The 57671-nt window shown below is 41.7% G+C and carries 55 protein-coding genes, 1 tRNA gene and 1 pseudogene (1 of these 57 running past the window's edge); 33 read left to right on the top strand and 24 right to left on the bottom strand.

Going from position 1 to position 57671, the window contains the following annotated elements:
* Positions 1–275, top strand: a pseudogene (locus FTV13_RS07870) (ISNCY family transposase); the annotation flags it as partial.
* 115 nt (positions 276–390) lie between these two features.
* On the opposite strand, the gene FTV13_RS07875 reads toward FTV13_RS07870, so the two are convergent.
* The 4 genes from FTV13_RS07875 to FTV13_RS07890 all read right to left on the bottom strand — a co-directional run bounded on the left by FTV13_RS07875 (position 391) and on the right by FTV13_RS07890 (position 3167).
* Positions 391–882: a hypothetical protein gene (locus FTV13_RS07875; RefSeq protein ID WP_180011644.1), complete on the bottom strand. Its 492-nt coding sequence runs from the start codon at positions 880–882 to the stop codon at positions 391–393.
* Positions 883–894: 12 nt separating this feature from the next.
* On the bottom strand, positions 895–1137 hold the full coding sequence (locus tag FTV13_RS07880) for a tellurium resistance protein TerC (RefSeq protein ID WP_104513410.1): 243 nt from the start codon (positions 1135–1137) through the stop codon (positions 895–897).
* Between the two features lie 526 nt (positions 1138–1663).
* Positions 1664–2899, bottom strand: a complete 1236-nt coding sequence (locus FTV13_RS07885; protein WP_180011646.1) for a site-specific integrase — start codon at positions 2897–2899, stop codon at positions 1664–1666.
* Between the two features lie 191 nt (positions 2900–3090).
* Positions 3091–3167 (bottom strand) — tRNA-Ile (locus tag FTV13_RS07890).
* 795 nt (positions 3168–3962) lie between these two features.
* Here FTV13_RS07890 and FTV13_RS07895 point away from each other — a divergent pair.
* Both FTV13_RS07895 and FTV13_RS07900 read left to right on the top strand, forming a co-directional pair.
* Positions 3963–4517 carry a 1-acyl-sn-glycerol-3-phosphate acyltransferase gene (locus FTV13_RS07895; protein ID WP_179993088.1) on the top strand — a complete coding sequence of 185 codons (555 nt, stop codon included), beginning with the start codon at positions 3963–3965 and terminating at the stop codon, positions 4515–4517.
* A 228-nt stretch (positions 4518–4745) separates the two neighbouring features.
* Entirely contained in the window at positions 4746–5495 is a 750-nt protein-coding gene (locus tag FTV13_RS07900; protein WP_004784089.1) for a YebC/PmpR family DNA-binding transcriptional regulator, read from the top strand.
* A 66-nt stretch (positions 5496–5561) separates the two neighbouring features.
* Here FTV13_RS07900 and FTV13_RS07905 read toward each other — a convergent pair whose 3' ends face one another.
* On the bottom strand, positions 5562–6032 hold the full coding sequence (locus FTV13_RS07905; protein WP_004784091.1) for an Lrp/AsnC family transcriptional regulator: 471 nt from the start codon (positions 6030–6032) through the stop codon (positions 5562–5564).
* Between the two features lie 361 nt (positions 6033–6393).
* Here FTV13_RS07905 and FTV13_RS07910 point away from each other — a divergent pair, with 361 nt between their 5' ends.
* Positions 6394–8430: a hypothetical protein gene (locus FTV13_RS07910; RefSeq protein ID WP_179993087.1), complete on the top strand. Its 2037-nt coding sequence runs from the start codon at positions 6394–6396 to the stop codon at positions 8428–8430.
* 56 nt (positions 8431–8486) lie between these two features.
* Here FTV13_RS07910 and FTV13_RS07915 read toward each other — a convergent pair whose 3' ends face one another.
* Positions 8487–9251 carry a glutathione S-transferase family protein gene (locus tag FTV13_RS07915; RefSeq protein ID WP_166136146.1) on the bottom strand — a complete coding sequence of 255 codons (765 nt, stop codon included), beginning with the start codon at positions 9249–9251 and terminating at the stop codon, positions 8487–8489.
* 381 nt (positions 9252–9632) lie between these two features.
* Between FTV13_RS07915 and FTV13_RS07920 the strand changes: the two genes are divergently transcribed.
* The 9 genes from FTV13_RS07920 (at position 9633) to FTV13_RS07960 (ending at position 18948) form a co-directional block, all read left to right on the top strand.
* The gene (locus FTV13_RS07920) at positions 9633–10835 is read left to right on the top strand and encodes an SfnB family sulfur acquisition oxidoreductase (protein ID WP_179993086.1); all 1203 of its coding nucleotides are present in this window, start codon (positions 9633–9635) and stop codon (positions 10833–10835) included.
* 11 nt (positions 10836–10846) lie between these two features.
* The gene (locus FTV13_RS07925) at positions 10847–12070 is read left to right on the top strand and encodes an SfnB family sulfur acquisition oxidoreductase (protein ID WP_179993085.1); all 1224 of its coding nucleotides are present in this window, start codon (positions 10847–10849) and stop codon (positions 12068–12070) included.
* Positions 12070–13494 (top strand): LLM class flavin-dependent oxidoreductase, encoded by a 1425-nt coding sequence (locus FTV13_RS07930; protein WP_179993084.1) that lies wholly within the window; start codon positions 12070–12072, stop codon positions 13492–13494. The genes FTV13_RS07925 and FTV13_RS07930 overlap by 1 nt, the downstream gene beginning before the upstream one ends.
* A gap of 19 nt (positions 13495–13513) precedes the next feature.
* On the top strand, positions 13514–14344 hold the full coding sequence (locus FTV13_RS07935) for a MetQ/NlpA family ABC transporter substrate-binding protein (RefSeq protein WP_179993083.1): 831 nt from the start codon (positions 13514–13516) through the stop codon (positions 14342–14344).
* Positions 14345–14353: 9 nt separating this feature from the next.
* Positions 14354–15196 (top strand): MetQ/NlpA family ABC transporter substrate-binding protein, encoded by an 843-nt coding sequence (locus FTV13_RS07940; protein WP_180011648.1) that lies wholly within the window; start codon positions 14354–14356, stop codon positions 15194–15196.
* A gap of 10 nt (positions 15197–15206) precedes the next feature.
* Positions 15207–16277 (top strand): methionine ABC transporter ATP-binding protein, encoded by a 1071-nt coding sequence (locus FTV13_RS07945; protein ID WP_180011700.1) that lies wholly within the window; start codon positions 15207–15209, stop codon positions 16275–16277.
* Positions 16258–16917 (top strand): methionine ABC transporter permease, encoded by a 660-nt coding sequence (locus tag FTV13_RS07950; RefSeq protein ID WP_159123258.1) that lies wholly within the window; start codon positions 16258–16260, stop codon positions 16915–16917. The genes FTV13_RS07945 and FTV13_RS07950 overlap by 20 nt, the downstream gene beginning before the upstream one ends.
* A gap of 111 nt (positions 16918–17028) precedes the next feature.
* Positions 17029–18120 (top strand): redox-regulated ATPase YchF, encoded by a 1092-nt coding sequence (gene ychF, locus FTV13_RS07955; protein WP_179993080.1) that lies wholly within the window; start codon positions 17029–17031, stop codon positions 18118–18120.
* Between the two features lie 213 nt (positions 18121–18333).
* Positions 18334–18948, top strand: a complete 615-nt coding sequence (locus FTV13_RS07960) for a superoxide dismutase (RefSeq protein WP_179993079.1) — start codon at positions 18334–18336, stop codon at positions 18946–18948.
* 527 nt (positions 18949–19475) lie between these two features.
* Here FTV13_RS07960 and FTV13_RS07965 read toward each other — a convergent pair.
* Positions 19476–19970, bottom strand: a complete 495-nt coding sequence (locus FTV13_RS07965; RefSeq protein ID WP_159123256.1) for a hypothetical protein — start codon at positions 19968–19970, stop codon at positions 19476–19478.
* 128 nt (positions 19971–20098) lie between these two features.
* Here FTV13_RS07965 and FTV13_RS07970 point away from each other — a divergent pair, with 128 nt between their 5' ends.
* From FTV13_RS07970 to dapC, 6 genes are all read left to right on the top strand, one after another.
* Positions 20099–20827: an AzlC family ABC transporter permease gene (locus FTV13_RS07970; RefSeq protein ID WP_179993099.1), complete on the top strand. Its 729-nt coding sequence runs from the start codon at positions 20099–20101 to the stop codon at positions 20825–20827.
* A complete protein-coding gene (ygaH, locus tag FTV13_RS07975) occupies positions 20824–21171 on the top strand; it encodes an L-valine transporter subunit YgaH (protein WP_163169516.1) in 348 nt (115 codons plus the stop codon). The genes FTV13_RS07970 and ygaH overlap by 4 nt, the downstream gene beginning before the upstream one ends.
* A gap of 95 nt (positions 21172–21266) precedes the next feature.
* The gene (locus FTV13_RS07980) at positions 21267–21899 is read left to right on the top strand and encodes a hypothetical protein (RefSeq protein WP_257218506.1); all 633 of its coding nucleotides are present in this window, start codon (positions 21267–21269) and stop codon (positions 21897–21899) included.
* A 127-nt stretch (positions 21900–22026) separates the two neighbouring features.
* On the top strand, positions 22027–23241 hold the full coding sequence (gene purT, locus FTV13_RS07985) for a formate-dependent phosphoribosylglycinamide formyltransferase (RefSeq protein ID WP_171521865.1): 1215 nt from the start codon (positions 22027–22029) through the stop codon (positions 23239–23241).
* A 23-nt stretch (positions 23242–23264) separates the two neighbouring features.
* Positions 23265–25931 carry a [protein-PII] uridylyltransferase gene (gene glnD, locus FTV13_RS07990; protein WP_180011650.1) on the top strand — a complete coding sequence of 889 codons (2667 nt, stop codon included), beginning with the start codon at positions 23265–23267 and terminating at the stop codon, positions 25929–25931.
* A gap of 22 nt (positions 25932–25953) precedes the next feature.
* A complete protein-coding gene (gene dapC, locus FTV13_RS07995) occupies positions 25954–27123 on the top strand; it encodes a succinyldiaminopimelate transaminase (RefSeq protein WP_159123250.1) in 1170 nt (389 codons plus the stop codon).
* A 129-nt stretch (positions 27124–27252) separates the two neighbouring features.
* On the opposite strand, the gene FTV13_RS08000 is transcribed toward dapC, so the two are convergent.
* Together FTV13_RS08000 and msrB are read right to left on the bottom strand one after the other, a co-directional pair.
* Positions 27253–27729 (bottom strand): glutathione peroxidase, encoded by a 477-nt coding sequence (locus tag FTV13_RS08000; protein WP_004784130.1) that lies wholly within the window; start codon positions 27727–27729, stop codon positions 27253–27255.
* Positions 27726–28145, bottom strand: a complete 420-nt coding sequence (gene msrB / locus FTV13_RS08005; RefSeq protein ID WP_180011652.1) for a peptide-methionine (R)-S-oxide reductase MsrB — start codon at positions 28143–28145, stop codon at positions 27726–27728. The genes FTV13_RS08000 and msrB overlap by 4 nt, the downstream gene beginning before the upstream one ends.
* A gap of 152 nt (positions 28146–28297) precedes the next feature.
* On the opposite strand from msrB, the gene FTV13_RS08010 reads away from it, so the two are divergent.
* Both FTV13_RS08010 and FTV13_RS08015 read left to right on the top strand, forming a co-directional pair.
* Positions 28298–29533 (top strand): pyridoxal phosphate-dependent aminotransferase, encoded by a 1236-nt coding sequence (locus tag FTV13_RS08010; RefSeq protein WP_004784132.1) that lies wholly within the window; start codon positions 28298–28300, stop codon positions 29531–29533.
* Positions 29534–29742: 209 nt separating this feature from the next.
* Positions 29743–30945: a YbfB/YjiJ family MFS transporter gene (locus FTV13_RS08015; protein WP_180011655.1), complete on the top strand. Its 1203-nt coding sequence runs from the start codon at positions 29743–29745 to the stop codon at positions 30943–30945.
* A 74-nt stretch (positions 30946–31019) separates the two neighbouring features.
* On the opposite strand, the gene FTV13_RS08020 is transcribed toward FTV13_RS08015, so the two are convergent.
* The 3 genes from FTV13_RS08020 to FTV13_RS15760 all read right to left on the bottom strand — a co-directional run bounded on the left by FTV13_RS08020 (position 31020) and on the right by FTV13_RS15760 (position 33950).
* Positions 31020–33008 (bottom strand): acyltransferase family protein, encoded by a 1989-nt coding sequence (locus tag FTV13_RS08020; protein ID WP_180011657.1) that lies wholly within the window; start codon positions 33006–33008, stop codon positions 31020–31022.
* An 88-nt stretch (positions 33009–33096) separates the two neighbouring features.
* On the bottom strand, positions 33097–33660 hold the full coding sequence (locus FTV13_RS08025; protein WP_179993073.1) for a M23 family metallopeptidase: 564 nt from the start codon (positions 33658–33660) through the stop codon (positions 33097–33099).
* Between the two features lie 161 nt (positions 33661–33821).
* Positions 33822–33950: a hypothetical protein gene (locus FTV13_RS15760; RefSeq protein ID WP_004784138.1), complete on the bottom strand. Its 129-nt coding sequence runs from the start codon at positions 33948–33950 to the stop codon at positions 33822–33824.
* Between the two features lie 878 nt (positions 33951–34828).
* On the opposite strand from FTV13_RS15760, the gene FTV13_RS08030 reads away from it, so the two are divergent.
* Complete coding sequence (locus FTV13_RS08030) at positions 34829–34987, top strand: hypothetical protein (protein WP_166136100.1); 159 nt, start codon at positions 34829–34831, stop codon at positions 34985–34987.
* A 679-nt stretch (positions 34988–35666) separates the two neighbouring features.
* Here the strand turns inward: FTV13_RS08030 and FTV13_RS08035 are convergent.
* Positions 35667–35852, bottom strand: coding sequence for a hypothetical protein (locus FTV13_RS08035; RefSeq protein ID WP_166136097.1), 186 nt, complete (start codon positions 35850–35852; stop codon positions 35667–35669).
* Positions 35853–36100: 248 nt separating this feature from the next.
* The gene (locus FTV13_RS15870; protein WP_373683635.1) at positions 36101–36241 is read right to left on the bottom strand and encodes a hypothetical protein; all 141 of its coding nucleotides are present in this window, start codon (positions 36239–36241) and stop codon (positions 36101–36103) included.
* Positions 36242–36709: 468 nt separating this feature from the next.
* Here FTV13_RS15870 and FTV13_RS08040 point away from each other — a divergent pair, with 468 nt between their 5' ends.
* Complete coding sequence (locus tag FTV13_RS08040; RefSeq protein ID WP_180004080.1) at positions 36710–37492, top strand: rRNA large subunit pseudouridine synthase E; 783 nt, start codon at positions 36710–36712, stop codon at positions 37490–37492.
* A gap of 8 nt (positions 37493–37500) precedes the next feature.
* On the opposite strand, the gene FTV13_RS08045 is transcribed toward FTV13_RS08040, so the two are convergent.
* Complete coding sequence (locus FTV13_RS08045) at positions 37501–38859, bottom strand: heavy metal sensor histidine kinase (RefSeq protein ID WP_179993222.1); 1359 nt, start codon at positions 38857–38859, stop codon at positions 37501–37503.
* Positions 38856–39527 carry a heavy metal response regulator transcription factor gene (locus FTV13_RS08050; protein ID WP_180011659.1) on the bottom strand — a complete coding sequence of 224 codons (672 nt, stop codon included), beginning with the start codon at positions 39525–39527 and terminating at the stop codon, positions 38856–38858. The genes FTV13_RS08045 and FTV13_RS08050 overlap by 4 nt, the downstream gene beginning before the upstream one ends.
* A 174-nt stretch (positions 39528–39701) precedes the next feature.
* Here FTV13_RS08050 and FTV13_RS08055 point away from each other — a divergent pair, with 174 nt between their 5' ends.
* The 3 genes from FTV13_RS08055 to paaI all read left to right on the top strand — a co-directional run bounded on the left by FTV13_RS08055 (position 39702) and on the right by paaI (position 41137).
* Entirely contained in the window at positions 39702–40145 is a 444-nt protein-coding gene (locus tag FTV13_RS08055) for a heme-binding protein (RefSeq protein ID WP_240904205.1), read from the top strand.
* Positions 40146–40176: 31 nt separating this feature from the next.
* Positions 40177–40575 (top strand): hydroxyisourate hydrolase, encoded by a 399-nt coding sequence (gene uraH, locus FTV13_RS08060; protein WP_159123243.1) that lies wholly within the window; start codon positions 40177–40179, stop codon positions 40573–40575.
* Positions 40576–40744: 169 nt separating this feature from the next.
* The gene (gene paaI / locus FTV13_RS08065; RefSeq protein ID WP_180011661.1) at positions 40745–41137 is read left to right on the top strand and encodes a hydroxyphenylacetyl-CoA thioesterase PaaI; all 393 of its coding nucleotides are present in this window, start codon (positions 40745–40747) and stop codon (positions 41135–41137) included.
* Positions 41138–41208: 71 nt separating this feature from the next.
* Here paaI and FTV13_RS08070 read toward each other — a convergent pair whose 3' ends face one another.
* Complete coding sequence (locus tag FTV13_RS08070) at positions 41209–42912, bottom strand: M61 family metallopeptidase (RefSeq protein WP_180004071.1); 1704 nt, start codon at positions 42910–42912, stop codon at positions 41209–41211.
* Positions 42913–43087: 175 nt separating this feature from the next.
* Here FTV13_RS08070 and FTV13_RS08075 point away from each other — a divergent pair, with 175 nt between their 5' ends.
* The 3 genes from FTV13_RS08075 to slyD all read left to right on the top strand — a co-directional run bounded on the left by FTV13_RS08075 (position 43088) and on the right by slyD (position 46519).
* Positions 43088–44401 (top strand): D-alanyl-D-alanine carboxypeptidase PBP6B, encoded by a 1314-nt coding sequence (locus FTV13_RS08075; protein WP_166136076.1) that lies wholly within the window; start codon positions 43088–43090, stop codon positions 44399–44401.
* Between the two features lie 212 nt (positions 44402–44613).
* Complete coding sequence (locus FTV13_RS08080) at positions 44614–45900, top strand: NAD(P)/FAD-dependent oxidoreductase (RefSeq protein WP_180011663.1); 1287 nt, start codon at positions 44614–44616, stop codon at positions 45898–45900.
* 136 nt (positions 45901–46036) lie between these two features.
* Positions 46037–46519 carry a peptidylprolyl isomerase gene (gene slyD / locus FTV13_RS08085; RefSeq protein WP_004784172.1) on the top strand — a complete coding sequence of 161 codons (483 nt, stop codon included), beginning with the start codon at positions 46037–46039 and terminating at the stop codon, positions 46517–46519.
* 138 nt (positions 46520–46657) lie between these two features.
* On the opposite strand, the gene FTV13_RS08090 is transcribed toward slyD, so the two are convergent.
* From FTV13_RS08090 to FTV13_RS08110, 5 genes are all read right to left on the bottom strand, one after another.
* On the bottom strand, positions 46658–47431 hold the full coding sequence (locus tag FTV13_RS08090) for a M48 family metallopeptidase (protein ID WP_125279059.1): 774 nt from the start codon (positions 47429–47431) through the stop codon (positions 46658–46660).
* Between the two features lie 112 nt (positions 47432–47543).
* Complete coding sequence (locus FTV13_RS08095; RefSeq protein WP_180011665.1) at positions 47544–47852, bottom strand: hypothetical protein; 309 nt, start codon at positions 47850–47852, stop codon at positions 47544–47546.
* A gap of 93 nt (positions 47853–47945) precedes the next feature.
* On the bottom strand, positions 47946–48731 hold the full coding sequence (locus FTV13_RS08100) for a M48 family metallopeptidase (protein WP_179993213.1): 786 nt from the start codon (positions 48729–48731) through the stop codon (positions 47946–47948).
* A 129-nt stretch (positions 48732–48860) separates the two neighbouring features.
* Positions 48861–50180, bottom strand: coding sequence for an adenylosuccinate synthase (locus FTV13_RS08105; RefSeq protein ID WP_004784184.1), 1320 nt, complete (start codon positions 50178–50180; stop codon positions 48861–48863).
* A 79-nt stretch (positions 50181–50259) separates the two neighbouring features.
* Entirely contained in the window at positions 50260–51426 is a 1167-nt protein-coding gene (locus FTV13_RS08110) for an ATP phosphoribosyltransferase regulatory subunit (RefSeq protein ID WP_159123236.1), read from the bottom strand.
* 539 nt (positions 51427–51965) lie between these two features.
* On the opposite strand from FTV13_RS08110, the gene FTV13_RS08115 reads away from it, so the two are divergent.
* Together FTV13_RS08115 and FTV13_RS08120 are read left to right on the top strand one after the other, a co-directional pair.
* Complete coding sequence (locus FTV13_RS08115; RefSeq protein ID WP_373684719.1) at positions 51966–52646, top strand: AzlC family ABC transporter permease; 681 nt, start codon at positions 51966–51968, stop codon at positions 52644–52646.
* On the top strand, positions 52643–52942 hold the full coding sequence (locus FTV13_RS08120; RefSeq protein ID WP_179993211.1) for an AzlD family protein: 300 nt from the start codon (positions 52643–52645) through the stop codon (positions 52940–52942). Before FTV13_RS08115 ends, FTV13_RS08120 begins: the two co-directional genes overlap by 4 nt.
* Positions 52943–52978: 36 nt before the next feature.
* On the opposite strand, the gene FTV13_RS08125 is transcribed toward FTV13_RS08120, so the two are convergent.
* Together FTV13_RS08125 and FTV13_RS08130 are read right to left on the bottom strand one after the other, a co-directional pair.
* A complete protein-coding gene (locus FTV13_RS08125; protein ID WP_005236433.1) occupies positions 52979–53275 on the bottom strand; it encodes a hypothetical protein in 297 nt (98 codons plus the stop codon).
* A 179-nt stretch (positions 53276–53454) separates the two neighbouring features.
* The gene (locus tag FTV13_RS08130; protein WP_179993210.1) at positions 53455–54483 is read right to left on the bottom strand and encodes a type I glyceraldehyde-3-phosphate dehydrogenase; all 1029 of its coding nucleotides are present in this window, start codon (positions 54481–54483) and stop codon (positions 53455–53457) included.
* Positions 54484–54892: 409 nt separating this feature from the next.
* Between FTV13_RS08130 and alaS the strand changes: the two genes are divergently transcribed.
* Together alaS and FTV13_RS08140 are read left to right on the top strand one after the other, a co-directional pair.
* The gene (alaS, locus tag FTV13_RS08135) at positions 54893–57586 is read left to right on the top strand and encodes an alanine--tRNA ligase (protein ID WP_180011667.1); all 2694 of its coding nucleotides are present in this window, start codon (positions 54893–54895) and stop codon (positions 57584–57586) included.
* 64 nt (positions 57587–57650) lie between these two features.
* Positions 57651–57671, top strand: partial view of an aspartate kinase gene (locus FTV13_RS08140; RefSeq protein WP_159123232.1) — the start only. The gene runs 1260 nt beyond the window's last position; the window shows 21 of its 1281 coding nt (coding positions 1–21); the start codon lies at positions 57651–57653; its stop codon lies beyond the right edge, outside the window.

A 57671-nucleotide genomic window follows, 5' to 3' on the forward strand; every position in this document is an offset into this window, starting at 1 on the left:
CATTTCTGGAGTACCCGGATGGCACTGTGGCCCTCATGCATGAAGGACGGAAGATCAACTATAGCGTCTTCAATAAACTGGCTGGACTACAGCAGAATGAAGTGGTTGAGAATAAAAGATTAGGCTCAGTTCTGGCGCATATCCAGCAACAACATGAAGAGTTGGAGAAACAGAATAAACGTTCCCGTCTCAAGAAAAGTATGCCGAGTCGTAAAGCTCAGAAAGCTGTTATTGAACAAAGAAAGTTAAATCCTGTGCTTGACTCTTGTGGTTAAAAACAGGACATTTTAAATGGTTTATCACATAGACATTTTAATTGGTGAATAACATTAAAAATGGAGCATAAGGCTCCATTTTTATTGAATTTTTTAATTTTTATACCTGCTAAATTTACTCAGTATCAGTATATGAAACAACCAAATCAATAAGTTCTTCGGATGGTGTACTGCAAAATTCACGGATTCGTTCAGCAACAGTACTAGCATGGGTATATTCTTCATCAGCATAGTTGTTGTAATCAAAAAGAACCTCAGCCATACCAATTGGAAGATTTAACCCTGCTTGTAAGGCATCATAAGAATCGATATCTGAGTTACCATCCCATTTCACAATAGCCATAGTGTATGGCGTACTTAATGGGCTATTAAGATGCTCTTTTGTGATGTCTAAAGTATCCATATAGAATCCAGCATCTTTCCACTTTGGCAAAGTCACTGCCCATCCAATAGCACAAGCAACTGTCTTACAGTCAGTGAGTAATTGTTCATCACTCACGAAGCCAACAGAGTTCTTAGATGGTCTTCTCCAAGTACGAATATCAAATCTATTAGGATCCAAATTCTCCAAGAAATCAGCTAACTCTAAAAGTAGATCTGTACGCATAGTTTATTACCTTTAATTGTTTTCAATGAGGTTGTTCGCATGTCTTCTTTTTACTTCATTGATGATTTCTTCAGGAGACAGCTCTGCTTTCTTTAAATGAGTTATCAGAGTTATTGTAATTGCTAAATTCAGGGGAATAATGCCAGTACTTTTATAATTAGTAATGGAATTTGGATTCATGCCAAGTAACGTTGCAAGATCTTTAATTGATAAGCCCATTTCTAGCAATGTAATTTGAAGCTCTGTGTAAGTCATACAGTTACTCCTACCCTTGTCATTAGCAATATAGCACACAAATAGTGTGTTTATACATTATTTATGTGCTTATTTTCCTGATTATATATTTGCTCATTGACTTGTTTAGCACTAAAAAACTCAAACCACTCTTTTGAAATAATTGAGATAATAGGTCTGTTTCCAAAAACTGGTATTAAATGCTTGTTAATAGCTTGTTTACTTTAGCATACGTAGATGGCTGCTATAGATCTTTCTTTTTCGCTAAATACTTATCTATTAGCTGGCTAAACATTACTGGTGAAGCACTATCTTTCTGAGTAGTCTGAAAGCTTTGGGTATGATTTACTGTTTTATTCATAATTAGAATCTCTGAAATTCTAATAACAAGGTAAATAGGTTCAATTTACTTTCTATGAATGATCCATTTACTAACATATAAAGTATTGAATTGGATTCAAATTACCAAAAAAAAGCTTTTTTAGAAATTTGTTCCGTATAAAACTCAAAAAAATGCCATCTAAATGATGGCATTTTCTTAAATTATTTATTTTAAAAGAGATTTTATATAGTCACTCCACCATTGCATAAGTTCATAGCGCTCTTCCAGATGAGCCCCTTTATCGTATGCACCCTTCACACCACCTTTCAAATGAGATAAAGCCGACTCTATCACTTGAGATTTATCGCTAAAATGTTTATTTAGATTAGTGGATGCTATATGTCTAAATCCATGTGGATTTTGCCGTCCTTTATAACCTAACCTATTTAAAGCTACATTAAATGTCAGATTCGAGATTGGCTTATTAATATTATCCCGACTCGGAAATAAGTAGTCACTTTCAGTAGAGATCTCCTTTAACTCCTTCAAAAGTTCAATAACTTGCTTTGAAAGCGGAATACCGTGCTCAATATTTCTTTTCATCATACTAGCAGGTCGTATCCATACTGCTTCATCAAAATTGAATTGTTCCCAACGAGCATTTCTCAACTCTCCAGGTCTGGGAAACATATGAATCAAAAGCTCCAGCCCTATTGCGATCGGACGAGAAGAATAGGTTCTAATTAACGACACCATTTCAGGTAACTCATAAATGTGAACATGTTTCATACTTTTTGAAGCAAGTTTATCTATATGTTCTCCTATCCCCTCTAATGGATTATATAAAATATCTTTCTTAAATTTTGCTAGCTTATAAGCACCTGAACAATACGAAATTAATTTTTCAACTCGATTAAAAATATGTTCATTTAATTGCTTTTGAGTAAAAAAATTAAACCATTCTCTGGAAGTAATCGTGTTATATGGACGATGACCGAAAACTGGAATAATGTGTTTTTCGATTGACTGTCTTTCTTTTTTATAGGTCTCCGGTTTCCATTTCAGTTTTTTCCTTTCTAGCCACTCATAGATAAGATGTGAAAATAGAGCCTGCTCCTCCTCTAATTTAATTTGATTAAGCTCGGCCTGTGTTTTTACTTCAATATCTCCATTTGACATTCTTTCAGCTTTTTCACGAGCTTGTAAATATCCAATCTTCGGATAGCTACCTAAGCCAACCCATCCCCACTTGCCTTTCGTATTCTTATAACGATACTGCCAGGACTTTTTCCCATTCGGCTGAACGCGACAATATAGGCCTGCTATCTCTGTAGGCTCCCTGTATTCTTTATCGCGTGGTTTTAAATTTTTGAAACGGTCTTCTGGGCTTTTTTTGCGCCGTACTTTTTGCTGACCTTTTTCTTCAGAACAGGTATCTAGATCATCTTTGAAATTTTGCATAACTGCAGGTTTAACCTCAATTTTTCGACTGTGTATCCCTGAGTTATAATTTGAAAACTGGATACAAACAAGGATACACAGAGCGCGTTCCCATATGAAGTTATATGAAGTTAAACAAAGCAATAAAAAACCCTTAACTCTTTTAGAATTAAGGGTTTAGATCTTATATAAAGCTATATAAATATAAAATATGGTGGGCCCAGACAGACTTGAACTGTCGACCAACGGATTATGAGTCCGCTGCTCTAACCAACTGAGCTATAGGCCCTATATAGACTGAATTTGTTATATTTCAACTAGTTCAGGCGCATTGAATACTAGCCAAGATTAGATCAAAAAACAAGTACTTTTCTTTCTGCTTGCACACTTAGCCAGCAATCATTTTTTATCCTTAATAACTGCCCTGCTTAGGATTTAAGACTTCAGTCTAAGTTAAGCTAGCAAAAGCCTAATATGACATCTATATTTTCTATCTAAAATAAAGAGAGCACGCTAATTATTCGAATATCAAACCAATAAATTAATCGCTTTTACGTCTCAATATAACCATAATCAATAAAAATACCAAATATTAAGTATAGAAATATAATCCTAGAATATTCTTTAAAAATCTATAAAGACTAAAATTCCGATTCCAATTTCTCGTCTTTACGTAAATCCATATAGATTTCGATTAAAGACCATACAATAACCAGTGCTAACAGAAGCATTGAGAACATGAAAGCTGTAATATACGTCATAGGTTTCAATCTCAGAGAGAAAATGACCAGAAAATAGAAAAGACACAATTTCTTCTTTTCTTCGACAAAAGTCTAATAACTAAAATTTGTGCTGGATAGTCATTTTTTCATCATTTTAAGACTTATTTTATATAAGATGATATATCTCAAGGATTATTAAGTATTTATTTATATCTTTCAGGTCTTAAAAAACTATTTAATATACTTTTTTGATTTTGGATTTTTTATATTATTAATGAATTTTAATTAATGCCTATTGACTGTGAATAAGAACAGGAAGAAATTATGCAGTTCATACCGTTAGCTCTTATTTCTTTCTACTTATGCTAAACAAATTTATTGGCGAATCTGCATTTAAACTTGCCGGTTGGCAATATCATGTTGAACCCGATGTACTCGAAGATAAACAGGTCATTGTCGGATTTGAACATACATCCATGATGGATGCAGTTCTATCTTTGGCGCTCTTTAAGATGTATGACATCAAAATTCATACCCTGATCAAGAAAGAACTGTTCAAAGGCCCAATGAAACCAATTCTGGAAGCCATGGGTGGTATCGCGGTCGACCGTAAAGCCAATAAAGATATTGTCAGCGTAATGGTTGAACATTTTCAGAATAATGAAAAATTCAATCTGGTGATCGCACCTGAAGCCACCCGTGCCAAAAATGGTGAAGCGCGCAAACCGATCCGTACCGGTTTCTGGCATATTGCCAAAGCTGCCAATGTGCCAATTGTGCTTATGTATGCCAATTCCAAGACCAAGCAAGGCGGGATTTTTGGCAAAATTTATCCTACTGATCTTGCACATGATCTGGCTTTAATCAAGCGGCTCTATAAAGAGAATGTTGGTCTGGATATTATTATCCCGGAATAAACTTTCCATAAAAGGGCTTGAGAATAATGTTTCTTCTGCTCTTTTCTTATTTAGGTATTTTCTTAAGTTTTTATTTACATTTATTGCTTTGCCTTTCTATTTTATTGCCTATTTTTTTGGCATTATCATTAAATCTCAAATCCAGACTCTTTTTTCAAAAAAAGAGCTTATGGTAGAATCGGCGCAATTCGATAGGCATACAGCCAATCTACAAGGAGCATATTTCGCATGGCGGGTCATTCCAAGTGGGCCAATATTAAGCATCGTAAAGCAAAACAAGATGCCAGTCGTGGTAAGTTGTTTACCAAGTACATTCGTGAATTAACAACTGCTGCTAAACTCGGTGGCGCTGATGCGGGTAGTAATCCTCGTCTACGTGCTGTTGTAGAAAAAGCATTATCTGTAAACATGACACGTGATGTGATCAATCGCGCGATTCAGCGTGGTGCCGGTGGTGAAGATAACGACGATCTGAAAGAAGTAACCTATGAAGGTTATGGCGTAGGCGGCGTTGCGGTTATTGTTGAAACCATGACAGATAACCTGAACCGTACGGTTCCTGATGTACGTCACTGCTTTACTAAAACTGATGGTAACCTCGGTACCAACGGTTCAGTATCCTTCCTATTCACTAAACGTGGCGAAATTACTTTTGAAGATGTGTCTTTAGAAGATCAAATCATGGAAGTGGCGCTTGAAGCGGGTGCTGAAGACATCGAAGTGGATGAAGATGAAATCCTGGTGATCACTACGCCTGAAAGCTTCGGTACAGTACAAGATGCTTTAGCTGCTGCAGGTTTAAAATCTGATAACGCTGAAGTGGTGATGAGCCCGTCTACCAAAGCTGAAATCACAGATATCGACCAAGCGAAAAAAATCATGAAAATGATCGATATGCTTGAAGACCTAGACGATGTTCAAAACGTTTATACCAACGTTGAATTCTCTGATGAAGTTTTAGCGCAACTCGATGCCTAATCTTCTATGAGATCAAAACGCACCTTCGGGTGCGTTTTTTATATGTGTTAAAAAATGCCTGGAATTTTAAACCTTATTTAAAAGACCACTACAGTTAAAAACATTATATTCCTTGATCACAAAGCTGGAATGCAGTGCTACGACATGCTCGATCTTGCCGATTCGGCTTAATAGAATCTGACTATAATTTTCCATATCACGTGCCACAACTTCGACAATAAAATCCGCAGACTGTCCTGTCACCAGGAAAGCATTAATGACTTCCGGAATATTTTCTAATTCTTCTAAAAATTTGGCAAAAGTATCGCTATCATGCTTGCTTAAGGAAACCTGCAACAGCACATGCAGACTAAAGCCCAATTTTTGATAATTAATCTCGCGCTTCAAGCCACTGATAATATTATGATCGATCAAATGCTTGATCCTGCGGTGTACCGAACTCACAGATAAATTTACTCTCTCCGAGAGTTCATTCAGATTGACATCTTCATGGGTCAAAATTTCAAGAATGTGCTTATCAAAACGATCTAATTCCATCTTTAATCTCTTGCCATTTTATTCAAATACATCATTGTTTTGCTGATAGTATTGATAAATTTTTCATAAATTACCAGTTATTTGAAAAAAAATGCCAGAAACATCTCAATAACCAGTTTTAAACCATGTTTATGGTTATTCGTCGTATAAAACAAATTTTCGATAAACGTCTCTTTTTAAATAAATCATTCTTATTTATCACTAAACTATTTATGAATAAAAACTATGACGCTGATAACTGGATTTTCAAAGCATGATTAATCCAACTTAGATTTACACTTGTATAGAAATTGAATAAGAATTGAGCGGTTTATCTAAAACACACAACAAACATAACAAGATAAAAATTCGCAAAACGATTATGGCTTTTAGTATTCTTAGTTCAATTAAAACTAAACTCAGTCCAGTGCTCACGACAGAGATACAAAATACGAGTTTACTTGGTGGTTTATTGGGTGGCAGTCTTTCTGGCATTATTGGTTCTATTACAGGTTCTACCCCCTCTACCCCTTCCCTAGATTCTCTCTTAAACAGCCTGCTTTCTGGCAAGAGTTTAGCTTCCAGTTCCCTCACTGATTTAATTAGCCAATTTACAGGCTCAAATGCTTCTAAACTTGATATCAACAGTTTAATTAGCCAATTAACGAAAGCCAATGGTGGCAGTTTTGACATAGGTTCAATCAGCAATCTACTTGGCAGTTTAATGGGTAGTAATACATCAACCCTGGATTTAAATGCAGTTATCAAATTGGTCAGTGGATTGATGGGTGGCAGTACTGGTAATCTAGATCTTAGTAAAATTGCTGAACTGGCTGGCAACTTATTGCAAGGTGGCGACCTTGATCTTACCCAAATCACTCAACTGCTGAGTGGCCGGATTGGAGGTACTGGTGGTCTTGGTGGAACAGACATTGGTGCCATCGTCGGTATCGTCAGTGGTCTCATCCAAGGTGGTGATATTGATATTACTCAAATCACCCAACTATTGAGCGGTCTGATTGGTGGCTCTAGTGGACTTAATGGTATTGATATAGGTTCAATCGCTGGCTTAGTTAGCAACCTTATTGGTGGTAATGGCGATATCGATATTGCTCAAATTGCTGAACTGGCTAGTGGTTTAATTGGTGGTTCTGGTGGATTAGGCGGCATTGATATCGGCGCAATAGCGGGTCTAGTCGGCGGCTTGATTCAAGGCGGTGACATTGATATTACGCAAATCGCTCAACTAGTTAGCGGCTTAATCGGTGGCTCTAGCGGATTTGATGGTATTGATATCGGAGCAATTGCAGGCCTCGTCGGTGGCTTGATTCAAGGTGGCGATATTGATATCGCACAAATTGCTGAACTGGTTAGTGACTTAATTGGTGGTTCTGGCGGACTTGGCGATGTAGATATTGGTCAAATTGCCAACCTAGTCGGTGGTCTCATCAGTGGCAATGCCGCTAGTGATCTCGACATCGGTGCAATTGTTGACTTGATCAGCGGATTGATCGGTGGCTCAACAGGTAGTTTAGATACCAGTTCAGTCAATCTGTTAGCCAGTAACTTAATGAGCAATGCAAGCAGTGACCTTGATATCGGTGCTATTACCAATTTGCTCAGTGGTCTAATCAGCAATTCAGGCAATATCGATACGGGCACCATTGCGCAAACTGTAACGCAAAGCCTGATGCCACTGCTTGCATCGATTGATACAGGTAACTCATCCATTGATATGGATCAACTTACCCAAGTTTTACCAACAGTGGTTGGTAGTGTGACTACATTGGTATCTGCAATCAGTTCTGCAGGTTCAGGTAATGTGCCAGACACCATCGCAGATGTACTAAAAGGCATCAATCCACTGTTGAATCTATTAGCGAATAGTGACGTTCTTGACGCTGATCAGGCAGAAATCGTGAATTCTCTTTACGATGTCTTGAATGGCGTACAAGTGGTGCTGGATTTTGTGAATAACCCATTACTGCTCACCTTATCCAGCGACCTCAACAATGTGATTACAGCACTAAAACCAGTGATTGCGCTGATTGATAGCGAAGGTCAATTCTCGGATCTTCTGGATGGTGTTCAGTTTCCTGAAATTGGCGACCTGCTCGGGTCACTCGGTTCTGGCGTGCCAAGCTTAGAGGGTTTAGGTTTGGATGCATTCACGGATAGTCTTGGCAATTTAGTCGGTAACAACTCGTCCCTACAACTGCCTGATCTTAGCGAATTGATTTCCGGCATTAGTAATACTGATACGGCTACGAATATCAGCATTACTGAAATCCTCCCAACCATTAAAGAAACTATTACCAATATCTCAAGTGGTAGTTCCCTGCCGAAGTTTGACTTTAGCTCACTGCTCAGTGGCTTCAGTAAAACAAGTGATATTGATCAAACCAGCCCTTGGAGTTAATTCTAATCTCATAAAAAAACGCGCTTTATGCGCGTTTTTTTATTTCATTTTTAATTTTATACACCGCGCCAATCAACACGGGCATTGCGCTCATTACGATACATCTTTTGAATATATTGCCCTAATGGCAACTCAGCCAGATGACTTTGATATTCCCGGTATTCATCCGACATCGATTCAAAGCTTTCCCTCTCCCACGGCGTTCCCGGAATAGCCAATAGAGGAGCCAAAATAGAACAAACCGCAATATCGGCCAGAGAGAAACGCGAACCGACGAGATAAGGTCCTTCTTTTTCCATACGGATCTGATTAAGCTGCTCAACCGAATCCTTGATAAATTGTTTGGACTGTTCCAGTGTTTCTTCAGTCAAGGCATAACCCTTGGTCAAAATGGTTTTTAGCAATGGCTTGGAGAATTTTTCAAACTGGCGCAGATAGCCTTTTTCTCCAATCAGAATATCCATCGATTCATGGTCATGCGATAAAGCCTGAGCCAGCATCCAGCGACGCACATGGCGGCCTAATTCTTGGGTGATTTCATCAATATCTAGTGCCTGCTGACGCAAGCTTGCTTCTGCAGGTAGCAGACGGTGTTCAGGATATTGCTCATCCAGATATAGAGCGATTTTGGTCGAATCCGCAATCCACCGTTCCTGATCACGCAGAATCGGTAAACGGTTTTGTCCAGTTTTCAGGCGGGCAAAGGCACGATGGGCACCCGGCATGAGGTTTTGCGCGACATATTCCAGCTCTTTGTAATCCAGCATCCAGCGTGCCTTTTCACAAAAATGAGAAAGTGGAAACTGGTATAAGATGCGCATAAATTCTCCATGCTTGTTTTTAGGTTAGATCGCATTAAAACCATCTAATTTAGTCGGATACTTTAGTCACCCTAGACTGGAAATACAATGAACTTTTTATTCAAAATAAAGATGTTGCTTATTCAGCACGACGATGAGTATTTTTATACATTTTTTTGTCTTGATTATCTATAAAGCAGATATGCACTGCTTTAAAAACATCTATTAAAATTAAGAAATTATTCAAAATCTATTTAATTTTAATCAGTTACTATATTCCAAATTTATAAGAATCTAGCAGTTTTTATCTTAAAGAGCTTTTTTTATAAGCTTTGCAAAAGCAATTGCTTAATTACATAAAGCTTTCGCTGTAACGTTTTGGCATCGATTTAGGATGTCATTATGTCTCGTTTAACTTCTGAAAAAGTTCATATCATCGAAAATGATCTCGACGCGATTAATGCTGCTTATCAGGTTGCAGACTTTGCCCTGGAAGGCCGTAATCAGCGTGATCAGCAACGTCTATTACCTTTTGCTGAGATTGACCTGTTCAGCCAGAAAGGCCTGGGCGGCATGCGTATTCCGAAACAGTACGGCGGTGCATTTGTTGCCAATAAAACCCTGGCTCATGTATTCCGGATTATTAATAAGGCTGACTCAAGTGTCGGGCAAATTCCGCAGAACCAGATCGCATTACTCAACATGATCGAGATCATGGGCACAGAAGAACAAAAACAGTTTATTTATAACGAAATTCTAAAAGGTAAGCGTCTGGCGAATGGCGGTCCAGAGCGCAATACCAAAGATACCAAGACGCTTGCCACCACTTTAACATTTGAAAATGGCCGCTATTTTGTGGATGGCGAGAAATTCTATTCAACTGGTAGTAGCTTCGCGCACTGGTTAGCGATTAAAGCGATTCATCCAGAAGGCCATGTAGTACTAACCATTGTCGACCGCAATGCTGAAGGTGTGGAAGTGATCGACAATTGGAATGGCTTTGGTCAACGCACGACTTCGAGTGGTACCGTCAAACTTCAGCATGTCGAAGTTGATCCGCTATTGATTTTTGATGAGCGTCTGTTAGGAAATCAACCAAGCTACCGCGGTGCCTATTCCCAATTGATGCAGGTCGCGATTGATGTCGGCATTGCCGAAGCTGCTTTTGCCGATACGCTGACTGCCGTACAAAAAGCACGTCCAATTGTCGATGCTCAAGTCGAAAAAGCCAGCTTAGAACATTATACCCTGCAGGAAGTTGGCAAATCTTCTGTGCTGCTCGATGCCGCGATTTTACTGCTGGATGAAGCCGCTGAATATCTGGATGAACTGGATCAGCTGGAATCTGTGACTGATGAGCAGGCAGCCAAAGCCTCAATTCTAGTGGCTGAAGCCAAGGTCTATGCCAACGATGCTGCGCTACATATCTCGGAAAAATTACTGGAATTGGGTGGAAGTCGCTCCAGCCTCAGTCAGCACAATCTGGATCAGCATTGGCGTAATGCCCGTGTGCATACCTTGCATGACCCGATCCGCTGGAAGCTGCATGCACTTGGGGATTATTACCTAAATCATAAACTCCCTGCCCGCCACGCCTGGATTTAAGGATATTTGCCATGACTTCATTTCAAAACATTAGTCCATTGCAGTCAGAACAGCTGGCACATGCGCACATCATCAAATCTGATGAAGAAGCACTAGAAATTGCCCATAATCTGGCAGAGCAGTTCAAGATTAATTCAGTACAACGTGATGCTGAACGTATTCTGCCTTTCGAAGAAATCGAGGCTTATAGCCAGTCCGGACTTTGGGCGATTACTGTACCTAAAGAATATGGTGGTGCAGAAGTATCTAGCTATACGGTGGCACAAGTGATTGCCCTGATGAGCGGTGTGGATGGATCAATCGGTCAGATTCCACAAAACCATTTCTATGGTCTGGAAATCCTGCGCAATAACGGCACGGAGGAACAAAAACAGAAACTCTATGCCGAAGTCCTAAAAGGTGCCCGTTTTGGTAATGCCCTAGCTGAGTTTAAAACCAAAACCGCTGCTCAGCGCCAAACTGCGATTCGCAAAACTGAGCAAGGCTATGTGATCAATGGTGAAAAATTCTATTGCACCGGCAGCCTGTTTGCGCACCGCATTCCGACACTGGTCGTGGATGAAAGCGAGCAGCAATTCTTGGCTTTTGTGCCACGTGACAGTGAAGGTCTCACCTTGATTGATGACTGGAGCGGTTTTGGCCAGCGTACCACTGGCAGCGGCACGGTGAAATTTGACAACGTGCAGGTGCTTGAGGAAGATGTGGTACGTTTTGATACGGCCTATTCCCGCCCAACCATTTCCGGTCCTTTCGCACAATTGCTACATGCCTCCATTGAAACCGGCATTGCCCGTGCTGCATTTGAGGAAACCTTGGACCGTGTACGTCAGGCGCGTCCGTGGATTGATTCTGGTGTGGACAAGGCCACCGATGATCCGCTGACCAAACTTGAACTGGGCCGTGTGGTAGCTGATGTGCGTGCTTCTGAAGTGTTACTCAAACAGGCCGCACGTTCTGTTGATGCCGCCAAGGTTGCTCCGACTGAGGTCAGTGTTGCCAAAGCCTCTCTAGATGTAGCCAAAGTGCGTGCACACAGTTCTGAAACCGCATTAAAAGCATCATCGAAGCTGATTGAACTGGCTGGCAGTCGTGGTAGCCAGCGCGAAGATGGCTTAGACCGCTTCTGGCGTAATGCCCGCGTGCATACCCTGCATGATGCTTCACGATGGAAATACTATTTTATCGCCAATTATTTGCTGAATGGTGTTCTGCCTCCACGCCGGGGGACATTGTAATGACAAAGACTACAACAAACTCAAAAACTAAAAAAATCCTGCTGAACGCTTTTGATATGAACTGCGTGGGTCATATCAATCATGGCTTGTGGGCTCATCCGCGGGATGAATCACACCGTTTTAATGAACTGAGCTACTGGACTGATCTGGCGAAAACGCTGGAAAAAGGTCTGTTTGACGGCCTGTTCATTGCCGACATTACCGGAGTCTATGATGTCTATCAGAACGGCATTGACCTGACTCTAAGAGAATCCATTCAGTTACCCAGCCATGACCCAAGCACGTTGGTATCTGCCATGGCAGCAGTCACTGAGAATCTCGGTTTTGGTGTCACGGTGAATCTCAGCTATGAGTCACCGTACCAGTTCGCCCGTCGTTTTGCCAGTCTGGATCACCTGACCCATGGCCGTATCGGCTGGAATATTGTCACCGGTTATCTGGACAGTGCACAACGTCTGATTGGCGAAAATGGCCTGAAAGACCATGACCTGCGCTATGAACAGGCCGAGGAATTTTTACAGCTGTGCTACAAGTTCTGGGAAAGCTCCTGGGAAAATGATGCGGTTTTAAAAGATAAGCAAAATCGAATTTTTACTGATCCAGCCAAGGTCCATCAGATCAATCATCAGGGCCAGTTCTACCGCAGCCAGGGTATATTCCAGGTTTCCCCTTCTGTTCAGCGTACACCTGTATTGTTCCAGGCCGGTGCTTCCCCGCGTGGCATGGCTTTTGCCACTCAGCATGCAGAAGGCATGTTTATTGGTGGTGACCATCCGGACAAGATCAAGAAACAGGTGGATCAGATTCGTCGTCAGGCCACTGAACAAGGCCGTGATCCTGAAGCGATCAAGATTTTTGTCGGCATTACCGTGGTCACTGCAGAAACAGATGAACTGGCGCAGCAAAAGCTGGATGAATACCGTGCTTATGCCAGCCCTGAAGCAGGTCTTGCACATTATTCCAGCTCAGTTGGCATTGACCTGTCCAAATTTGCTGATGATGAACCAATTCCTTACAAGAAGACCAATAGTATTGCGACGGTTAATGACAAATTTAAAGAGCAGCAGATCACACCCAATGACCTAAAAGCTCAGCATGTGTTAGGTGGGCGTTATCCACTAATTGTTGGCAGCGGTGCCACGATAGCAGAAAAACTGATTCAGCTCATTGATGAAACCGGTATTGATGGCTTCAACCTGACCCGCACGGTGACACCGGAATCGCATCAGGATTTTATCCAATTAGTGATTCCTGAATTACAGCAGCGCGGACGCTATAAAACTGAATATGAACAAGGCAGTTTCAGACACAAGCTGTTTCAGCAAGGAGACCGCTTACCTAGTGCGCATCCAGTGCAGCAATTCCGATGTCAAAGCTCCGCCTCAACAGCGAACACGAACCTAAAGCAAAAACAATCAGCATAAATTTATTTTGAGGTGCAACATGGCACAAACCGTTAAAACAAAATTCACCATGATTGGGGTGATTATTGCCGCCGTGATTATCGGACTAGTGGTGTGGAACCAGCAAAAGAAATCCGGTTCGGATGAACTGGTGATTGGGATCAGCCCGTCCTTCGCTAAACCTTTACAAGTCGCAGCCGAAGAAGCCAAACAGCAAGACATCAATGTCAAACTGGTCGAGTTCTCGGACTGGAATACACCGAATATCACCCTGAATCATGGCGATATTGATGCCAACTTCTTCCAGCATCAGCCGTTTTTAGATAATGCGAAGAAAGAAACTGATTTTAAAATCAAAGCTTTTGCCAAAGGTGCAGCGACGCATGTTGGCCTATATTCCAAGAAAATTAACAGCCTGGATGAGCTAAAAGACGGCGCGAAAGTTGTAGTACCAAATGATCCAGTCAACCAGGGCCGTGCTCTGCTGTTATTACAACAAGCGAATCTGGTGGCATTGAAAGATCCAAACAACCATCTGTCCAACCTGAAAGATATTGCTGCAAATCCGAAAAACCTGCAATTCGTTGAAGTTGAAGGTCCGCAAACTGCGCGTGCCATTGATGATGTTGATTTGGCATTCGGTTACCCACACTACCTACGTCTGGCTAAAACAGCTGATCCAGAACAAGCGTTGTTATTTGACTCTAACAAAGACAACCGTTATGCGATCCTGTTTGCCGTACGTGAGGACTATCAGGACAAAAATGACAAGCTGAAAAAATTTGTCGAAATCTATCAGAACTCCCCTCGCGTGAAGGAAGCACTAGATGCTGACTTTGGTGCGAAGCTCTGGTTCCCGGGCTGGAAATAAGGTGCGATGATGACACAAGTAAATTCGTCAAATTCGAATGCAAAGAAGTGGATCATTGGCGGTGTCATCCTGGCACTGATTCTCGGCCTGGCGGCTTACCGTTGGACCAAGGGTCAGCAGCAGGAGGATGTACTGACCATTGGCATTAGCCCACCTTATGCAGACTTATTGCAAAGTGTGGCTGATGAACTGAAACCGCAAGGTATTAATGTGAAACTGGTTGAATTTTCCGACTGGCATGCACCCAATGTCGCGGTACAGAATGGCGACATCGATGCTAACTTTTTCCAGCAAAGTGTCTACTTAAGAAATGCCATTCGTGAAACCAACTTCGATTTACATAGTTTCGCGCCCGGTACGGGTAGCCATGTCGGTTTATATTCTAAGAAATATAAATCGCTGGATGAGTTACCACAAAATGCCCGTGTGGTCATTCCAAATGATCCGGTGAATCTGGCACGTGCCTTGATCCTTCTTAACCGTGCAAAACTGATTGAACTGAAAAATATCAACAATGAATTATCAACCGTTAAGGACATCAAGAATAATCCTAAACAGTTGCAGTTTATTGAAGTTGAAGGCCCACAAACGGCACATGCCTTGAATGAAGCTGATCTGATCTTTGGTTATCCACATTATCTAAAACTTGCTAAAGCAGCAGATCCACATGATGCTCTGTTCCTGGATCCAATCGACAAGAAATACGCCATTCTGTTTGTGACACGCAAAGACTATGAAGATAAAAACCAGAAACTGGCGACTTTCGTAAAAGCTTTCCAGAATTCTGAAAAAGTCAAAGCAATTCTGGACCAGGATTTTGGTACTGGTATGTGGTTTGAAGGCTGGAAATAAGGTGAATACTATGGTGAGTTTTGGTTCTCAGGTGGCGTTTTCTGTCCCGCATATTAAAATCCGTAATCTGAACAAATATTATGAGGTACAAGGCAAATCAGTACATGCCTTGAAGGACATTAATCTGGATATTCCTGAAGGCAAGATCTTCGGGATTATCGGGAAAAGTGGTGCGGGGAAATCCTCGCTGCTACGTACCCTAAATGGTCTGGAACAGATCAGCGAAGGTCATATCCATATCCATCAGCAGGATTTGGCTGGCTTAACCCATGCTGAACTGATCCAGCTTCGTCAGCGTATTGGCATGATTTTTCAGCACTTCAACCTGATGTCTGCCAAAACTGTCTGGGAAAATGTGGCGCTGCCACTCAAAGTCGCGAATTATAAAAAATCAGACATTGATGCGCGTGTAAACGAAGTACTGCAACTGGTAGGCTTAAGCGAAAAAGCGCAGAACTACCCTTCTCAGTTATCCGGCGGACAAAAGCAGCGTGTCGGCATTGCCCGTGCGCTGGTACACCATCCGGAGATTCTACTCTGTGATGAAGCCACTTCTGCACTGGATCCGGAAAGCACTTCCGTGGTGTTATCACTGTTAAAAGAAATCAATCAGAAACTTGGTATTACCATTGTGCTGATCACCCATGAAATGCAAGTGATCCGTGAAATTTGCGATCAAGTCGTCGTGATTGAGAAAGGTGAAATTGTCGAATCCGGTGAAGTCTGGTCTGTATTCTCTAACCCACAGCAACAGATCACCCAGGAACTGCTGAATCTGGAACAACTGGAATTACCATTTGCGATTAGTCCTGAAGTGACAACAGATACCACGCATAGCATTATCAAACTGCGCTATGCCTCTAGTGTTCAGTATTCCCCAGATTTGAAAGTGATTTTCGAACAGTTCGAGCATCCGGTGCATCTCTATCAAAGTCATATCGACAGCATCCAGAATCATCTGGTCGGTAGCCTGATTGTCGCAGTTGCCGATCTAAATCTGGATACTGACTTACTTCAGCAAAAACTAAAACAACACATTGCACAGATTGAGGTGATTGGCTATGCACGACCAACTCATTGATTTATTACTAACAGGAACCACCGATACCCTCATCATGGTTGGTGTATCCGCAATCGTTGCCTTTCTGATTGGTTTACCGATGGCAGTAGTACTGGTCAGTACATCTGAACACGGGATCTATCCATCCAAACCCATTAATCAGGCTCTGGGCTGGATTGTAAATATTACCCGTTCGGTGCCTTTCCTGATTTTAATGGTCGCTTTAATTCCCCTTACCCGCTGGATTGTAGGCACCAGCTATGGCGTCTGGGCAGCAGTTGTACCTTTAACGTTGGCCGCGACTCCTTTCTTTGCGCGTATTGCTGAAGTGAGTTTACGTGAAGTCGATCAGGGACTGATTGAAGCGGCTCAAGCGATTGGCTGTAACCGTAAGCAAATTATCTGGCATGTGCTATTACCTGAAGCTTTACCAGGGATTGTGGCCGGTTTTACCGTCACTTTGGTGACCATGATTAACTCATCAGCAATTGCCGGTGCTATTGGTGCCGGTGGTCTGGGCGACATTGCCTACCGTTATGGTTATCAGCGTTTTGACATGCAGATCATGCTGGCGGTGATTGTGGTGCTGGTGATTCTGGTCATGCTGGTTCAGGCCACTGGTGACACCCTATCGAATCAGCTCGATAAACGTAAAATTTAAAAACATCTATTTCATAAGTTTTCAACAAAGCACCTAGCCATGACCTGACTTTGTCATGGCTTTCATGTAAAATCACTGGCAATTTTTATATAACGCTTTGTGAGTTATTTCATGGGTTTTAATTGTGGTATTGTAGGCCTGCCTAACGTTGGTAAATCTACGCTTTTCAATGCATTAACTAAAGCTGCAATTGCTGCGGAAAACTTCCCATTCTGTACGATTGAACCAAACACCGGTATCGTGCCTGTACCAGATCCACGCCTGGATAAACTTGCTGAAATCGTAAAACCACAACGCGTGGTACCAACTACCATGGAATTCGTGGACATCGCGGGTCTGGTTGCTGGTGCATCTAAAGGCGAAGGTCTGGGTAACCAGTTCCTGGCGAATATCCGTGAAACTGATGCAATTGCTCATGTTGTTCGTTGTTTCGAAGATGAAAACGTGATTCACGTCAACGGGAAAATTGATCCGCTTGATGACATCGCAACGATTAACACTGAACTTGCTCTAGCTGACCTTGAAACTGTGACTAAAGCAGTGACTCGTCTGGCAAAGTCTGCAAAAGGTGGCGATAAAGAAGCTGTAGCCACTAAAGCCGTTCTTGAAAAAATCCTACCTCTTCTAGATGAAGGCAAACCTGCCCGTGCAGCAAATCTGGATGATGATGAACGTAAACTGGTTCGTGGCTTTGGTCTATTAACACTTAAACCAACGATGTACATCGCTAACGTGGCAGAAGACGGTTTTGAAAATAATCCGCACCTCGATGCGGTACGTGAACTGGCAGCTGCTGAAAATGCAATCGTGGTTCCGCTTTGCAACCAGATCGAAGCTGAAATTTCATTGCTTGAAGATGAAGACCGTGCTGAGTTCCTGGAAGCAATGGGTATGGAAGAGCCAGGTCTGAACGTGGTAATCCGCGCAGGTTATTCACTGCTTGGTCTGCAAACTTACTTCACTGCCGGTGTACAGGAAGTTCGCGCCTGGACGGTTAAAGTCGGCGCTACTGCGCCTCAAGCAGCGGGTGTCATTCACACTGACTTCGAAAAAGGCTTCATCCGTGCAGAATGTATTGCTTATGATGATTTTGTACAGTATAACGGCGAAGCTGGCGCTAAAGAAGCAGGTAAATGGCGTCTAGAGGGTAAAACTTATATCGTTCAGGACGGTGACGTTCTGCACTTCCGTTTCAACGTATAAGTTGAAGCCAAAGAAAAGCCCCAAATCTGGGGCTTTTTTGTTACTAAATTTGGCTTCTTGCTATTCTCATACGCATCTTTACATCCTATTTATAAAAATCTCTTCCCATAACATTAATGATAATAATTCTCATTGTATTTAATACAACTCAAGCGTATTTTAAAATTTAGTCGAGAATTCCACTCACTCAATCACGCTTAAGGACAATTAAAAATGAGCTATACCCTTCCCGAACTCCCTTATGCTTATGATGCATTGGAACCGCATATTGATGCTAAAACCATGGAAATCCACCATGCCAAGCACCATCAAACTTATATCAACAACATCAATGCAGGTATTGAAGGCACAGAATGGGAAGATCTTTCTGTAGAAGAACTGGTGAGCAAAGCCAATCAGGTCCCTGAAGATTTGAAAAATAATGTGATTAATAATGGCGGCGGTCATGCCAACCATTCCCTGTTCTGGACAGTAATGAGTCCAAGTGGAGGTGGCAATCCTGAAGGTGAAATTGCACAGGCGATCGACAAGGAGCTTGGCGGCTTTGAAGCCTTTAAAGAAGCTTTTACCAAGGCAGCCCTGACCCGTTTTGGTAGCGGATGGGCCTGGCTCAGCGTGGCACCTGATCAAACCATTATCATAGAAAGCAGCGCCAATCAGGACTCACCCCTCATGCATGGCAATACCCCGATTCTAGGTCTGGATGTCTGGGAACATGCGTACTATTTGAAATACCAGAACCGTCGTCCTGAATATATTGCCGCTTTCTTTAATGTTGTGAACTGGAAGGAAGTGAATCGCCGTTATCTAGAAGCACTTTCAACATAAATGAACACAGTAGGACGTAATCTCATGTCTTGGCACTCTTTACGTTTGCTCTGCGGCCTCAGTATACTTTTGGGCGGAGCAGTGTTGTATCTAGAACGTCTGTTCATGTTGCTTTAAGACATGATCGTCTATTGTATGGGAAGCCTTATTCTGAGGCTTCTTTTAATTTTTGCTGTTTAATTTTTTCTATAGGGAGATGGATTTAAAATTTAAGAACGCAATTCACAGACATTGACGCTATCGAAGCCATTGGTACATGGTGCCACTTCACACGCATGAGAAGCTTGTACTCCACTTACTAAAACAGCACTCATACTTATCGCTAAAAACAATTTATTAAACATTTAAAATGACTCCAAAAATTAACTTTTATCTCTAAATCGCTTGATTATGAGTCAATTATAGGACTTTTTTAATGATTCAGGGCAATCTTTTTGATTTTAATTATTGTTTATTTATATAAATAGAATCGTTTTTTATAACAAAAAAGCGGAACCGAAGTCCCGCCTGAAGATTATAAAACCCGATTAAGACTGTTCAGCTACTGCATTACCTTTCTGCTTTGGATCAGTATTTCCCAGTTCAGGATGAGCAATAGCTCCCTGACATTGCTGTTTATCACGCTCATAGTCGGCCTGTTTCTGTGCCACACTACTGCTATTTTCAACGGTGCTACGTGCCCAGATTTCCAGACTGGTTAACGCCTTGCGACATAAGGCATATTTTCCTTCCGTCACTGAGTCAGTCATTTTCACATTAATGCGCCAGTCAGTACTCAATTTACGGGCCGGTTGACGTACCTGAGCATCTATCTGTTCCATTTCCTTGTTATAAACCAGCGGATCGACTTCATTCATGAATTGCCATGCAGCATTGGCATAAGTGGTCGCATCATTAGAGAGTTTAGGTGCCGCTTTAATTTCGGCTTTTGGCGCTTGACTGTCATTTCCACAAGCTTGAAGAAATAAGGTGCTGCCGATTAAAACACCGACCAGCATTGCACGTGTCTTGAACATCAACATATCAGAATCGCCAGTTAAACATTTCGGCACTATGCTAGTAAATTCGCGTACAATACACAATCTTGATTTAATCCCTGTTTTAACTCTCTCCCTCAAGGTGTTTTGTGTCTGACCACAATCCAGTAGCGATGCAACCTGCCGGTTTCTGGCAAGGTGCCAAAGATAGCCAGGCCATTATATTTACTTACCTTCCGGTCTCCTTTGCCTTTGGCGTTTCTGCCACCCAGTTCGGCTTTACTGCCTGGGAAGCCTTATTTCTGTCCTGCTCCATGTATGCCGGTGCCAGTCAGTTTTTAGTTGTAGCGTTACTTGGTAGCGGTACTTCGATCTGGATGACTGCATTGACCGTGATTGCCTTGGACATTCGTCATCTTTTATACGGCCCAGCTTTACAAAACCTGATTCAAGATCGTTTAAACCTGAAGAAAACCGCAGTCTGGGCTTGGGGTCTTACTGATGAAGTCTTTGCTTCAGGTATGATCAAGCTGTCACAACGGCGTCAGGAATGGTCAGAGTCGTGGATGCTCGGTCTGAGTCTATTTAGCTGGCTATCTTGGGCGACAGGTTCATTTTTAGGCGGCTTATTTGCTGATCAAGTCAGTCACCTGCCACAATTCTTGCAGGCGGCTTTAGATTTCCTGCTACCTGCCCTGTTCTTAAGTTTCTTATTGGCAGCCTTTGAAAAGAAACACACCTTTGTGGTGACCATCACGATTATTGTCTCAGCAGTTGCCTGTTATTTTATCGATCTGTCCGCTGCGATCTTTATCGGCATCAGTTCCGGCATTTTGGCCGGCCTGTTCAAGCACTATGTGCTGAAAAAACCAGATCCTGAATATGCAGGAGATCAATCATGAATCTTGAAATTATTTTGGTCGGGATTATTGTCGGGATTGCCAATTTTGCCTCACGTTTTGGTCCATTCTATGTGATTCAAAAATTTCAGCAGGGTTCGCAAAAACGTGGTGCGCTATGGTTGAAAATTGCCTTGGGTTCGATTGGAATTGCTGCCATCAGTTCCATGCTGGTTGTGGCGACCTTACCGCCCTTATTGGAAACGCCAGATAAAAGCTTTGCCATGCTGATCGGTTTTATTGTGCTGGCTGGACTGTATTTTAAGTTTAAGAAAATTGTCATGGCGACCTTAACTGCAGCCTTAACCTATGGCCTGATTTATACCTATATCCCCATGCCTTTTTAAGCCTTTTAGTAAATTAGAAATCTCATTCAAGACTTATGCTAAATTAAATGCATAAGTCTTTTTGATATAAGAAGAAAAATAAGGAAAATATTAGCATGTTCGAGCCAAAGCAAATGATTGAAGGGAAAATTTTTATTCATCATCGACGTGATGAAATGTTAGCTATTTTTAATCAATACGAATTACCCGGCTGTTATTTTGAATGTTTTATCAATGCACAGAATTTTACTGGTCATTTTGTAGAAGTGGTTGCTGAACCCGCAGATCATGTCCGTGTCATTTATATTCAGAAGCATGGCAAAAATAAAATCGTTGTCCTATATAACCAGACTCAACAGGTAATCCATCTGCATCCCAAACAAATCATTTTTAGCCGTTGGAGCCTGCTACATAAAGGCATTCCAAATCTCATTTATGTATTTTGCTTTAGTATAATTTTACTGTTTCTATTTTTTGCACTTGTCGCAGTGTCAAATCATCAATTCCACTTTTTCACTGTATTCCTCGATGCACTGCAATTTTCAGGATTTGGTTTATTGCTATGGATATTTGGTTTTATCTGTCCTTTTGTGATTCCCTTTTATGCCTTTAAGAGAATACAAAGTCTGAAACTTCTCCATCAACTTCAGCTCAATGACAAGCAAATTCTGCATATGGAAAAACCCAATCCGCAAAACCGGATTTATCATTTAAACCCTATGAAAAATACAATAAAGCGAACTGCCTGATTTCAGATGCAATTCTCTATAAACTTTTATAAATAAAACTGCTGGCCAATATCACAATTTTGTATGAAACTCGGCTTATCTCGGCATTGAGTTCTGTTATGCTAAAAGTCCATAAAATCAAGCATGGATAATACACATGAACGTGACTATTGGTACTCCTCTTCAATCTTCAGCTTTTAAAGTTCTATTGCTAGGTTCAGGAGAACTAGGTAAGGAAGTGGTGATTTCCTTGCAACGTTTAGGTGTAGAAGTTCATGCTGCAGATCGTTATGCAGATGCTCCTGCCATGCAGGTGGCACATTTTTCTTATGCCTTAAATATGGCAGATGCAGCGGAACTCAAACAGCTTATTCAAAAAATTCAGCCGCATCTCATTGTTCCTGAAATTGAAGCGATTGCGACCGAAGTGCTGGTTGAAATTGAAGAACAGAATATTGCAACCGTAATTCCTTCAGCTAAAGCAGTGAACCTGACCATGAACCGTGAAGGCATTCGTCGTCTGGCAGCTGAAGAACTAGGCTTACCGACCTCTGCTTATCGCTTCGCCGATTCTCTGGAATCTTTCCGCGCAGCCTGTGATGACATTGGCTATCCAAACTTTGTGAAACCGGTGATGTCTTCTTCAGGTAAAGGCCAATCTCGCGTGAAAAGTTTTGAAGAAGTCGATGCTGCCTGGGAATATGCGCAAACAGGTGGTCGAGTTAATCAGGGCAAAGTGATTGTCGAATCACAGATTGATTTCGATTTTGAAATTACCCTGCTTACTGTGCGGGCTAAGAATCCTCAAACTGGCGAAATCGAAACTTCTTACTGTGATCCGATTGGACATCGTCAGGACTCAGGCGACTATGTAGAAAGCTGGCAGCCTCAGCCAATGAGTCCCGCTGCTCTGGAAGAATCAAAACGTATCGCCAATAAAGTCACCACGGCATTGGGCGGTTGCGGCATTTTTGGTGTAGAACTCTTTGTCAAAGGCGACAAAGTATGGTTTAGTGAGGTTTCACCTCGCCCGCATGACACTGGTCTGGTCACTTTAGCTTCCCAGTTCCAGAGTGAATTTGAACTGCATGCCCGTGCTATTTTAGGCTTACCAGTCAATACAGCTCGCCATAGTGTGGCTGCCAGTGCCGTGATTTACGCAGGTGTCGATGATCGCAATCTTTCATTTTCTGGCCTGAATCTTGCTTTAGCCCATGCCGATACCGATTTACGCCTGTTTGGTAAACCTGAAGGTTTTAAACGCCGCCGTATGGGTGTCGCGACTGCGCGTGCAGAAAGCATTGAACAGGCTCGCGAGCTGGCTCAACAGGTTGCTGACCAAGTTAATGTTCATCAAAATTAAGTAAATACAACGGACCACTGTTCATGATCAATACCTCCCCGCTGCTGAATTACATTAAAAGTCACAATGACATCAAAGCGATCAATCAATGGCGTAGCGATGTAGAAAATCAGCTTCAGGAATGTTTTGAAAATGGACAGTCCATCCGTGACATCATTCAGGCTCGTTCTAACCTGATTGATGAAGCCCTGCAATTTCTGTGGAATCATGCTGAACTTGATCAGACCGATTTGGCGCTTTTCGCAGTCGGCGGTTATGGCCGCCGCGAAATGCTGCCATATTCAGATGTCGATATCATGATCCTCTCAGAAGATGATTTCACTTCAGAGCAGGAAAAGCTGATCTCCAGCTTTATTTCTTCGCTTTGGGATGTGGGCAATTTCAAACCGGGCATCAGTGTTCGTACCATCAATGAATGTGTCAATCAGGCCAGCAGCGACCTTACTGTAGCGACGTCCTTGATCGAGGCACGTCTGATTATTGGCAATGAAAATTTAACCAAGTGGCCACGCCGGATCGTGTCACAAACCTGGACTGATAAAACCTTTTTTGATGCGAAAATGGACGAGCAGCACAAACGCTATGCTCAGCACAATAATACTGAAAGCAATCTGGAACCGGATATTAAAAATGCACCGGGCGGTATCCGTGATATTAACCAGATTGGCTGGATTGCCAAACGTCATTTCCGTGTCAACCGTATTTATGACCTGGTGCATCTGGGCTTTATTTCCGAGTTTGAACTTGCTGTACTCGAAGAAGCCGAAAGCTTCCTCTGGGAAATTCGTCATCATTTACACCGCCTGACCAAGCGCGATGAAAACCGCCTGCTGTTCGATTATCAACGGGATATTGCGGCGATGTTTGGCTATACCCGTGAAGAAGGTCAGCCACCGAACTATCCAATCGAACAGTTCATGAAGCGCTATTATCGTAGCGCGCAGCAGGTTTCGACTCTGAATGAAATGCTACTGGCTTATTTTAATGAGTCCGTGATTACCCCACGTTTACCCCAATATGAACGCCAGATTGAAGAAATTAATGAAAACTTCAAGCTAGTCGATGGCAAGTTAGCAGTTCAACATCACAAGATTTTCTCGGAAAAGCCAAGTGCCATTCTGGAAATTTTCTATTTGCTGGCCAATCGCCCTGAAATTGAAGGGATTCGTGCACGCACTTTACGTCTGCTCACGCTAGCGGCTAAACGTATTGATCAGGATTTCCGTGATAATGCGGTACACCAAGCCCTGTTTATGGCCATCATTCGTTCACCGCATCGCCTGTATGAAACCTTGGTAGCGATGAAACGTTATGGTGTCCTGGGCAAATATATTCCGGCTTTCGGACAGATTACCGGTCTGATGCAATATGACTTATTCCACATCTATACCGTGGATGCACATACCCTGCTCTTGATCCGCAATCTGAATCGCTTCAAGGAACCCGAATTTGCCAAAGAATTCCCTGTGGTCAGCTCTGTGTTCCAGCGATTAGCACGTCGTGACATCGTTTATCTGGCGGCTATTTTCCATGATATTGCCAAAGGTCGTGGCGGTGATCATAGTGAGCTTGGTGCAGCCGATGCGATTCAGTTCTGCCGTACTCATGGCTTTACCGAACGTGAATGCAATCTGGTTGCCTGGCTGATTGAAAACCATTTATCCATGTCAGTGACTTCACAGAAAAAAGACATTTCCGATCCGGATGTGGTCAAAGAATTTGCTGAAAAAATGGGAGATATGGAGCATCTGGATTATCTGTACACATTGACAGTAGCAGATATTAATGCGACCAATCCAAAACTCTGGAATACCTGGCGTTCATCTTTGATGCGTCAACTCTATACGCATGCGCGTGATGTCATCCGTTCTGGCTTAGGCCGTCCGGTTGATTACCAGATGCTGATTGAAGATACCAAATTCGAAGCCAGTGAACGTCTGGTAGAACATTTCTCGCTTTACGATGTCGAAAAAGTCTGGCAGGAACTGGGCGATGATTACTTCCTGAAAGAATCTGCCGATGAAATCGCCTGGCATACCCGCGCCATTCTGGAACATGGCGATAATCCTGCACCATTGGTATTAATGCGTGCGCATCGTAAATATGCACAGGATGCCGTGCAGATCTTCATCTATACCCAAGACAAACCAAATCTGTTCGCTACCACGGTTGCTGTTCTGGATCGCATGAATCTGGACGTTCAGGATGCCCGGATTATTACCGCAACCAAAGCTTTCAGTCTGGATACCTATGTTGTCCTTGACCGTTTTGGCACCCTTCTGACCGATCCGGAACGTGAAGCGACCGTCATTGAAGCCTTACAGGATGCCTTAAGTCATTCTGATGAATATCCAGGTCTGATGCAGCGCCGGATTCCGCGTCAGTTACGTCATTTTGACATTGAAAATACCGTCGATATCACTCTCAATGAAGCTTTAAACCAGAATATGGTGGAAATTGCGACACTTGACCATCCTGGTTTACTTGCGAAAATTGGCGGTTTATTTATGATGCAGGGTCTGGATATTCACTCTGCTAAAATTGCCACACTTGGCGAACGTGCTGAAGATATTTTCTTTGTCACCAAAAAAGATGGCAGCCCAATGACCCAAACAGAGTCTGACAATTTTGCAGCAGCCTTAAAAGCTGCTCTGGATGAGGCTTCACATCAGGTCAATGCTCAACACTAACACACTGCTCGGTAACACATTCATGAACTCTAGCTTGTCTTTATTGCACCCATATCCGTTCGAAAAGTTGAATAAACTTTTTGCGGATATCCAGCCTGCGAATATGCCTTTGATTCCCCTTTCAATTGGTGAACCAAAGCATCCAGCACCCGAGTTTGTGAAACAGGCGATTATTGATAATTTTCAGCATCTATCGACTTATCCGAACAGCAAAGGCTTACCTGAATTACGAGAAAGCATTGCCAACTGGCTGACTCGTCGTTTTAAACTGAATAGCATCAGTGCAGACAGCAATGTATTACCGGTCTCTGGTACCCGTGAAGCAATCTTTTCTTTTGTTCAGGCGCTGATTAATCGTGAAGATGCGCCTTATGTGGTGATGCCAAACCCTTTCTACCAGATTTATGAAGGTGCTACCCTGCTTGCAGGTGCAAAACCTTATTTCATTAACTGTACTGAAGAAAATGACTACTTAGGCGACTTTGATTCAGTTCCGGCTGAAGTCTGGGAAAAAACTGCCCTGTTATTTGTGTGTACACCGGGCAACCCAACAGGTGCTGTTCTTTCTAAAGAGCAGTTTAAAAAGCTGATTGCACTGTCAGACAAATATGATTTTGTCATTGCTTCTGATGAATGCTATTCAGAACTCTGGTTTGATGAAGCCCCTACCGGATTACTGGAAGTGTGTGCCGAAATTGGCCGAGATGACTATAAAAACTGCGTCGTTTTCCATTCTCTCTCTAAACGTTCTAATCTGCCAGGCATGCGTTCAGGCTTTGTTGCAGGTGATGCCACTTTACTCAAACCTTATCTGCAATACCGTACTTATCATGGTGCAGCGATGCCGGTGCAACACCAGTTAGCATCAATTGCAGCCTGGAGTGATGAAGCGCATGTGGAAGAAAACCGGGTACAGTATCGTGCCAAGTTCGATCTGTTCCAGAAAGAATTGGGGCACTTGCTTCCGCTGAAAAAACCGGATGCGGGTTTCTACTATTGGCTCAAAGTGGACAATGATGAAGCTTTTGCCAAAATGTTGATGGAAAAAGCGCATATCAAAGTATTGCCAGGCCGTTATCTGTCTCGTGAAACTACGCAAGGTAACCCGGGTGAAAATCATGTGCGTCTGGCATTGGTGGCTGATCTGGCACAATGTGAACAGGTAATTCAGCGTTTAAAAGCGATTCTTTAATCTTTTAAGATCTAAACACAAATAAAAAACCCACTTTCCAGAAGTGGGTTTTTTATGGATTTTGGCTACAAATTATTCTTCTATTTCACTTATTTTCTATTCATTAGAAATTAGACATTTCAAATAAACTTATAAAACCTTTTCAATTTCTGTTTCGAGATCTTCAGGTTTGGTGGTAGGTGCAAAACGGTTTAATACCTTGCCATCACGACCAATCAGAAATTTGGTGAAATTCCACTTAATGCCATTTCCTAGAATTCCTTTGGAATTATTGGTCAAGTAACGGAAGATTGCATGCGCTTCCGGACCTTTAACATCTACCTTGGAAAACATTGGGAAAGAAACCCCATAATTTTTCTGGCAAAATTCCCCGATCTGTTCATTTGAACCTGGATCCTGTCCGCCAAACTGATTGCATGGAAAACCTAAAACTTCCAGTCCCTGCTCTTTATATTTCTGGTAAAGCTTTTCCAGACCTGCAAATTGTGGAGTGAAACCACATTTGCTCGCGGTATTTACGATTAAAAGTACTTTCCCTTCATAATCTGCAAGCCGTTTGTTTTTTCCATCTAACAACTCAGCTTCAAACTGATAAATGCTGGTCATGGATAAGTTTCCTCGTCAGTTTTTTCTTGTGTTTGTAATTCTAAAGAGGCCGAGTTTACACAATAACGTAAGCCAGTCGGTTCCGGACCATCCGGGAAAACGTGCCCCAAATGTGCATCACAATGATGGCAAACAATTTCTGTTCTCACCATACCATGTGAAGTATCAGGTAATTCTTCTACAACTGAGCTGCTCACAGGACGATAGAAACTTGGCCAGCCGCAACCGCTGTCATATTTAGTGGTTGAAGAAAACAGTGGTTTACCACAGCAACGGCAGACATAAGTCCCTTCCTGTTTTGTATTCCAGTACTTACCTGTGAATGCCGGTTCAGTTCCTTTTTCACGCGTAATGCGAAACTCTTCTGGTGATAACTCTCTTTGCCATTCCCGGTCTGTTTTATTGAGTTTTCCCATCACTAACTCCTTTAAATCTTTGACATTCAATGTCATGCTTCAGTACTTCCATATTTACGCTAGAGATGAAAAAATTTCTAGCGAAATTTCAGCATAGATTGTGATATTTGCGTAATCTATAGGTTTAACTTAAAAATTAATTGGATGGAATTATGTCCGGTATTGGTAACACCCCCCCTCGCGAGATCAAGAAATCGTCTAAGCTTGAGCATGTTTGCTACGACATTCGCGGACCAGTGTTACGAGCGGCCAACGAGATGGAAGAAGCCGGACATAAAATTATCAAACTGAATATCGGAAATCCCGCCCCATTCGGCTTTGAAGCCCCGCAAGAAATCATTAATGATGTTGCACTGAACCTGCCAAATGCGATTGGTTATACGGATTCCAAAGGGATTTTCCCGGCACGTAAAGCGATCTGTCAGTATTACCAGCAAAAAGGCATTCTGGATATGCACGTGAATGACGTGTATGTCGGCAATGGCGTATCTGAGCTGATCGTGATGGCGATGCAAGGCCTGCTGGATGATGGCGATGAAATGCTGATTCCAATGCCGGATTATCCATTATGGACTGCGGCAGTGAACCTGTCTGGCGGTACTGCGATTCACTATAAATGTGATGAAGAAGATCACTGGTATCCTGATATTGCGGATATGGAAAGCAAAATCACGCCAAATACCCGCGGGATCGTGATTATCAACCCGAATAATCCAACTGGGTCGGTTTATCCGCGTCATGTATTACAGCAAATCGTTGATTTGGCGAAGAAATATGACTTAATCCTGTTTGCAGACGAAATCTATGACAAGATCGTTTACGATGGCATTGAACATGTGTCAGTAGCTTCACTCGCAGGCAAGCAATTATGTGTATCGTTCAACGGTTTATCTAAGGCCTATCGTATTGCTGGCTATCGCTCAGGCTGGATGGCGATTACTGGTGATAAATCACGGGCAATGGACTACATTGAAGGCCTAGATATGCTGGCTTCAATGCGTCTTTGCGCGAATCACCAAGCACAATATGCAATTCAGACTGCACTCGGTGGCTATCAGTCTATTAATGACCTGATCCGCCCAGGTGGCCGCCTATATGAACAGCGCAATATTGCCTGGGAAATGCTGAACGAGATTCCAGGGGTATCTTGTGTAAAACCTGAAGGTGCGATGTACTGTTTCCCTCGTCTTGATCCTGAAATCTATCCAGTTGAGGATGACGAGAAACTGATGCTTGATCTGTTACGTGCCGAAAAAGTTCTATTGGTTCAAGGTACTGGCTTCAACTGGCCAACACCGGATCACTTCCGTGTGGTATTCCTGCCAGCAGAAAATGAACTGCGTGAAGCGATTACCCGTTTAGGCCGTTTCTTGGCAAAAATGCGTTAATTTATAAAATTAATTCCAAAAAACCGCATTCATGAATGCGGTTTTTTATTGTCTAAAAAGTTCCGCGATAAGCTTTACAGATATTTACAATAGAAGTATGCTATTAATCTAGAGTTTCTTTTTTTAATAAAATCTATTCAGCCTTTTCTCCTTTAGCTTGATGATTCATGCTATTTTTTGAACAAATATAAAAATCCAAGAGTACATGGATGTCCTCAAATACGGTCAAGCTTAGCCTTTTTCTCTGCCTGAGTATGTGCTTAGGCATCGGCATTCTGCGTTTTTCCTATACCGCATTGTTACCTGGTACACGTGAAGCCTTTGCCTGGAGCACGAGCTTTGCCAGTCTTTTGGGTAGTGCCAATCTACTGGGTTATTTAATCGGTGCTTTTGCAGCGATGCGCTTGCCCCAAGACCGAAGCATGAGTACTTATATCCAGCTTGCTGCAATAGCTGGAATGGTTAGCCTATTCTGTTGCGCTTTTTCAGGGTTTTCTGAAATCTGGTATATCAGCTGGCGCGTGATTTCCGGTATTAGTGGTGGCCTGCTGATGATTTTGTCACCAAGTGTCGTGGCTCAGTGCTGTGATTTAAAAGACCGTTTTAAAATCAATTTTATTGGTTTTAGCGGGATTGGATTAGGGGTTTTATTAGCTACCCTGTTTTTGCCTTATCTTGACCAGATTTCCATACGTACGGCCTGGCTGATCTTATGTGGGTTTGCCCTGATGATTTGTATCTGCTTAAGCCTACTGATACCACAATTTAAACCCTATCTAGCTAAACAATCTGTTTCTCATCCTGCGCAAGCACCTTTAAATACAGTCTTTTATAGTTTACTGGCGGTTTATGCCTGTAGTGCATTTGCCTATATTCCGCATTCCCTGTTCTGGATTGACTATCTCAGCCATGAACTAGGATTAAGCTTGTTCTGGATTAACTTTAACTGGATTCTATATGGATTGGGCAGTGCCTTAGGTGCTTTTTCTGCTTATGTTCTTGCAAGAAAATTTGGCAATTTTACTGCCCTGAAGATTCTTTATAGTGTATATATTCTGGCGATTTTCATTGCGACTCTAAATGCTAATCCGTTTCTCACTTTCAGTTCTTCTTTTTTTACCGGAATGTTGAATCCCGCTGTGGTTTTCCTCACTTCTTATACCATTTTGCAGCTGTATGGACTGGCCTATAAAAAGCTTTGGAGCATTGCGACTCTATGTTTTGCTGCTGTTCAGCTGATTGGAGGATTGAGTTTTAGCTCCCTGCAATATCTAGGATTGAACTACCATCAACAGTTTATGCTGGCAGCTTTAGTTTTATTAGCCGGAACTTTGCAATTGGTCTGGAATACACGTTCTTCCAAATATAAGATGGGTGAGCAACCAGTTTCTGTTCAAGAAGAAAAGAATTAAATAAAGATTAAAATCGGTCAATGCCCCAAATCCCAGGGAATAAAACCACGTCATTAAACGTGGTTTTATTCCATTTAATCTTTCTTCAAATCTTTAAGCGGGTTACCAAACTGTTTTAGATATTCAACGCCCAATTGCCGTGAACCCTGATCATTAAGATGATTATCATCCTTAAAACGATACAAAGGCACATCATTCAGCATCGTTTTACATGCCTCCTGATCACAGATGACTTTGGTTGGATCAACGATTTTCAATTGCGGATATTTCAGTTTTGCTTCTGCCAAAATCTGATTGAATTGCTTTAAATGTGCTTCATAACTTTTTCGAGAAACTGTACATGAAGCGTCTCGATGAAGAATCTCTTTACGAATATTACAATCAGATGGAATCCCTTCCCAGTCTAGATGTGGTACATCATTAATTAGCACCACCTGATCACTAGATTGATGGGCAATTTCTAAAGCTTTTATCAAACCTGCTTTAAATATCTCTTCCTCAGTATGATGGACACTATCTTTAAGTTTTACATCATCGTCAAAATACTGCGCATAAGATCCCGCCAGAATAATCATTGGATAATGGGTTTCTTTAAGATGTGCAGTAATAGCATCATTACGTTTTTGGAATTTGGTCAGTTCTTTCCATTGATTCAGCTTTAACTCAAATCGCTGCACACCTGGCAGATAAAAAGTTGAACTTTGCGTTGCATCATAACCACGTAAATCAGCATCCTTTGCCCATTCATCTAGCATTGCAGTATAGGCATTAGCATGCGAATCGCCAATCAACAAGAAATCAATATCTTCTTTAGATTGCCCTAAGACACAATCTTGAGCACTGGGCAAAACATTTGGATCCGCGGTATCCATACAGTTACTGCGAATCACATGAGCATACGTATGTAATGCTTCCTGTTTTGCATATACAGACTGCGGAAAACGCTCCGGGAAACCTTCATGTGTTTTGATGGTTTGGGCGATCGCAATAAAACTGGCTGCAGGTAACAGAAATCCAAGAATAATCACTTTATAATTTGCAGCCATCACAAAGCGTTTCAGGGGTGTTTCAGCCAGTTTATAAGTCAGAAATGCACATATAAATGATAGAAAAACAATAATAATCTGATTTTCCAGATTCAATGGCAGCATATAAATGCCAAAGAACACGATGATTGGCCAGTGCCATAAATACAGAGGATATGAAATTTTGCCAATCCATGTACTAAGACGATTACTTAGCAATAAATTACTTGAAGCTATGGATTGTCCCAGATAAATAATCAGTGCTGTTGCAAGACACGGGATCAATGCCATCAGTCCTGGGAATGGGGTTTGCTGATCAAAATAAATTGCAGTTGCAAATAGAACACTTACCCCAGCCCAGACCAATCCCTGTAATAGTTTTTTTGGCAGATTTGGTTTTGGCAAGCAGCTAATCAATGCACCAATCAACAACTCAAATGCCCGTACCGGCATACTATAATAAGCTTTGGCCGGGTTTTGAGTCAGTTGCTGCTGGGCATATAGAACCAAAGCGACAATGAATACACTGATGACGAGCCAAAGATATTTACGCGAGGTCTTGCTAAGGAATAGCCATAGCAAGAGCGGCCAGAAAATATAAAACTGCTCTTCTACGCCCAGTGACCATAAATGTAATAAAGGCACATTTTCTACATTCGGACTGAAATAATCTCCCACCTCATTTCGCATATACAGATTGGCAATAAGTACAGTCGCATACATGACACTTTTAAAATATTCTGTCAGTTCACCCGGCAACATCACCTGCCAAGCAATCAGACTGACAATTGCCAGTACAGTAAAATATGCAGGTGCCAGACGGATCACCCGTTTCTTATAAAACCGTGCAATTGAAAATTGCTGCAACTCAATATCGCGCGTCAGAATGGTCGTGATGAGATAGCCGGAAATGACAAAGAAAATATCAACACCAATATAGCCGCCAGAAAATAATGACCAGCCCAGGTGATTGAAAATAACCAATGATACTGCAATAGCTCTCAGGCCATCGATATCTGGTCGATAAGCAAAACTCATAAAAACAGGAAAAGCGGGAGATACGCTATTTTATGCTTTTCATTCTTTAGATGGCGATCTTTTACATTTTTTTTACATTCACCTGCACTTATTCCAATTCTTCTACCTTTAAATAAGGATAAGGATTGGTTGCACCTTCCCCACTGAGATAAATCCCATAATGCAAATGTGGTGGTGTATTTTTCGCATTACCGGTATTACCGACATAGGCAATGATTTCACCTGCTTCTACCCAGTCTCCTTCCTGAATATGTTCAGCATAATCCTCCAGATGTGCATAATAATGTTGGCTTAAATTCGGACCAGTAATCCAGATAACTTTACCTCCTAAATTATTGGTTCCAATCTTGCGGACGATCCCTTGGGTCGCACTGACTACCGGTGTACCTCGTTGAGCAAAAATATCGGTTCCTTCGTGTTTACGTCCCTCACTGCGCGCTCCACCCCAAGTATCCTGAATCTGGCGAGGTTTTACTCCTTGTACAGGAATTTCTACCGGTCTAATCAGCTCAGATTTTTTTAATTGCCAGTACAGATACGGGCTTTTCCAGCCCGCTGGCTCACCTGATGGCGGTGGCTGACAGGCAGTAAGTAATATACTTAAGGAAAATATTAAAAGCAGGATTTTGGGAATTTTCACAATAGCTCGCATTGCCGTTTAATGAGTGGTTCGTTTTATCTTAAGGAATACAGAAAAATTTAAAGTCAAAATCCTGTTATTTTTAGTGATGTTTTTTCCAGATTATTTGTCGGAAACAGTCTTAAAAATAACAAAACCCTCAGCTGAGGGTTTTGTTGAATCAGGTCTAAATTTTATTTACGCTTTTTCGCACGTGATGGTTTAGAGGGTTGTTGCTGTTGCTGTTGTTGCTCTTCATTTTGAGCACTGTCCTTTTTATCCTTTTGCTGAACCTGCTTGTGTTTTGCTCTTGATTTAGCCATAGAATAAACTCCTTTGGAGAACTGTCTCTATCACTGGAAGTTGCATTAATCACTCTAACCTTTATATAAAATAAGCCAATCGCTGAGCTGTATCCAAATACGTCAATGTAAAAGCATCTTTAGTTAAGTCATTCAATTCTGATTAGATCTTTATTCGAGGTATTTACGTCGCTTACATAGCGTTGCATGTTGATACCTGTTTTAACTCTGAATATAAATATGGTTTTCTGAATAAAACCCTTCAAAAATCTAACAATAGATGTGGATCCAACGTGATGATCCAAATTTAGCATTGATGTATCAACGTTCACAAAGTTTCCAGTTCAGAATCGAACTAACGCAGTAATAGTATATTTAGTACGAGAGGCTATAAAATGTATGCCACAGTTTTCGCAGTCAAGGAATAACTGGATGATAAGGTAGATTGAATATTAGATCTGTATTCAGAGTCATCTTGTCACAATTTTGAAGTTTAACAATTTATTAATTTTGATTGTGCTACTACTTGCATAGAATCTGCTAAGGTTCAAATATTCTTAGCTCTATAATATTTTTTATTGTTCCTATTTGAACTATTTTTTAATCCATATTATTTTATTCAATAAATGGTAATATTTTCTTTAAAGGAATTAAATTCTAAGGTTATAAAATTTATATCTTCCAAGTTATAAATTTAAGAACATTTAATGTTTTCAATTTCTAAAACATTTCTTTAATTAATTCTACAAAATAATTCATAAGATAATTGTTCTTACATAAGGTGAAAGGGTTTTCACGCTAAGCCCGAATATCTTACATAAGCAGACACCGCTCATACATGCCCAGAGAGTTTTATCCCCTACACTGAAATCAAGTTTTAGAAAATTAGAGGATTTCATATGAAACAGTTTTCGAAAATTCTAATACTCATTATGATAGGCCTTTATGGTACTTCTACTATTGCAGCAGATGCTATTCCTTTGGAAGCTAAAGCCGCCGCAGAAGCACAAAAAGCTGCACTAGAATATTCTGAAAATCAGAAGAGTGACTCAGACTAAAAACAAAATAAAGCCCACGAAGGGCTTTATTTACATACGGGAATCATTAGAAAAAAGTTATTTTAATAACTCAATGATTGTCCTACTCCATAAACCATCAAGGTAATAAGGAATACGACCAATGCGGAGACAGCTAATTCTGCTTTAGTCATGTGTTTTACCCTCATGGAGAGTTGTATATTATTTATACACTACATAAGCATAAAACCAAATAACAAAATATTACATAATCTTGAATATTTAAACTAAAGTAAAACACAATATAAGAGAGTAAAACTATAAATTAAACCTTAATTATCAATCAATATATTTTTAATTATCAATTACTTAAAAAATTTTATTTAAAAAATTAATAGATTATTTCTTTGAAATCATAAAATAATCTTTGTTTATAAAAAATTTTTCTATGTAATATATTGCCATTCCAAAATTTAAGCTTCTGAACTTAATGTCTTTTTAAGTCATTTCATAGGTTTTAATTTACTATTTCATAATTTATTTTCCTTATTTGATATCAAATTGAAACTAAACATCAGATCTATATTTTTAAATAATCAACGACTGCTAATTTATTTTCAATAAAATTCTCTTTTTCCGTAAAGATATTTTTTATTATTTTTAAAACCTCAATATATAAATTTAAAGATCCTAAATAGAAGGATCTTTAAATTTTAAATTACTACATAGATTTGAGTACTTCTAACTCAAAATCAAGCTCCATCATCTTTTCCAGATTTGGTACAATCGCATTCACCCAAATGCCACTATTCCAGACTTTCAGAATTCCATTTTCTTCCTTATAGAATGCACCGTCCTGAGCTGATATATGATGAATAACCTGGGTTCCTTCTGGTATATTTCTCATACAAACCTCCACACATTTGGTTTATTTTTTAATTTAGCAGAAGATTTGAATTTTTCGTTTACATTGCTTTATAGAGTTGTATTAATTGACTATTTAATAGATTAATCATGTAACTTTCATTTTGATATAAATTTTCTTACTCATCTTATCTAAAAATATTTAAATGATAAAAATAAAAAATCCCAACAGGATATGTTGAGATTCTCTATTTATAATTAGCTTAAGCTAACGGTAAATATGAATAATGCTCAGGCTATAAAATCTCGTAAAATGTGTTGATTTATCACTTCATCAAAACTTAGATTTGAAAGATTTTGCTTGTTATGTTTGATGCTTTTATAACAATAACTCGCTGCAATACCCATACTAATTAAAGTCAACAATTTCATTGTTCACCTCAAAATTAAAAATATTAGAAACTGTGAAATTAAAATATCAGCTTGCTTTGTAGTGGTCTAAGCCAGTTTGGAAAGCTTTTGTATGGTATGTAAATCCGTTAAGACCATTTCAGCTCTATAAAAATCATTGTCAATTTTTTGCTTAGCCTTGAATTGTCTGATCTTCCCTTAACTGACTCGACAAGTTCAGTAGAAAATGAAGATCATTGAGGATTAACATTCTTAAACGGAAGATCATATTTGAATACAAAAAGTACATCATTTTAAAGCGGCATGGTCGCAATCAGATTAGATACAAAACATAAATTCAAGGAAGATAAATCAGAATCTGCTATGATAGCTTCCACTTAGTGGACTCTTTTATGTCTTCCCTTATCTCCTACTTATAAGTAAAGGAGTATCACAATGGGCAACATGACTGCCACACCAGAATTATTTTATATATTTTAGTAGGTTAAAGTGAAAATTGTCATTCTTAACAAGCCTTATGACGTCCTCTCCCAATTTCGTCCAGATGAAAAACATCAGACTATGGCGGATTTCGTAGACGATCCGGATCTGCGTATTGCCGGTCGTCTGGACATGGATTCTGAAGGTTTGATGTTCCTGACCGATCATGGCGGTTTAAACCAATATATTACCAATCCAGCCAGCAAAAAATTCAAAACTTATCTGGTTCAGGTCGATGGGGATATAACCGAAGAAGCTCTAGAACAGCTTCGTAAGGGTGTTGAACTGAATGACGGTATTACGCTGCCAGCCAAAGCAATTAAAGTCATTGAACCGGAATGGTTATGGGAGCGCAATCCTCCTGTACGTTTCCGTGCTTCTGTTCCAACTTCATGGGTCGAAATTTCAATCTGTGAAGGCCGTAACCGTCAGGTACGTCGTATGACTGCAGCCGTTGGTTTTCCTACCTTACGTTTGATCCGTACCAAAATCGGTTCAATTGATCTGGTTCAATTAGGTTTACAGCCAGGTGAAACTAAAGAAATTGAACCCCTACTTTATCCAGACTTTAAAGATGTGCCTGCTCAAGAACCTTACCGCTCGCGCTCTTATGTGAAAAAACCGGGTGGTACCGGTGGTAAACCAATTAACAAGAAAGTAACGAAAGACGGCACCAAGAAAAAAACCGGCACACCGCGTATCTGGCAAATGGAAGAAGGTGAAAAACCACGTCGCAAGACCAATGGTACCACCCGTCCAAATACCAAGAGTCGTGGCCGTCGTACACGTTAAGCCACTGCTTAGATCGGGAAGATCAAACTAAAGACCACCCCTTGAGAATGGTTATTCACCTGAACTTCCCCCTGATGCAACTGCATAATGGACTGCACAATCGCCAAGCCCAAACCACCCGTTTGGGCTTTTTGATGCCGGCTGCTATCAACTTGATAAAAGCGTTCAAACAGATGGGCTAAATGCTGCTCGGGGATCTGTACACCTGCTGTCAGCACATCAATCCGACAGCTATTTTCTGTAGTCATCGCCGTGATTCTGATCTCGCCATTTTCCTTTCCATACTGCACTGCGTTGCTGAGTAAATTGGCAAGCGCACGTTGCAGATGTTCCGGATGCGCAGCTATATTCAGTTGAGCCGGAATATCCGTATAAATAGATATATTTTTTTCTTCTGCCAGAAACTCAAAATATGCCAGCAAATCTTCTATGATCTGGCTAAGTTCTAGTGTCTGTTTTTCTATCTGATAGTGGCCATGTTCAACTCGGGCGATAAATAGCATGTTTTCAATCATCTGAGTTAGACGTTCATACTCTTCCAGATGGGAATACAGCAAATTTTCTAATTCATCGCGACTGCGTGACTTCGACAAGGCAATCTGGGTTTGCCCCATCAAGTTATTCAGGGGCGTTCGTAATTCATGGGAAATATCTTCAGAAAATCGGGCCAACTGTTCATAGCCTTGCTGTATTCGGTCCAGCATGGCATTCATGGCCTCGGTTAGTTGCTGCACCTCAATAGTTCGGGATGGCAACTCGATACGCTGATCCAGCTGCTGCACATTAATTTGCTGAGTGGCGTAAATTAATTGGCGCATGGATCGCAGTAGATAGTGTCCCATCAGCCAGGCTAACAAAGTAGATAAAATAATACCAAGCAGAGTGTAGATCACTAATTTTATCAGGTAATGTTTTAAAACCTGTTGCCCTGCTGCGAGCTGCTTACCGGTAATCAGTTGATAAGACTGTCCATTAAAGTCCACTTGCTTAAATGCCAAACGGGTCGTGGGTTGTTCAATCTTATTATTTTGATAATTCAGCTTGGTGTGATAATCCAATAGAGGAATAGCGATATTTAAAGGATTAATGTCAATCAAGGTATTCTGAGCATTTTTAAGAATCAGTAAGTTATCTTCCTGTCCAAGCATATTCTCATAAAGCTCCGGATGCTCGATCAGCACCTGAAAGCTTTGCTGATCAGCCAGAAATATTTCTATTCTGGAAATCCGCAAGGCCAAAGCTTCATCCTGCTGTTGTTGCACCATCTGCTGCATATTGTGATAGGACAACCCGCCGATACTTAAAAAAACGATACAGGAAATAAGGCCAAAAGCGATGCCGAGACGTGTGCCTAAATGCATTTTCATGCGTGCACATCCAGTTTATAACCCATACCACGTACAGTATGAATAAGTTTTGGACTGAAATGATCATCAATTTTAGAACGTAATCGGCGTACAGCAACATCAACGACATTGGTGTCGGTATTAAAATTAATATTCCAGACCAGTGAAGCAATTTGTGTCCGGGTTAAAACTTCGGACTGGTGTTCCATCAGCAACTGTAAAAGCGCAAACTCCTTTTGGGTAAGCTCAATTTTTTGCTGGTCTCGAAATACTTCCCGGGTTAAACGATTCAGCTCTAAATTGGCCACCTGATACATTTCATGTTCAACTTTTGGTACACGGCGCAGTAGGCTTTTAATTCGGGCCAAAAGTTCGATATAAGAGAAAGGCTTGGTTAAGTAGTCATCTGCACCCAGTTCCAACCCTTTGACCCGGTCAAGCACATGATCTTTGGCAGTCAGCATGAGTACGGGGACTTTAGAGAAAGTACGCAAGGTTTTGAGGACTTGCCAGCCGTCTAGGTCGGGCAGCATCACATCCAGCAATACCAGATCAATCGGTTGCTGTTCCAGCACCGATAAGGCATGCAGGCCATTACCCACTTGTGTAGTCTGGTAGCCGGATTCATTTAAGCCTGTAGCCAAGAAGCCGGCAATTTTGGTTTCATCTTCTACAATTAAAATATGCATGGGCTGAGTTTAATCAATTTCATACGGCGCAAAGATTACAAATTGGTAATCTGATTGTCATCCATGAGCTTCCATTCTTTGATTATGATCTTCTCAATTTCTATATGACTGAACATTATCATGAGAAGTAGATTAAATCAGAGAAAAATATTTTTATATCTAGCGAGTTTAGCAATGGTTAGCTTAAGCCATGCTGAATTAAAAACGGCCTATATTATGGACTTGAGTACAGCAAATCAGCTTACTGAGAACGTCATGCAAGCTTGTCAGAAAGCCAGCAAACCCGCTGCAGTCACAGTACTGGATCAAGGCGGCAATGTCTTGGCCAGTCAACGGCATGAATCTGTCGGAATTCACAATTTAACTGCATCACAGCGTAAAGCCTTTACTGCATACTCGACTAAGACCAGTACATTGGATTTCATGCGTCATGCACAAAAGAACCCGGATGCACAAAATTTAAATACCCTGGATGAATTGTTATTATTGGGCGGCGGGGTACCTGTGGTTTATAAAAACCAGCTCATTGGCGCTGTTGGCGTTGCAGGCTCTGGTGGCTCTGAACAGGATCATCAATGTGCCGCACAAGGCATTCAACATACTTTAAAACAACTTTAATTTTATCTATCTATTGAATAGGAACAGACCTATGAAAAAAATTATTTTTGGTGCTCTTCTAGCGGCGACAGCAAGCTTTTCTTTTGCACAGAATCCTTTAAGTGTGCATGTGCTGAATCAGGAAACTGGTCTGCCTTCCGCCAATGTCGCGGTGATTCTGGAAGCTCAGCAAGGTGACAAGTGGATAAAACTGAATGAGTTAAAAACAGATGCCAATGGCCGTATCAAAGAGTTTTATCCTAAAGATACAGCTTTACAGAAAGGCATCTATAAAGTGACCTTCAAAACCGGTGACTGGTTTAAGGCCAATAATCAACGCACCTTCTTCCCTGAAGTACCTGTGGTATTTACGATTGACGGTGCTTTGGAGCACTATCATATTCCCTTATTACTGAGCTCTTATGGTTATTCAACCTATCGTGGTAACTAATTCTTAATCCCTAAAAGCGTCATTTTCATGGCGCTTTATTTTGATAAGTAAAATGGCTGCATTTCATCATTCATCTGGCTTTCGCTTGTTATTTATCTCCTAGAGTGCTATTTATGATTCATATAATTAATATTTTTAAAATAAGTGTATCTAAAAAAGGAGTTTTGCAATGGATCAGCAAGTGAACCAGATGTTTAATCAGGACCGGTTAATTCAGTATCTCGGTGCGCATCTAATTTCTTATAACCACAATCATGCGAAGATTGAACTTAAAGTGTCTGAACAACATTTACAGGGGCATCAGACCTGTAACGGCGCTGTGATTTTTGCATTAGCTGATGCTGCATTTGCCATTGCCTGCAATACCGGCGAACATCCAGCAGTCGGCCAACATTGTGGTATTCATTATCTGAAACCGGCACTGCTCGGTGATACCCTTACCGCCATAGCTGAACATAAAGCCAGTAGCGGTCGCAGTGGGATTTACGATATTCAGATCCTGAATCAGGAAGATCAAATCGTGGCTGAATTCCGTGGAACCTCACGACTGATCGTTAAATAATTATTCTAAAACTTAATGCAATAAAAAAACCGGTGCATCAACACCGGTTTTTTAAAACAGCAAATGCTAAATTAAGCTTTCAACCATTTCTCAGCTTTAGTTTGATCTTCAACTTTCAATTCAACTTCAGTCAGTTCAGAACCACCATTTTGAACGTCAAAAGTCATCAGCTCATCACGACGGAATGCATGGACAGTATACGTACCTTCCTGTTTCGCATATTTCTCGACAAGTTTCGTCGTTGCTTTAAGCCCATCAATCGCCACAATCACATCATTCGCTGAAAGGCCCGCTTTCACCCCTGCTCCATCACGACGTGCAGACTGAACCAGCACACCTTCAGGCTTATCTACAAGTTTCAAACCAAATGGTAATGACTTGTCATTTTTCAGCGTATAGCTCACGCCAAATTCAGGTAATAACTGATCTAATGGCAATTCATCAGTAGTATTGATCAGGTGATTAATCTGTTCTAACCAGTTATCACCAGTCAATTCCTGACACAATTCGAAAATAGTGCGTTCATTGACCTGAATGCCATTTTGCGTATTTTCATATAGCTTACGCATCAAAGCGTCCAGACTTGAGCCACGCAGACGTAAACCTAGATCCAGACAAAGTGCAACTAAACAGCCTTTATTGTAGTAGCTGGTACCGGCATTATTTGAGTTTTCATCCTGACGATAGAATTTTACCCAGGCATCAAAGCTAGACTCAGATACTGACTGAATAAAACGTCCCGGGTTTTGCAAATAACGGTCAATCTGCGCTTTGAGCAATGCAATATAAGATTCCTGATTAATCACGCCACTACGGAGCAGAATCAGGTCATCATAATACGACGTAAACCCTTCAAAGATCCAAAGCAAAGAGGTATAGCCTTCTTTATTTAGATCATAATTCACGAAGTTTTCTGGACGAATAAATTTCACTAACCATGAATGGAAATACTCATGACTACATAGGCCAAGGAAACGCTGATAATCTTTCGATGGCTCTTCAGGCTCATCTACTTTAGGGAAATCATCACGCGGTGTAATCAGACTGGTTGAGTTTGGATGCTCCAAACCGCCATAGCTGTTACCGGTTGCTATGGTCATAAAGGTATAATCATTGAATGGCGCAGAACCGAACATGGAAATTTCTGTCGCACAGATTTTCTCAATGTCCTGCTTCATACGCTGTTCATTCATCGCATGTTTGCCTGACACTACAAACTCATGCGGAATGCCATTGGCTTCAAAACTGAAACGGGTCTGCTCCGCCAGTTCAAACGGCGCATCAATCAGTTCAGCATAGTTTTTAGCTTTTAAGGTATAACGACCTTTGACCAGACTTTTAGCCTGCATACCTGTCGCAAGCTGGAAATGTTTTAGCTCATCCGGCAAGAATACTTCTACTTCAATTTCTTTATGTTCCTGACCTTCCAGCCCTAAACATGCACAAGCCGGGTTCACATAAAGACGGTTTTGATCCACATATGCACCACGAACAGACAGGTCATACGCATAGACATCATATTCCACCGTAATCAGTTCATGATCCGTATTGAATAAACGCCATTTATTCTTTTCAAACTTCTGGATTTGTAGCTGGCGTCCGTCCTCATCATAAGCCTTGACCGCTTCAATATGCTTTGAGAACTCACGAATCAGGTAACTGCCCGGAATCCAGGTCGGTAAAGAAAGGACTTGCGTTGGATCTGCTAAAAAGCGAAGAGTTACGTGAATAAGGTGCTGACGATAATCGTCAAATTCGATTTGATAATGCAACATAATGGGCGATATAAAATACAAATAAATGAGTTATAGCTTAGCTTAGCATTTTTTAGGCCAGTATTGCTTAGCTGTCGCATTTGTCTACATTTCTGACTAGCTATCCTTAAAAAAAAGGCATAGCATGCGTGAAAATTAAATCGTTCATCGACCGGTTGGTTATTAAGGAACACCTTTGAAATACATCATCTCACTGCTTGCAGTTCTCAGCCTGTTTGTGCCTGCAATTTCATATGCTGCCCTTCTGAATATTTTGCCTGAAAGCGTTGAAGCAGAAGCCTGGACCATTCTTGACTCACAGTCAGGCCAAGTCATTGCCGAACACAATGCCGACGTTCAACGTGCTCCAGCTTCCCTCACCAAAATGATGGTCGCTTATATTGCATTGAAAGAAATTCAGGCGGGTAAATTAGATAAAAGTGAAGTATTAACTGCAACACCGATTGTGAAAACAGTGATGTGGGATGAGTCACAAATGTACCTGAAAGAAGGTGAGCAGATTTCGATTGATCAACTTCTGGCAGGTCTGATTATCATGTCGGCGAATGATGCTGCTGTGACATTGGCAGAAAAAATTTCAGGTGATATTCCGAGCTTTGTCGAGCGAATGAATCGGGAAGCAAAAGCTTTAGGTATGGTTCATACCCATTTCCAGAATCCGGCCGGTATTACCATGCCTGAGCACTATTCTACTGCAGCGGATCTGGCGCGTTTGTCGGCAGCTGTAGTCAATCAGACTCCGGACTATCTGTATTATTCCAAACAGCCAAGTTTTAGCTATAACAACCATTTCCACCGTGCCACTAACCGTGTGTTGCAAGTGGACTCAAGCGTCGATGGTTTAAAAACTGGCTTTACTCGTGCAGCCGGCTATAACCTGGCGCTCACCGCCAATCGTCCAACTTATGATATGGAACTGCCCCACCGTCGTTTGATCGTGGTAGTTCTAGGTACCAAAAGTGCTGCCAAACGCGCTGAAGTGTCGCATAAGTTGATGAATCTGGCGTATACCTATACCCGTAATGAAGTCGCCATTAAAGACAAACAGCTACTCGCTGAATTACCGGTGATCAAATCGACTTTGAAAATGTTTAAGGTTCAGACTAAACAGCCGCAGATTATTACGACATCTTTATATGATCAGAATTATGCCATTGACCTGAACCAGTTCGATCAAAACCATCAACGGGTAATGTTGAATACAGGTGATGGTGTAATGCAAAGCATTGAACCGCTCCATGAAACCCAGACCCATATTAATGTAGAAATGACTGCTTCTGAGTTGATTGCACCTATGGCCAAAGTGATGCCATTAGCGACGATTCATGTGTATCAGAATAATCAGCTTATTCGTACCATCCAGATTGAAGATATGGTGGAACTTGAAGAAGCCGGTTTCTTCCAGAAATTCCTGAGCTGGTTATCTAGCTTCTTTGGCATCTTTGCAGAAAATGCACCAAGTGCCAAACTCTATCCAATCCAGAAATAAACGCTGAATACAGTTAGAAGGCCCTCATTTGTCTTCTAACTCCCACCATAGATTTCTTCTCTTCTCTCGTCGATTTTACCTCTTCTGCCATAATTGCTACGTTTTGTAATTTGTATAACAATTCTAATCAAGACGGCCTGCTGCCCATGCCATAGTATATTTGGTCTAAATTTCTCTTATTTTTATTAGAAAAATAAATAGGTTAATAATATATGACAGCACATCGAATCGTAATTGTAGGTGGTGGCGCAGGTGGATTGGAGCTAGCTACTCAACTGGGCGAAACCTTAGGCAAAAGTGGCCAAGCGCATATTACGCTGGTAGATCAGAAACTGACACATATCTGGAAACCCTTATTGCATGAAATTGCTGCAGGTACACTTAATCCGCATGCAGAAGAAACCAATTATTTTAGTCATGCTGCAGCTCATCATTATCACTTTGTGCTGGGAACATTTGTTGATCTGGATCGTAAGGCTAAAGAAATTGTTCTGGAAACAGATTACTTTTCTAAAAAATCCCAGCCTAAACAGAAGAAACACATCAGCTATGACACGCTGGTGCTGGCATTAGGTTCCACTTCCAATGATTTTAATACGGAAGGTGTTGCCCAATACTGTCATTTTCTCGACAGCCGCCAGCAGGCCGATGTCTTTCAGCAGGATCTGCTACATCTTTATCTCAATGCTCAAAATCAAACCTCTTCCCGTGAGCTTAAAATTGCCATTATTGGAGCCGGTGCAACTGGTGTAGAACTGGCTGCCGAGCTGGTGATCGCCAAACAAAACTTTTTTAAATATGGTCTGAACAAGATTGATCCAAATAAAGTCAAAATCACTTTGATTGAAGCCGCTGATCGGATCTTACCTGCACTGTCTGAGAAAATGGCTGAACACACCATGGAGCAACTCGATCGTCTAGGTATTGAGGTATTAACCAGTCATAGGGTCGCTAAAGTCGATGAAGACCAGATTTATTTTGCTGATGGTTCAAGCCTCGAAGCAGAAATTAAAGTCTGGGCTGCTGGAATTAAAGCACCAGAAGTTCTGGCAAAACTTAAAGAACTGGAAAAAGACAACATTAATCGCCTAAAAGTTTATGCAACTCTGCAAACTTTGTCAGACCCGGATATTTTCGTTTTTGGTGATTGTGCTCACTGTCAGCCTGAAGCAGATCAACCGGTTTTAGGCCCCCGTGCACAGGTCGCCAGCCAGCAGGCCGCTTTTCTGGTCAGAGCCTTAAAAGCACGCATTAATGGTGAAAGCTATTTACCGATGTTCAAGTTTTCTGACAAAGGCTCATTAGTGTCTTTAAGTCAAAACAGTGCTGTCGGTGAATTATTGGGTCAGGTCAATGTTCAAGGCTTTGTCGCGAAATCCATGTATGTATCCCTGTACCGGATTCATCAGGCCACCATTCATGGCTATACCCATGCTGGCCTGTTAACTGCCAAAGACTTTGTTACACGAAAAATTGCACCCAAGCTGAAATTGCATTGAAATTGTAAATATTGTCCTCATATATGAAAAAATCGTCATTAAACATGTCAAATTGCATTTTTTTGCTATTTTTAGTCTACAAAAATACAATTTCACTTTATGATGTACCCTTAAAAAATTGAATGGATCAATTAATATGACTGCTATTGCAAATAACCTCGTGGTTTCTTTCCACTACACATTGACTAACGCAGAGGGTGAAACTCTCGACAAATCTCAAGGTGAACCACTTGCCTATTTGCACGGTGCAGGTAACATCATCCCTGGTTTAGAAAAAGCTTTAGAAGGCAAAACTGTTGGTGAAAAATTCACTGTAAATGTTCCTGCTGCTGAAGGCTATGGCGAATATAACCCAGAGCTAGTGCAAGAAGTGCCTAAACAAATGTTCCAAGGCGTAGACAACATCCAGGCAGGCATGCAGTTCCAAGCACAAACTGATGACGGCGTTCAAATCGTAACTGTTAAAGCAGTTGAAGGTGACAACGTAGTTGTTGATGCTAACTTCCCGCTTGCTGGTCAAGATTTAACTTTCGAAGTTGAAATCGTGTCTATCCGTGAACCTTCTCAAGAAGAACTTGATCACGGTCACGTACACGGTGCGGGTGGTCACCACCACTAAGACTTCCCGGTCTTTAGCACAAAAAGGCAAAGTGAAAACTTTGCCTTTTTTATTGCCTTAAGATTTTAAATATAAAAAAGCAGGACTACTGCCCTGCTTTTCATCATTAAAATCGCGAATCCCTCAAATTATGCAATCTTAACGTTTGTTATAGATCTGCATTGCTGCTGGCAGATTTTGACGCATTGCTGCGATACGCTGACTGTTCGATGGGTGAGTAGACAGGAAAGTCGCGCCAGTGCTACCACCTTCAAGCTTGTTCATTTTTTCCCAAAGAGTAATCGCTGCATTCGGGTTATAGCCAGCACGCGCCATGAGAGTTAAACCGCCCTGATCAGCACGGCTTTCCAGGTTACGTGAGTAAGGCAAGCCGATACCAATCTGGCTACCCAATTGTGCCACTGCAGCACCACCTTGTCCTACGCCCGCTGCATTTAAACCAATACCCAATGCCAGATCAGTCAGGGCTTGTGCACCAAGTTTCTGTTTCGCATGCTCTTCCAGGGCATGGACCATTTCATGACCCATAATGGCTGCAATTTCAGCATCGGTCAGATTCAGCTTGTTCACGATACCGGTATAGAACACCACTTTACCACCAGGTGCCACAAAAGCGTTGACCTGATCAGATTTCAATACGGCCAACTGCCATTGGAATGCAGTACCCGTCTGGTTCAGCTGGTTGGCATAAGGTTTTAAACGGTTAAAAACAGCATTAATACGACTGTATGTCGCTGAACTGGTATCCAGCTGGCCTTTCGCTTTAGCGTCTGCCACCATGGCATTGTAGCTTTGGCTGGCTGAAGCATTTAAAGTCGCAGTATCTGCACCTGCAATATCGGCAATAGTTGTACAACCAGACAAAGTAATGGCTGCGGCTGCACCCATACCTAACAAGAATTTATTTTTCATTATAGTGACTCCACCATAAGCAAAAGGTTAATTTACATTGTAAAAAATTATAAGTTAAAGGCCGGATCAACTAAATGTACAATTACTTCATCTTGTTATATTTTATGTAATTTTAACCCCAATACTGTATCGCAAGCCAATAAATCAGACAGACAATATTTAAACCTAAATATAAATAACACAAAGGTTTAATTTTTTCTTCTAAAATTTCACTTTTACGCTTAAAAAATAGAAAAGCATTCTGTAACAAGATGACCGGTACCAATACACAGGCAATGATCACACTCAAGCCAATAAATGCACCGTAAATAATGTCAGGATCCCGAGTTTGGGCACGGATAATCAGCATCGCAATGGTCGGTGCGCCACCCATCGCGAATAACAAGGAATAGAACATCGTTCCCGAGATATTTTTATGCATCCTGCATACTCATATTTTATTTTGTTTTATTCTAGCAAGCGCCATGCCACTGCACAGCACTTGCCGTTAAGACTTTAGTCCTGAGTTTCGAAATTATTTCTTAGCCTTATATACCGTCATCGCTTCAGGCATCAGCTGTTGCAAGGCTGCAATTCGGTCATCATTCGTTGGATGCGTAGAAGTAAATTTATTCAGGACGCTATTGCCACGGCTGTCTTGTGCATTCATTTTTTGCCACAACGTAATCGCTGCATTCGGGTTATAGCCTGCTCGTGCCATCAGCATGAGCCCGCCTTTATCGGCACGGCTTTCCAGATTACGTGAGAATGGCAAGCCCACACCAAATTGAGCACCCATATCCAGCAGTAGCCCGCCATAACCACCAGCGGACTGCCCGACGTACTTGCTACCGATACTTACTGCCAGATCAGTCAGTGCTTGCGCTCCTACCTTATTCTTAGAATGTTCCTCAAGCGCATGCACCATTTCATGTCCCATGATGGCAGCAACTTCATCGTCTGTAAGTTTTAGTGTGTCGACAATACCCGTATAGAACACCACCTTGCCACCTGGTGCGACATAGGCATTAATCTCGTTAGATTTGATCACAGCCACTTGCCAGTCAAACTTCTGCCCAGTCTGATTCAGTTGATCCGCATACGGCTTCATTTTCAGGAAAACCCGATTTACTTTTTTATAGGTGGCAGAAGTCGTATCCAGAATCTGTTTCTGCTTGGCCTCTGTCAGCATCTGATTATAGCTTTGTGCTGCACTCAGATTTAATGTAGCTGAATCAGCTCCCATCAAATCTGCAACCGTAGTACACCCCGTTAATGTGGTCGCAATGACCATCCCCGCCAATAAATTTTTATATTTCATGACCTTCTCAAATATATAAGGTCAAAACATCATAAAGAATCCAAACAGGTTTTCAATCATTTTTATAAGCTTTTCCAAATAAAAAACCCTGTGAAATCACAGGGTTTTTATCATTTTCAGCTTAAAGGATTAAGCATCAAACGGATGGCGAAGAATAATGGTTTCTTCACGGTCTGGACCAGTTGAAATGATGTCGATTGGACATTCAATCAATTGTTCAAGACGTTTCACATAGTTAATTGCCGCTTGTGGCAATTGATCTAGTGATTTCGCACCGAAAGTAGATTCTTTCCAGCCTGGCATAGTCTCGTAAATTGGTTTTAAAGTTTCAAATGCAAGCGCATCAGAAGAACCAACACAGCCAGAATCAGCAGCTTCGTAACCTACACAGATTTTCACTTCTTCCAAACCGTCAAGAACGTCAAGTTTAGTCAAGCAAATACCAGACAGTGAGTTCACTTCTACTGAACGACGCAGGATTTCAGCATCGAACCAGCCACAACGACGTTGACGGCCAGTAGACGCACCAAATTCTGAACCTACAGTACCCAGGTGTTTACCAATTGCATCACCTGTATCTGTTGCAGCGTCATACACCAACTCAGTTGGGAATGGACCTGAACCTACACGAGTAGTATACGCTTTAGTAATACCAAGAACGTAGTCAAGGTGTAATGGACCAAGACCTGAACCTGAGCTTACGCCACCAGCAGTCGTGTTTGAAGAAGTCACGTACGGATATGTACCGTGGTCAACGTCAAGCAATGAACCTTGTGCACCTTCGAACATGATTTTCTTGCCAGCTTTACGGTAAGCGTGAAGTTCACCAGTCACGTCCATAACCATAGGCTCGATCACTTTGCGCCATTCGTCGCAAAGCGCAAGTACGTCTTCAACTTTAACTGCTTCAACACCGAAGAATTGAGTCAATTGGAAGTTGTGGTATTCAAGCAATTCTTCAAGCTGAGCTTTCAGATGTTCGCCACCACGTACCAGGTCAGCAACACGGATTGCACGACGCGCTACTTTATCTTCATAAGCAGGACCAATCCCACGACCAGTTGTACCGATTTTCGCATTACCACGTTTTTTCTCACGAGCTTGGTCAAGTGCGATGTGGTGTGGAAGAATCAATGGACAGTTTGGAGAAATGCGTAGACGTTCACGTACTGGCACGCCTTCTTTTTCAAGAATATCCATCTCTTTGATGAGCGCTTCAGGTGAAAGAACCACACCATTACCAATTAAGCACAATACGTTTTCACGTAAAATACCTGATGGAATGAGGTGTAATACAGTTTTCTTACCACCAACCACGAGAGTATGACCTGCGTTATGTCCGCCTTGATAACGAACTACTGCAGCCGCTTGATCTGTGAGCAGGTCGACGATCTTACCCTTACCTTCGTCGCCCCATTGGGTACCAAGTACCACAACATTCTTGCCCATAATAGCCTCATTACATCATGCTGTTAAAGTTGAAAGTCCCACTCAGCGACATGAACACTGAGTAAAACAATTAAAGCGATTAAATCGTTTTGATGGTCCACTCACCGTCCACATTCACCAGCTGGTGAGTTGCATACGGTACTGAGTTTAAATCATCATTACCTAATAACTGAATTACACTTAAGCCTTGTGCACGGGTTGCCTGAATCGCATTTAACAGCGCAGCATCTGTACCCTTAGGTGCTACCACAACTTTAGCTGTAGCAAACTTGCCTGCACTTAAAGCATATAAGTCACAAGAGAAACCAGTTGCCGGACGTGCACGACCAAAATGCTCACCAATGCCATCATAACGGCCACCTTGTGCCAGTGCCGCAGCACGGTTTGGTGCATAAACTGCATACATCAGGCCGGTGTGATAATGGTATGAACGTAACTCGACGACATCAATCCCAATATGCAGATTCGGCCAGCGCACCTGAACTTCATTTTTGGTGGTTTGCAGTGCATCAAATGCCTGTTTGAAGGCTGGATTTTCTAATACTTCAGCACTTAAATTCGTTTTTAAGGCATCCAGATCACTTGCAAAGCGGCCAAGCGTATAGAAGTCTGAACCAAACTTAAGATTTGCAGTAAATTCAGCTAATTCTGGCAACGCTTTACGTTGATAAAGATCAGACAATTGGCGTTCGGTTGCCTTACTTAAACCCGCTTGTGCAATCAGACTACGGAACAGCCCCACATGACCTAAATCAAGGTGGATACCGTCGGCCAGACCTGCTTCCTGAATCAGGCTGATCATCAAGTCAACCATTTCCACGTCAGCGTCAATGCTGTCTGAACCAAATAATTCTGCACCTAACTGCAATGGTGCACGTGTGGTATTAAATCCTTGAGGTTTCGTATGTAAAACCGTACCCGCATAACAATAACGAGCCACACCTTCCACTGGATGTACATGCGCATCGATACGAGCCACTTGTGGTGTCATATCGGCACGCACACCAAGCAAGCGGCCAGACAGCTGGTCGATCACTTTAAAAGTGGCTAAGTCTAAATCCTGATTCGATTCTGAGAGAGAAGATAGAGATTCAATGTATTCAATAAATGGCGTGTACACCAGCTGATAACCTCGAGATGCGAGGAAATCCAGTGATTGACGGCGCAGGCTTTCGATGACTTGCGCTTGTTCTGGTAATACATCAGCTACACCATCAGGTAATAACCATGTCTCTGAAATGGGCATGTTGTAAACCTAAATTCTTGTCAGCGCGGAATAAACCGCATAAAAAAATCGGGAGCACACCCGATTTCTCCTAGTCTAGCACGATCGTTTAGGCTGTGCATCGCAATTTTGATAATTTTCTCTGACTGAACAAAGGACTTAGATAGATAAACCAAACCATCTCCCTCTTATCAAGAGAAAATAGGCTGAATAAAATTTAATAACCAACATATCAACTTGATTTTCTAATATATTTCCCTAACCAAAACAATGACGAAAAACTTATTCTTGATTCAATCCTCATCTATCCAAGGGTAAAAATTTATAAGATATCAGTACTAGATGCTTAAAAATAATCCTATACAAAAACCTAATATGGGAACTTAAATGACCAAGAAAACAGCACCATTCTGGTAGAGTTTAAAGGGACTGCAAAGACTTCTGTATTTCTTATAAACTTTCCTTCTCCTTCTAGAATAAAACCCGATCATCTCATGCCTCCCTTTCAGCCAAGTATAACGCCTTCTGATGCCACTCCTCTGAGTGAATTCTAGCGTGGTGTGAAAGACTGCATACCTTTATTATTAGGTGTAATTCCTCTCGCGCTAGTCTTGGGCGCAACAGCAGCACAAAAAGATTTTAGCCTGCTTGAGGTTCCCTTGCTGACCGGGCTGAACTTTGCTGGCGGTTCCGAGTTTGCAGTTTTAGAAGCCTGGACTGATCCACCGCATCTGCTTACCTTAATCTTTATTAGTTTTCTCATTAACAGCCGCTATATTCTGCTCGGTGCCAGTTTAGTACCTTATTTAAGACATCTTCCAAATCGAAAAGTCTTTCCGGCATTATTCTTTATGGTCGATGAAAACTGGGCCTTAAGCCTGACCGATGCACAGCGTCGACTGGCACAGTTTGGTTATCGATATGCTTTTAGTCTGCCTTATTATGCCGGGCTATGTATTGTTCTTTATCTGGCCTGGGTCGGCTTTACGACACTCGGTGCCCTGCTTGGACCTGTGCTAGGTGATATTAACCGTTTTGGTTTTGATATGGCTTTCCCCGCCATTATGCTGGTTTTGCTGAAAGGTATGTGGAAAGGCTTTATTGAAGCCAGACCTTGGCTAATCAGTTGTATTTGTGCTGCACTGGCTTATAGCTATCTACCGGGAAACTGGTATGTGCTGATTGGTGCGCTTGCAGGCATTGCCTCTGCCTTCTGGCTCATTCAGGAGAATGAAGCATGATCCAGATGAGCACTTTTATCGCCATCTTATTGGTGGCGCTAACGACTTACTGCACTCGGATACTTAGCTATGTCCTACTCAAAAATAAAACTTTGAGCAAACGTCAGCGTAAAATTCTGGAAGTGATTCCGGGTTGTGTACTGATTTCGATGATCACCCCATATTTTTTACGAGATGATCCAGCTGATCTGATCGCTATAATGGTGACACTATTCGTTGCATCACGCTTTGGCATGCTGCCGACCATTTTGATTAGCATGGCCTCGGCAGTTATTTTAAGAACGTTACTGGTTTAAATCCTTTATATAAGGCTAGGCCAGCATAAAAAGGTCTTATGACTTTGGTTCTACTACTTTAGCGAGCAGATTTACCAGTTCTGCATTTTGCAGTTCAACTTTTTGCAGTTTGGCTGTAGTCTGATCCAGTACTTCCTGCTGCACATGCATCTTTTTCGCCAGATCCTGCATAATTTCCAAGGTCTTTTTTAAATTTTCTTCCAGATGCGCCACTTTTTCCTCAACTGGCACGCCTTCCACACTTTGTGAACTCTCATTATTATTAAATTGCAGCCAGATCAAAAAGATTACAGCCAAGGTTAGTAATATAATAAATCCCCAGATCAACATCATGTGCTTGCTCTTATTCCATTTAATTATCTTTATCTTAACGAAAAAATATCCAGATCATAGAAATATTCGGCATAAATCCGGAGCTTTTCGATCAATTACGTCCAAGTTCTTATTCATTTTCCTCTAATTTTTTAATCTTGCATAAAAAAGCACCCCATTTGGGATGTTTTCAAAATAGCTTAATCTGTATAAAAGGATTCACAGAGATCCAGTAACCGATTGGCATAACCCCATTCATTATCATACCAGGCAAATACTTTAGCCTGATGCCCCACCACCATGGTCTGGGTCAGATCCACAATCAATGAGTAAGGCGAATGATTAAAATCGCTAGAGACCAAAGGCTCATCTGTCACAGACATGATTTCAGCAAAATCCTGACGTGCAGCGTTCATTAATACTTCATTCAACTGATGATCAGTAATGGGTGACTGAGAAATAAAAGTCAGATCAATTGCTGCGACATTAATGGTTGGCACGCGAATCGAATAACCATCAATCCGGTTCTCCATCTTCGGCATTACGCGTTTTAAAGCACCCAAAGCTGAAGATGTGGTTGGAATAATATTTTGCCCGGAAGCACGGGCACGTCTTAAATCACGATGGGCATGATCCAGTACTGACTGATCCGCTGTCACCGCGTGAATTTCAGTCATCAGTGCAGTTTCAATCCCAAAGGCATCATCAATGATTTTGACTAGCGGTACCAATGCCTGCGTAGTACAGGAAACACTGGAAATAATCTGGTCACTTTCTTTGACATCTCGATGGTTGACGCCATAGACAATTGCGGCATCCACTGTATCAAACGGTGCAGCACCGATAATGACCCGTTTTGCCCCGGCAGTAATATGCTGAGTCGCAGCCTCACGCGAACGGAACAGGCCGGTACATTCCAATACCACATCAATATTCAGTTCATGCCAAGGCATTTCTATTGGATTGGCTTGTCTTAAAACCTGAACTTTCTGATAAGCATCGCGATAAGTGACATGCAGGTAGGCATACTCATCTTCATACGTCAGATCAACCTGCCCCGGGAAACGACCATGAGTAGAATCATATTTAAATAGATGCAATAAGGTTTCAACGTCGGCAACGTCATTAATGGAAACGATGTCAAAATTAAAATCTTTCGGATTCTCAAACCATGCACGCAACACATTGCGTCCGATTCGTCCAAAACCATTAATTGCGATACGTTGCATCGACGTTCCCTACTGCGGCATAAAACTTTGTGCGCCTATATTAATGGAATTATCCAGCTGACTGATAACTATTCAGCTAAATCCACTAAAAATTACACAGAATGTCCAATATTTCATCGAAAAATTCATGCTTTGCTTGAAGTAATCCAGTCTTTCTATCAGCGAGAATTAAGATAAATTGCTGTAATGACAATAGCTTTTGATTTTGCAGGGCATTTTTCTGATTTTTCTAATATTCATTCCTTATAGTTTTATGATCTATAAATATGAAAATCATTGGTTGAACAGGCATTTTCCGTTATAATTTGGCGTTTTTAAATATTTAAGCCCCGCATTGCAGCAGAGAACCAACCTTCTTGTCAGACTGTGATGTTTTTAGCCAAATCGGAAATTATGGAGTGACTTGGTTGTGAGTACTCGTTTTATGACATCAGCTGAAATTCGCGAAGCTTTTTTAAGCTACTTTGAATCGCAAGGGCATACACGTGTCGCGTCGAGTTCTCTGGTTCCTGCCAACGACCCAACATTATTGTTTACCAATGCTGGTATGAACCAGTTTAAAGACTGCTTCCTGGGTCTGGAAAAACGTGACTACGTTCGTGCAACATCTTCACAAAAATGTGTACGTGCAGGTGGTAAACACAACGACTTAGATAACGTTGGCTACACAGCTCGTCACCACACATTCTTTGAAATGCTGGGTAACTTCTCGTTTGGTGATTACTTCAAACGTGATGCGATTAAATTTGCCTGGGAATTTCTGACCGGCGACAAATGGCTGGCACTGCCTAAAGACAAATTGTACGTAACTGTGTATCACACTGATGACGAAGCGTTTGATATCTGGAATAAAGAAGTTGGTCTAGATGCCAGCCGTATTATCCGCATTGGTGATAACAAAGGCGAAAAATACGCATCAGACAATTTCTGGGCAATGGGCGATACTGGTCCTTGTGGTCCATGTTCTGAAATCTTCTATGATCACGGTGAGCACATTTGGGGTGGCCTGCCTGGTACACCTGAAGAAGATGGCGACCGTTTCATCGAAATCTGGAACAACGTATTCATGCAGTTCAACCGTACTGCGGATGGCGTCCTGCACCCTCTTCCAGCACCTTCTGTTGATACCGGTATGGGCCTTGAGCGTATTTCTGCGGTTCTGCAACATGTCAACTCTAACTATGAAATCGACCTGTTCCAAAATCTGTTAAAAGCTGCTGCTGAAATCATTGGTCTAGATACTTCAGACATTGAAGCGAAAGCACAAGCTGAAAACAAACCGGTTGAATACCCTGCTTCTCTTAAAGTGGTTGCTGACCATGCACGTTCATGCTGCTTCCTGATCGCAGATGGCGTGAACCCTTCTAACGAAGGCCGTGGTTATGTACTGCGTCGTATCATTCGTCGTGCAGTTCGTCACGGTAACAAACTGGGTGCGACTGGTTCATTCTTCCACAAAATGCTTCAGCCTTTAATTGATGTGATGGGCGCAGCTTATCCTGAACTTGAAGCAAACAAAGCACGTATCGAAGCCGCTTTGCTGAAAGAAGAAGAACAGTTTGCTAAAACACTTGAGCAAGGTCTGAAATTGCTTGAAGGCGAACTGGCAAATCTGAAAGGCTCTGTGATTCCGGGTGAAATCGTATTCAAACTTTATGACACTTATGGCTTCCCAACTGACCTTACAGCAGATATCGCACGTGAACGTGACTTAACCATTGATGAAGCTGGTTTTGAGAAAGAAATGGCTGCACAACGTCAACGCGCACGTGATGCAGGTAAATTCGCAATCGACTATAACAGCGTTGTTAAAGTTGAAGGCGAAACTCAGTTTGAAGGTTATGACGCAACAGCAGGTCAAGGTCAAATCATCGCAATCTATAAAGATGGCGAACAGGTTGACGAAGTGGTTGAAGGCGACGAAGCATTAATCGTTCTTAACCAGACTCCTTTCTATGCAGAAAGCGGTGGTCAAATCGGTGATACAGGACTCTTCAAAAACGATACCGGTATTTTCGAAGTTCAAGATACCAAAAAATCTGGTGGTGCATTCGTTCACCAAGGTATCGTGACTATGGGTAACTTGAAAGTTACTCAAAACGTGGAAGCAACGGTTAAAGCCGACATTCGTGCCGCAACTGCACGTAACCACTCTGCAACTCACTTGCTACACGCTGCCCTACGTCAAATCCTGGGTTCACACGTACAACAAAAAGGTTCATTGGTTGCGTCTGACGTATTACGTTTCGACTTTGCTAACGATCAGCCTGTAACGTTTGAGCAACTGCAAGAAATTGAACGTCTGGTAAATGCCGAAGTGATTGCCAACACGCCTGTTACCACTGAACTGCTCGACATCGAATCTGCGAAAGCCAAAGGTGCGATGATGCTGTTCGGTGAGAAATACGGTGAAGAAGTTCGCGTATTGTCTATGGGTTCAGTGATTGACGAAAAAAACTTCTCAATCGAGCTGTGTGGCGGTATTCACGTGAAACGTACAGGTGACATCGGTCTGTTCAAAATCACTTCTGAAGGTGGTGTCGCAGCAGGTGTACGTCGTATTGAAGCCGTAACCGGTACTAAAGCGGTTGAAGCCGTACAGAAAGTCGATCGTGATGTTCAATATATCAATGGTTTGTTAAAAGCACAGAACCATCAAACAGTCGAAAAAGTTGAAGCTGTGGTGGACACTGCGCATCAATTGCAAAAACAGATCGAACAGCTGAATCAAAAATTGGCAAGCCTACAAGCCGGTGAACTTTTAAGCCAGGTTCAAGAGCTTGCTGGTCGTAAAACATTAATCACGACTGTTCAGGGTATGGATGCGAAAGCACTACGTAACCTGCACGATGGTGTGAAATCAAAATTAGAAAATGCAGTCATTGTTCTTGCAGGTGTAGAGGGTGACAAGGTTAGCTTGATTGCATCTGTAGCTAAAGACTTTACTGCTTCTATTAAAGCGGGTGACATCATCAAACACTTGGCAACTGAGCTAGGTGGTAAAGGTGGTGGTAAACCTGACTTGGCACAAGGTGGCGCGCCACTTAACGAGAAGTTTGCTCCAGTGATGGCTGATTTAGCAGCTTGGCTTGAAGCAAAATAAAAACTTCATTTTGTGTAACTGACCCTGATCGGAAAATCAGGGTCATGGTTTATATGGAACAACTATGGCATTAATCGTTCAAAAA

Origin of the sequence: Acinetobacter sp. YH12235 (assembly GCF_013417705.1) — a bacterium.
In the GTDB taxonomy this organism is placed as follows: domain Bacteria; phylum Pseudomonadota; class Gammaproteobacteria; order Pseudomonadales; family Moraxellaceae; genus Acinetobacter.

What these genes read in the sequence shown, in the direction of transcription:
- FTV13_RS07875 (WP_180011644.1), bottom strand. Translation starts at nt 882, where the DNA reads ATGCGTACAGATCTACTTTTAGAGTTAGCTGATTTCTTGGAGAATTTG.
- FTV13_RS07880 (WP_104513410.1), bottom strand. Translation starts at nt 1,137, where the DNA reads ATGACTTACACAGAGCTTCAAATTACATTGCTAGAAATGGGCTTATCA.
- FTV13_RS07885 (WP_180011646.1), bottom strand. Translation starts at nt 2,899, where the DNA reads ATGCAAAATTTCAAAGATGATCTAGATACCTGTTCTGAAGAAAAAGGT.
- FTV13_RS07895 (WP_179993088.1), top strand. Translation starts at nt 3,963, where the DNA reads ATGCTAAACAAATTTATTGGCGAATCTGCATTTAAACTTGCCGGTTGG.
- FTV13_RS07900 (WP_004784089.1), top strand. Translation starts at nt 4,746, where the DNA reads ATGGCGGGTCATTCCAAGTGGGCCAATATTAAGCATCGTAAAGCAAAA.
- FTV13_RS07905 (WP_004784091.1), bottom strand. Translation starts at nt 6,032, where the DNA reads ATGGAATTAGATCGTTTTGATAAGCACATTCTTGAAATTTTGACCCAT.
- FTV13_RS07910 (WP_179993087.1), top strand. Translation starts at nt 6,394, where the DNA reads ATGGCTTTTAGTATTCTTAGTTCAATTAAAACTAAACTCAGTCCAGTG.
- FTV13_RS07915 (WP_166136146.1), bottom strand. Translation starts at nt 9,251, where the DNA reads ATGCGCATCTTATACCAGTTTCCACTTTCTCATTTTTGTGAAAAGGCA.
- FTV13_RS07920 (WP_179993086.1), top strand. Translation starts at nt 9,633, where the DNA reads ATGTCTCGTTTAACTTCTGAAAAAGTTCATATCATCGAAAATGATCTC.
- FTV13_RS07925 (WP_179993085.1), top strand. Translation starts at nt 10,847, where the DNA reads ATGACTTCATTTCAAAACATTAGTCCATTGCAGTCAGAACAGCTGGCA.
- FTV13_RS07930 (WP_179993084.1), top strand. Translation starts at nt 12,070, where the DNA reads ATGACAAAGACTACAACAAACTCAAAAACTAAAAAAATCCTGCTGAAC.
- FTV13_RS07935 (WP_179993083.1), top strand. Translation starts at nt 13,514, where the DNA reads ATGGCACAAACCGTTAAAACAAAATTCACCATGATTGGGGTGATTATT.
- FTV13_RS07940 (WP_180011648.1), top strand. Translation starts at nt 14,354, where the DNA reads ATGACACAAGTAAATTCGTCAAATTCGAATGCAAAGAAGTGGATCATT.
- FTV13_RS07945 (WP_180011700.1), top strand. Translation starts at nt 15,207, where the DNA reads ATGGTGAGTTTTGGTTCTCAGGTGGCGTTTTCTGTCCCGCATATTAAA.
- FTV13_RS07950 (WP_159123258.1), top strand. Translation starts at nt 16,258, where the DNA reads ATGCACGACCAACTCATTGATTTATTACTAACAGGAACCACCGATACC.
- ychF (WP_179993080.1), top strand. Translation starts at nt 17,029, where the DNA reads ATGGGTTTTAATTGTGGTATTGTAGGCCTGCCTAACGTTGGTAAATCT.
- FTV13_RS07960 (WP_179993079.1), top strand. Translation starts at nt 18,334, where the DNA reads ATGAGCTATACCCTTCCCGAACTCCCTTATGCTTATGATGCATTGGAA.
- FTV13_RS07965 (WP_159123256.1), bottom strand. Translation starts at nt 19,970, where the DNA reads ATGTTGATGTTCAAGACACGTGCAATGCTGGTCGGTGTTTTAATCGGC.
- FTV13_RS07970 (WP_179993099.1), top strand. Translation starts at nt 20,099, where the DNA reads ATGCAACCTGCCGGTTTCTGGCAAGGTGCCAAAGATAGCCAGGCCATT.
- ygaH (WP_163169516.1), top strand. Translation starts at nt 20,824, where the DNA reads ATGAATCTTGAAATTATTTTGGTCGGGATTATTGTCGGGATTGCCAAT.
- FTV13_RS07980 (WP_257218506.1), top strand. Translation starts at nt 21,267, where the DNA reads ATGTTCGAGCCAAAGCAAATGATTGAAGGGAAAATTTTTATTCATCAT.
- glnD (WP_180011650.1), top strand. Translation starts at nt 23,265, where the DNA reads ATGATCAATACCTCCCCGCTGCTGAATTACATTAAAAGTCACAATGAC.
- dapC (WP_159123250.1), top strand. Translation starts at nt 25,954, where the DNA reads ATGAACTCTAGCTTGTCTTTATTGCACCCATATCCGTTCGAAAAGTTG.
- FTV13_RS08000 (WP_004784130.1), bottom strand. Translation starts at nt 27,729, where the DNA reads ATGACCAGCATTTATCAGTTTGAAGCTGAGTTGTTAGATGGAAAAAAC.
- msrB (WP_180011652.1), bottom strand. Translation starts at nt 28,145, where the DNA reads ATGGGAAAACTCAATAAAACAGACCGGGAATGGCAAAGAGAGTTATCA.
- FTV13_RS08010 (WP_004784132.1), top strand. Translation starts at nt 28,298, where the DNA reads ATGTCCGGTATTGGTAACACCCCCCCTCGCGAGATCAAGAAATCGTCT.
- FTV13_RS08015 (WP_180011655.1), top strand. Translation starts at nt 29,743, where the DNA reads ATGTCCTCAAATACGGTCAAGCTTAGCCTTTTTCTCTGCCTGAGTATG.
- FTV13_RS08020 (WP_180011657.1), bottom strand. Translation starts at nt 33,008, where the DNA reads ATGAGTTTTGCTTATCGACCAGATATCGATGGCCTGAGAGCTATTGCA.
- FTV13_RS08025 (WP_179993073.1), bottom strand. Translation starts at nt 33,660, where the DNA reads ATGCGAGCTATTGTGAAAATTCCCAAAATCCTGCTTTTAATATTTTCC.
- FTV13_RS15760 (WP_004784138.1), bottom strand. Translation starts at nt 33,950, where the DNA reads ATGGCTAAATCAAGAGCAAAACACAAGCAGGTTCAGCAAAAGGATAAA.
- FTV13_RS08030 (WP_166136100.1), top strand. Translation starts at nt 34,829, where the DNA reads ATGAAACAGTTTTCGAAAATTCTAATACTCATTATGATAGGCCTTTAT.
- FTV13_RS08035 (WP_166136097.1), bottom strand. Translation starts at nt 35,852, where the DNA reads ATGAGAAATATACCAGAAGGAACCCAGGTTATTCATCATATATCAGCT.
- FTV13_RS15870 (WP_373683635.1), bottom strand. Translation starts at nt 36,241, where the DNA reads ATGAAATTGTTGACTTTAATTAGTATGGGTATTGCAGCGAGTTATTGT.
- FTV13_RS08045 (WP_179993222.1), bottom strand. Translation starts at nt 38,859, where the DNA reads ATGAAAATGCATTTAGGCACACGTCTCGGCATCGCTTTTGGCCTTATT.
- FTV13_RS08050 (WP_180011659.1), bottom strand. Translation starts at nt 39,527, where the DNA reads ATGCATATTTTAATTGTAGAAGATGAAACCAAAATTGCCGGCTTCTTG.
- FTV13_RS08055 (WP_240904205.1), top strand. Translation starts at nt 39,702, where the DNA reads ATGGTTAGCTTAAGCCATGCTGAATTAAAAACGGCCTATATTATGGAC.
- uraH (WP_159123243.1), top strand. Translation starts at nt 40,177, where the DNA reads ATGAAAAAAATTATTTTTGGTGCTCTTCTAGCGGCGACAGCAAGCTTT.
- paaI (WP_180011661.1), top strand. Translation starts at nt 40,745, where the DNA reads ATGGATCAGCAAGTGAACCAGATGTTTAATCAGGACCGGTTAATTCAG.
- FTV13_RS08070 (WP_180004071.1), bottom strand. Translation starts at nt 42,912, where the DNA reads ATGTTGCATTATCAAATCGAATTTGACGATTATCGTCAGCACCTTATT.
- FTV13_RS08080 (WP_180011663.1), top strand. Translation starts at nt 44,614, where the DNA reads ATGACAGCACATCGAATCGTAATTGTAGGTGGTGGCGCAGGTGGATTG.
- slyD (WP_004784172.1), top strand. Translation starts at nt 46,037, where the DNA reads ATGACTGCTATTGCAAATAACCTCGTGGTTTCTTTCCACTACACATTG.
- FTV13_RS08090 (WP_125279059.1), bottom strand. Translation starts at nt 47,431, where the DNA reads ATGAAAAATAAATTCTTGTTAGGTATGGGTGCAGCCGCAGCCATTACT.
- FTV13_RS08095 (WP_180011665.1), bottom strand. Translation starts at nt 47,852, where the DNA reads ATGCATAAAAATATCTCGGGAACGATGTTCTATTCCTTGTTATTCGCG.
- FTV13_RS08100 (WP_179993213.1), bottom strand. Translation starts at nt 48,731, where the DNA reads ATGAAATATAAAAATTTATTGGCGGGGATGGTCATTGCGACCACATTA.
- FTV13_RS08105 (WP_004784184.1), bottom strand. Translation starts at nt 50,180, where the DNA reads ATGGGCAAGAATGTTGTGGTACTTGGTACCCAATGGGGCGACGAAGGT.
- FTV13_RS08110 (WP_159123236.1), bottom strand. Translation starts at nt 51,426, where the DNA reads ATGCCCATTTCAGAGACATGGTTATTACCTGATGGTGTAGCTGATGTA.
- FTV13_RS08120 (WP_179993211.1), top strand. Translation starts at nt 52,643, where the DNA reads ATGATCCAGATGAGCACTTTTATCGCCATCTTATTGGTGGCGCTAACG.
- FTV13_RS08125 (WP_005236433.1), bottom strand. Translation starts at nt 53,275, where the DNA reads ATGATGTTGATCTGGGGATTTATTATATTACTAACCTTGGCTGTAATC.
- FTV13_RS08130 (WP_179993210.1), bottom strand. Translation starts at nt 54,483, where the DNA reads ATGCAACGTATCGCAATTAATGGTTTTGGACGAATCGGACGCAATGTG.